The sequence below is a fragment of the Heyndrickxia sp. FW510-T9 genome (assembly GCF_058781025.1).
On sequence record NZ_JBYSWK010000007.1, the window covers coordinates 57,672 to 114,963 of the forward strand.

At 35.1% G+C, this 57,292-nt stretch carries 66 protein-coding genes and 2 riboswitches (1 of these 68 running past the window's edge); of the genes, 51 read left to right on the forward strand and 15 right to left on the reverse strand.

The features are described 5' to 3' along the window. Positions 1-114: 114 nt before the first annotated feature. The 6 genes from AC3WJF_RS05595 (at position 115) to AC3WJF_RS05620 (ending at position 5,487) form a co-directional block, all read left to right on the forward strand. Positions 115-912: an SDR family NAD(P)-dependent oxidoreductase gene (locus AC3WJF_RS05595; RefSeq protein ID WP_492450140.1), complete on the forward strand. Its 798-nt coding sequence runs from the start codon at positions 115-117 to the stop codon at positions 910-912. A gap of 122 nt (positions 913-1,034) precedes the next feature. After that, positions 1,035-1,556, forward strand: a complete 522-nt coding sequence (locus AC3WJF_RS05600; protein ID WP_492450141.1) for a sigma-70 family RNA polymerase sigma factor — start codon at positions 1,035-1,037, stop codon at positions 1,554-1,556. Continuing rightward, on the forward strand, positions 1,549-2,886 hold the full coding sequence (locus AC3WJF_RS05605) for a DUF4179 domain-containing protein (protein WP_492450142.1): 1,338 nt from the start codon (positions 1,549-1,551) through the stop codon (positions 2,884-2,886). Before AC3WJF_RS05600 ends, AC3WJF_RS05605 begins: the two co-directional genes overlap by 8 nt. A 175-nt stretch (positions 2,887-3,061) precedes the next feature. Then, positions 3,062-3,295, forward strand: coding sequence for a FeoA family protein (locus AC3WJF_RS05610; protein WP_492450143.1), 234 nt, complete (start codon positions 3,062-3,064; stop codon positions 3,293-3,295). Continuing rightward, on the forward strand, positions 3,292-5,301 hold the full coding sequence (gene feoB / locus AC3WJF_RS05615) for a ferrous iron transport protein B (protein ID WP_492450144.1): 2,010 nt from the start codon (positions 3,292-3,294) through the stop codon (positions 5,299-5,301). Before AC3WJF_RS05610 ends, feoB begins: the two co-directional genes overlap by 4 nt. Before the next feature lie 12 nt (positions 5,302-5,313). After that, positions 5,314-5,487: a FeoB-associated Cys-rich membrane protein gene (locus AC3WJF_RS05620; protein WP_492450145.1), complete on the forward strand. Its 174-nt coding sequence runs from the start codon at positions 5,314-5,316 to the stop codon at positions 5,485-5,487. Positions 5,488-5,528: 41 nt separating this feature from the next. On the opposite strand, the gene AC3WJF_RS05625 is transcribed toward AC3WJF_RS05620, so the two are convergent. Next, complete coding sequence (locus AC3WJF_RS05625) at positions 5,529-5,675, reverse strand: YqzH family protein (RefSeq protein ID WP_492450306.1); 147 nt, start codon at positions 5,673-5,675, stop codon at positions 5,529-5,531. A gap of 181 nt (positions 5,676-5,856) precedes the next feature. Here AC3WJF_RS05625 and AC3WJF_RS05630 point away from each other — a divergent pair, with 181 nt between their 5' ends. Continuing rightward, entirely contained in the window at positions 5,857-7,143 is a 1,287-nt protein-coding gene (locus tag AC3WJF_RS05630; protein ID WP_492450146.1) for a Y-family DNA polymerase, read from the forward strand. Next, entirely contained in the window at positions 7,140-7,472 is a 333-nt protein-coding gene (locus tag AC3WJF_RS05635; RefSeq protein ID WP_492450147.1) for a YolD-like family protein, read from the forward strand. The genes AC3WJF_RS05630 and AC3WJF_RS05635 overlap by 4 nt, the downstream gene beginning before the upstream one ends. A 157-nt stretch (positions 7,473-7,629) precedes the next feature. Here AC3WJF_RS05635 and AC3WJF_RS05640 read toward each other — a convergent pair whose 3' ends face one another. The 3 genes from AC3WJF_RS05640 to AC3WJF_RS05650 form a co-directional block, all read right to left on the reverse strand. Then, positions 7,630-8,331, reverse strand: coding sequence for an MgtC/SapB family protein (locus AC3WJF_RS05640; RefSeq protein ID WP_492450148.1), 702 nt, complete (start codon positions 8,329-8,331; stop codon positions 7,630-7,632). Between the two features lie 207 nt (positions 8,332-8,538). After that, on the reverse strand, positions 8,539-8,745 hold the full coding sequence (locus AC3WJF_RS05645; protein WP_492450149.1) for a CDGSH iron-sulfur domain-containing protein: 207 nt from the start codon (positions 8,743-8,745) through the stop codon (positions 8,539-8,541). Between the two features lie 74 nt (positions 8,746-8,819). Continuing rightward, entirely contained in the window at positions 8,820-9,746 is a 927-nt protein-coding gene (locus AC3WJF_RS05650; protein WP_492450150.1) for an alpha/beta hydrolase, read from the reverse strand. A 371-nt stretch (positions 9,747-10,117) separates the two neighbouring features. Here AC3WJF_RS05650 and AC3WJF_RS05655 point away from each other — a divergent pair, with 371 nt between their 5' ends. Further along, positions 10,118-10,261: a hypothetical protein gene (locus AC3WJF_RS05655; protein WP_492450151.1), complete on the forward strand. Its 144-nt coding sequence runs from the start codon at positions 10,118-10,120 to the stop codon at positions 10,259-10,261. Positions 10,262-10,291: 30 nt separating this feature from the next. On the opposite strand, the gene AC3WJF_RS05660 is transcribed toward AC3WJF_RS05655, so the two are convergent. From AC3WJF_RS05660 to AC3WJF_RS05675, 4 genes are all read right to left on the reverse strand, one after another. Beyond that, complete coding sequence (locus AC3WJF_RS05660) at positions 10,292-10,423, reverse strand: hypothetical protein (RefSeq protein ID WP_492450152.1); 132 nt, start codon at positions 10,421-10,423, stop codon at positions 10,292-10,294. Positions 10,424-10,493: 70 nt separating this feature from the next. Further along, the gene (locus AC3WJF_RS05665) at positions 10,494-11,390 is read right to left on the reverse strand and encodes a hydroxymethylglutaryl-CoA lyase (protein ID WP_492450153.1); all 897 of its coding nucleotides are present in this window, start codon (positions 11,388-11,390) and stop codon (positions 10,494-10,496) included. Positions 11,391-11,805: 415 nt separating this feature from the next. Then, positions 11,806-12,984, reverse strand: a complete 1,179-nt coding sequence (locus tag AC3WJF_RS05670; RefSeq protein ID WP_492450154.1) for a toxic anion resistance protein — start codon at positions 12,982-12,984, stop codon at positions 11,806-11,808. Then, positions 12,981-13,637, reverse strand: coding sequence for a 5-bromo-4-chloroindolyl phosphate hydrolysis family protein (locus tag AC3WJF_RS05675; protein WP_492450155.1), 657 nt, complete (start codon positions 13,635-13,637; stop codon positions 12,981-12,983). Before AC3WJF_RS05675 ends, AC3WJF_RS05670 begins: the two co-directional genes overlap by 4 nt. A gap of 257 nt (positions 13,638-13,894) precedes the next feature. On the opposite strand from AC3WJF_RS05675, the gene AC3WJF_RS05680 reads away from it, so the two are divergent. The 4 genes from AC3WJF_RS05680 (at position 13,895) to AC3WJF_RS05695 (ending at position 17,021) form a co-directional block, all read left to right on the forward strand. After that, positions 13,895-15,082: an acetyl-CoA C-acetyltransferase gene (locus AC3WJF_RS05680; RefSeq protein WP_492450156.1), complete on the forward strand. Its 1,188-nt coding sequence runs from the start codon at positions 13,895-13,897 to the stop codon at positions 15,080-15,082. Between the two features lie 24 nt (positions 15,083-15,106). Continuing rightward, positions 15,107-15,796, forward strand: a complete 690-nt coding sequence (locus tag AC3WJF_RS05685) for a CoA transferase subunit A (RefSeq protein ID WP_492450157.1) — start codon at positions 15,107-15,109, stop codon at positions 15,794-15,796. A gap of 24 nt (positions 15,797-15,820) precedes the next feature. Further along, positions 15,821-16,489, forward strand: a complete 669-nt coding sequence (locus AC3WJF_RS05690) for a CoA transferase subunit B (RefSeq protein ID WP_492450158.1) — start codon at positions 15,821-15,823, stop codon at positions 16,487-16,489. A 274-nt stretch (positions 16,490-16,763) separates the two neighbouring features. Next, positions 16,764-17,021, forward strand: coding sequence for a YqkE family protein (locus AC3WJF_RS05695; protein WP_492450159.1), 258 nt, complete (start codon positions 16,764-16,766; stop codon positions 17,019-17,021). A 43-nt stretch (positions 17,022-17,064) separates the two neighbouring features. Here AC3WJF_RS05695 and AC3WJF_RS05700 read toward each other — a convergent pair whose 3' ends face one another. The 4 genes from AC3WJF_RS05700 to mciZ all read right to left on the reverse strand — a co-directional run bounded on the left by AC3WJF_RS05700 (position 17,065) and on the right by mciZ (position 19,336). Continuing rightward, positions 17,065-17,397 (reverse strand): helix-turn-helix domain-containing protein, encoded by a 333-nt coding sequence (locus AC3WJF_RS05700; RefSeq protein WP_492450160.1) that lies wholly within the window; start codon positions 17,395-17,397, stop codon positions 17,065-17,067. A 151-nt stretch (positions 17,398-17,548) separates the two neighbouring features. Then, a complete protein-coding gene (locus tag AC3WJF_RS05705) occupies positions 17,549-17,692 on the reverse strand; it encodes an anti-repressor SinI family protein (RefSeq protein WP_492450162.1) in 144 nt (47 codons plus the stop codon). A gap of 26 nt (positions 17,693-17,718) precedes the next feature. Further along, a riboswitch (cyclic di-GMP riboswitch) is annotated at positions 17,719-17,801 on the reverse strand. Positions 17,802-18,228: 427 nt separating this feature from the next. Next, the gene (locus tag AC3WJF_RS05710) at positions 18,229-19,140 is read right to left on the reverse strand and encodes an aldo/keto reductase (protein ID WP_492450164.1); all 912 of its coding nucleotides are present in this window, start codon (positions 19,138-19,140) and stop codon (positions 18,229-18,231) included. Between the two features lie 67 nt (positions 19,141-19,207). Then, complete coding sequence (gene mciZ, locus AC3WJF_RS05715; RefSeq protein ID WP_492450166.1) at positions 19,208-19,336, reverse strand: Z-ring formation inhibitor MciZ; 129 nt, start codon at positions 19,334-19,336, stop codon at positions 19,208-19,210. A gap of 101 nt (positions 19,337-19,437) precedes the next feature. Between mciZ and AC3WJF_RS05720 the strand changes: the two genes are divergently transcribed. The 20 genes from AC3WJF_RS05720 (at position 19,438) to AC3WJF_RS05815 (ending at position 37,291) form a co-directional block, all read left to right on the forward strand. Next, on the forward strand, positions 19,438-19,998 hold the full coding sequence (locus AC3WJF_RS05720; RefSeq protein WP_492450168.1) for an NUDIX hydrolase: 561 nt from the start codon (positions 19,438-19,440) through the stop codon (positions 19,996-19,998). After that, entirely contained in the window at positions 19,991-21,154 is a 1,164-nt protein-coding gene (locus tag AC3WJF_RS05725) for an endonuclease Q family protein (RefSeq protein WP_492450170.1), read from the forward strand. The genes AC3WJF_RS05720 and AC3WJF_RS05725 overlap by 8 nt, the downstream gene beginning before the upstream one ends. 29 nt (positions 21,155-21,183) lie before the next feature. Beyond that, on the forward strand, positions 21,184-22,365 hold the full coding sequence (locus tag AC3WJF_RS05730) for a class I SAM-dependent methyltransferase (protein ID WP_492450171.1): 1,182 nt from the start codon (positions 21,184-21,186) through the stop codon (positions 22,363-22,365). 183 nt (positions 22,366-22,548) lie between these two features. Beyond that, entirely contained in the window at positions 22,549-23,199 is a 651-nt protein-coding gene (spoIIM, locus tag AC3WJF_RS05735) for a stage II sporulation protein M (protein ID WP_492450173.1), read from the forward strand. Between the two features lie 111 nt (positions 23,200-23,310). Beyond that, positions 23,311-23,784: a ferric iron uptake transcriptional regulator gene (fur, locus tag AC3WJF_RS05740; RefSeq protein ID WP_492450175.1), complete on the forward strand. Its 474-nt coding sequence runs from the start codon at positions 23,311-23,313 to the stop codon at positions 23,782-23,784. A gap of 147 nt (positions 23,785-23,931) precedes the next feature. Further along, positions 23,932-24,153: a YqzK family protein gene (locus tag AC3WJF_RS05745; RefSeq protein WP_492450177.1), complete on the forward strand. Its 222-nt coding sequence runs from the start codon at positions 23,932-23,934 to the stop codon at positions 24,151-24,153. 6 nt (positions 24,154-24,159) lie between these two features. Further along, entirely contained in the window at positions 24,160-25,053 is an 894-nt protein-coding gene (gene xerD, locus AC3WJF_RS05750) for a site-specific tyrosine recombinase XerD (protein WP_492450178.1), read from the forward strand. A gap of 392 nt (positions 25,054-25,445) precedes the next feature. Beyond that, complete coding sequence (gene deoB / locus AC3WJF_RS05755) at positions 25,446-26,633, forward strand: phosphopentomutase (RefSeq protein ID WP_492450180.1); 1,188 nt, start codon at positions 25,446-25,448, stop codon at positions 26,631-26,633. An 11-nt stretch (positions 26,634-26,644) separates the two neighbouring features. Next, positions 26,645-27,478 carry a purine-nucleoside phosphorylase gene (locus AC3WJF_RS05760; protein ID WP_492450182.1) on the forward strand — a complete coding sequence of 278 codons (834 nt, stop codon included), beginning with the start codon at positions 26,645-26,647 and terminating at the stop codon, positions 27,476-27,478. Next, on the forward strand, positions 27,475-28,782 hold the full coding sequence (locus tag AC3WJF_RS05765; protein ID WP_492450184.1) for a pyrimidine-nucleoside phosphorylase: 1,308 nt from the start codon (positions 27,475-27,477) through the stop codon (positions 28,780-28,782). Before AC3WJF_RS05760 ends, AC3WJF_RS05765 begins: the two co-directional genes overlap by 4 nt. Positions 28,783-29,038: 256 nt before the next feature. Then, positions 29,039-30,208, forward strand: coding sequence for a D-alanyl-D-alanine carboxypeptidase family protein (locus tag AC3WJF_RS05770; protein WP_492450186.1), 1,170 nt, complete (start codon positions 29,039-29,041; stop codon positions 30,206-30,208). Between the two features lie 116 nt (positions 30,209-30,324). Continuing rightward, entirely contained in the window at positions 30,325-30,675 is a 351-nt protein-coding gene (spoIIAA, locus tag AC3WJF_RS05775) for an anti-sigma F factor antagonist (protein WP_492450188.1), read from the forward strand. Between the two features lie 2 nt (positions 30,676-30,677). Further along, positions 30,678-31,118 (forward strand): anti-sigma F factor, encoded by a 441-nt coding sequence (gene spoIIAB / locus AC3WJF_RS05780; protein WP_492450190.1) that lies wholly within the window; start codon positions 30,678-30,680, stop codon positions 31,116-31,118. Between the two features lie 12 nt (positions 31,119-31,130). After that, positions 31,131-31,889 (forward strand): RNA polymerase sporulation sigma factor SigF, encoded by a 759-nt coding sequence (sigF, locus tag AC3WJF_RS05785; protein WP_492450192.1) that lies wholly within the window; start codon positions 31,131-31,133, stop codon positions 31,887-31,889. Positions 31,890-31,993: 104 nt separating this feature from the next. Next, the gene (locus AC3WJF_RS05790; RefSeq protein ID WP_492450194.1) at positions 31,994-32,614 is read left to right on the forward strand and encodes a stage V sporulation protein AA; all 621 of its coding nucleotides are present in this window, start codon (positions 31,994-31,996) and stop codon (positions 32,612-32,614) included. Next, on the forward strand, positions 32,604-33,026 hold the full coding sequence (locus tag AC3WJF_RS05795; protein ID WP_492450308.1) for a stage V sporulation protein AB: 423 nt from the start codon (positions 32,604-32,606) through the stop codon (positions 33,024-33,026). The genes AC3WJF_RS05790 and AC3WJF_RS05795 overlap by 11 nt, the downstream gene beginning before the upstream one ends. A gap of 28 nt (positions 33,027-33,054) precedes the next feature. Beyond that, on the forward strand, positions 33,055-33,654 hold the full coding sequence (gene spoVAEA / locus AC3WJF_RS05800; protein WP_492450196.1) for a stage V sporulation protein SpoVABEA: 600 nt from the start codon (positions 33,055-33,057) through the stop codon (positions 33,652-33,654). Continuing rightward, positions 33,617-35,098 (forward strand): spore germination protein, encoded by a 1,482-nt coding sequence (locus AC3WJF_RS05805; protein WP_492450198.1) that lies wholly within the window; start codon positions 33,617-33,619, stop codon positions 35,096-35,098. The genes spoVAEA and AC3WJF_RS05805 overlap by 38 nt, the downstream gene beginning before the upstream one ends. 150 nt (positions 35,099-35,248) lie before the next feature. Next, positions 35,249-36,586, forward strand: coding sequence for a diaminopimelate decarboxylase (gene lysA, locus AC3WJF_RS05810; protein WP_492450200.1), 1,338 nt, complete (start codon positions 35,249-35,251; stop codon positions 36,584-36,586). A gap of 342 nt (positions 36,587-36,928) precedes the next feature. Beyond that, positions 36,929-37,291 (forward strand): GNAT family N-acetyltransferase, encoded by a 363-nt coding sequence (locus AC3WJF_RS05815; RefSeq protein WP_492450202.1) that lies wholly within the window; start codon positions 36,929-36,931, stop codon positions 37,289-37,291. A gap of 21 nt (positions 37,292-37,312) precedes the next feature. Here AC3WJF_RS05815 and AC3WJF_RS05820 read toward each other — a convergent pair whose 3' ends face one another. Together AC3WJF_RS05820 and AC3WJF_RS05825 are read right to left on the reverse strand one after the other, a co-directional pair. Further along, entirely contained in the window at positions 37,313-37,834 is a 522-nt protein-coding gene (locus tag AC3WJF_RS05820; RefSeq protein ID WP_492450204.1) for a DUF309 domain-containing protein, read from the reverse strand. Between the two features lie 153 nt (positions 37,835-37,987). Next, positions 37,988-38,080 carry a YjcZ family sporulation protein gene (locus tag AC3WJF_RS05825; protein WP_213093653.1) on the reverse strand — a complete coding sequence of 31 codons (93 nt, stop codon included), beginning with the start codon at positions 38,078-38,080 and terminating at the stop codon, positions 37,988-37,990. 248 nt (positions 38,081-38,328) lie between these two features. On the opposite strand from AC3WJF_RS05825, the gene AC3WJF_RS05830 reads away from it, so the two are divergent. The 15 genes from AC3WJF_RS05830 (at position 38,329) to AC3WJF_RS05900 (ending at position 53,558) form a co-directional block, all read left to right on the forward strand. Then, a complete protein-coding gene (locus tag AC3WJF_RS05830; RefSeq protein ID WP_492450310.1) occupies positions 38,329-39,078 on the forward strand; it encodes a segregation/condensation protein A in 750 nt (249 codons plus the stop codon). Position 39,079: 1 nt separating this feature from the next. Then, complete coding sequence (scpB, locus tag AC3WJF_RS05835; protein ID WP_492450206.1) at positions 39,080-39,664, forward strand: SMC-Scp complex subunit ScpB; 585 nt, start codon at positions 39,080-39,082, stop codon at positions 39,662-39,664. 308 nt (positions 39,665-39,972) lie between these two features. Continuing rightward, positions 39,973-41,091 (forward strand): D-alanyl-D-alanine carboxypeptidase family protein, encoded by a 1,119-nt coding sequence (locus AC3WJF_RS05840; RefSeq protein WP_492450208.1) that lies wholly within the window; start codon positions 39,973-39,975, stop codon positions 41,089-41,091. Continuing rightward, positions 41,084-41,677, forward strand: a complete 594-nt coding sequence (locus tag AC3WJF_RS05845) for a nucleoside recognition domain-containing protein (protein ID WP_492450210.1) — start codon at positions 41,084-41,086, stop codon at positions 41,675-41,677. Before AC3WJF_RS05840 ends, AC3WJF_RS05845 begins: the two co-directional genes overlap by 8 nt. Next, positions 41,678-42,211: a spore maturation protein gene (locus tag AC3WJF_RS05850; protein WP_492450212.1), complete on the forward strand. Its 534-nt coding sequence runs from the start codon at positions 41,678-41,680 to the stop codon at positions 42,209-42,211. A 435-nt stretch (positions 42,212-42,646) separates the two neighbouring features. Continuing rightward, a complete protein-coding gene (gene rluB / locus AC3WJF_RS05855) occupies positions 42,647-43,378 on the forward strand; it encodes a 23S rRNA pseudouridine(2605) synthase RluB (protein WP_492450214.1) in 732 nt (243 codons plus the stop codon). Positions 43,379-43,481: 103 nt separating this feature from the next. Beyond that, a complete protein-coding gene (gene resA, locus AC3WJF_RS05860; protein WP_492450216.1) occupies positions 43,482-44,021 on the forward strand; it encodes a thiol-disulfide oxidoreductase ResA in 540 nt (179 codons plus the stop codon). Positions 44,022-44,038: 17 nt separating this feature from the next. Beyond that, the gene (gene resB / locus AC3WJF_RS05865; protein WP_492450218.1) at positions 44,039-45,673 is read left to right on the forward strand and encodes a cytochrome c biogenesis protein ResB; all 1,635 of its coding nucleotides are present in this window, start codon (positions 44,039-44,041) and stop codon (positions 45,671-45,673) included. 12 nt (positions 45,674-45,685) lie between these two features. Continuing rightward, positions 45,686-46,888 carry a c-type cytochrome biogenesis protein CcsB gene (gene ccsB / locus AC3WJF_RS05870; RefSeq protein ID WP_492450220.1) on the forward strand — a complete coding sequence of 401 codons (1,203 nt, stop codon included), beginning with the start codon at positions 45,686-45,688 and terminating at the stop codon, positions 46,886-46,888. Between the two features lie 104 nt (positions 46,889-46,992). Next, positions 46,993-47,709: a response regulator gene (locus tag AC3WJF_RS05875; RefSeq protein ID WP_492450222.1), complete on the forward strand. Its 717-nt coding sequence runs from the start codon at positions 46,993-46,995 to the stop codon at positions 47,707-47,709. Next, positions 47,706-49,472: an ATP-binding protein gene (locus tag AC3WJF_RS05880; RefSeq protein ID WP_492450224.1), complete on the forward strand. Its 1,767-nt coding sequence runs from the start codon at positions 47,706-47,708 to the stop codon at positions 49,470-49,472. The genes AC3WJF_RS05875 and AC3WJF_RS05880 overlap by 4 nt, the downstream gene beginning before the upstream one ends. Before the next feature lie 353 nt (positions 49,473-49,825). Continuing rightward, complete coding sequence (gene sigX / locus AC3WJF_RS05885) at positions 49,826-50,362, forward strand: RNA polymerase sigma factor SigX (RefSeq protein WP_492450226.1); 537 nt, start codon at positions 49,826-49,828, stop codon at positions 50,360-50,362. Next, entirely contained in the window at positions 50,355-51,521 is a 1,167-nt protein-coding gene (locus tag AC3WJF_RS05890) for a GerMN domain-containing protein (protein WP_492450228.1), read from the forward strand. Before sigX ends, AC3WJF_RS05890 begins: the two co-directional genes overlap by 8 nt. Before the next feature lie 219 nt (positions 51,522-51,740). After that, complete coding sequence (locus AC3WJF_RS05895; RefSeq protein ID WP_492450230.1) at positions 51,741-52,601, forward strand: peptidoglycan DD-metalloendopeptidase family protein; 861 nt, start codon at positions 51,741-51,743, stop codon at positions 52,599-52,601. Between the two features lie 104 nt (positions 52,602-52,705). Then, positions 52,706-52,840, forward strand: a riboswitch (FMN riboswitch). Between the two features lie 151 nt (positions 52,841-52,991). After that, on the forward strand, positions 52,992-53,558 hold the full coding sequence (locus tag AC3WJF_RS05900) for an ECF transporter S component (protein ID WP_492450232.1): 567 nt from the start codon (positions 52,992-52,994) through the stop codon (positions 53,556-53,558). Between the two features lie 208 nt (positions 53,559-53,766). On the opposite strand, the gene AC3WJF_RS05905 is transcribed toward AC3WJF_RS05900, so the two are convergent. Continuing rightward, positions 53,767-54,015 carry a ferredoxin gene (locus AC3WJF_RS05905; protein ID WP_492450233.1) on the reverse strand — a complete coding sequence of 83 codons (249 nt, stop codon included), beginning with the start codon at positions 54,013-54,015 and terminating at the stop codon, positions 53,767-53,769. Positions 54,016-54,231: 216 nt separating this feature from the next. Here AC3WJF_RS05905 and AC3WJF_RS05910 point away from each other — a divergent pair, with 216 nt between their 5' ends. The 3 genes in view from AC3WJF_RS05910 to AC3WJF_RS05920 are tightly spaced (at most 7 nt apart) and all read left to right on the forward strand, a layout consistent with a single transcriptional unit that may run on beyond the window. After that, complete coding sequence (locus AC3WJF_RS05910; protein WP_492450235.1) at positions 54,232-55,275, forward strand: YpbB family protein; 1,044 nt, start codon at positions 54,232-54,234, stop codon at positions 55,273-55,275. A gap of 7 nt (positions 55,276-55,282) precedes the next feature. Continuing rightward, the gene (locus tag AC3WJF_RS05915; RefSeq protein WP_492450237.1) at positions 55,283-56,737 is read left to right on the forward strand and encodes a RecQ family ATP-dependent DNA helicase; all 1,455 of its coding nucleotides are present in this window, start codon (positions 55,283-55,285) and stop codon (positions 56,735-56,737) included. Further along, on the forward strand, positions 56,734-57,292 hold the 5' portion of the coding sequence (locus tag AC3WJF_RS05920; RefSeq protein ID WP_492450239.1) for a CPBP family intramembrane glutamic endopeptidase. Its footprint extends 23 nt past the window's final position; 559 of the gene's 582 nt are visible here — the first part of the coding sequence; it begins with the start codon at positions 56,734-56,736; its stop codon lies off the right edge, out of view. The genes AC3WJF_RS05915 and AC3WJF_RS05920 overlap by 4 nt, the downstream gene beginning before the upstream one ends.

Sequence of the window (57,292 nt, forward strand, 5' to 3'; positions counted from 1 at the left end):
TGAGCGAAACCCCGAGGGGAAATGTCTTTTAGAACGTAATAAAAGGACAACTTGAGCGAAACTTCGAGAGGAAATGTCTTTTAGGAGTCCGTCTAAAAATAAATGGAGGTAAATATGGTTAATGAAAGATTAAAAGGGAAGACGGTTGTAATCACGGGGGCATCCGGTGGTCTTGGCGAGCAAATAGCGTTTGCGACTGCAAAAAGCGGGGCAAACATCGTGTTGCTTGCACGGAGCTTAGAAAAACTTGAGACCATAAAGAATACGATTGAAACAAGCTATTCTGTAAAATGTATTGTGGAAAAGCTTGATGTTTCCATTGTGGAGGATATATCTTGCGTTTTCGAAAAAATTAATGATGAAATCGGTCCAATTGATGTGCTAATTAATAATGCAGGGTACGGAATTTTCGATGAAGCACATGAGGCAACCCTTGAAGATATTCAAGGAATGTTTAACGTAAACGTTATCGGACTAATTGCTTGTACGAAGGAAGTATTGCCTTTCATGAGAAACAGAAAATCCGGCCATATTATCAATATTGCCTCTCAAGCTGGAAAATTAGCAACGCCAAAATCAAGCGCATATGCAGCAACAAAGCATGCCGTTATCGGGTTTTCCAACAGTTTGCGCATGGAATTGGCACCATACAATGTGTTTGTAACTACGGTTAATCCTGGTCCAATTGCAACCGGGTTTTTTGATACAGCAGATAAGTCTGGAACATACATACAAAGTATCGAGCGGTATATGCTAGACCCGGAAAAATTAGCGAATATCATTGTACAAAGCATGTTTACAAAAAGAAGGGAAATCAATTTGCCTCGTTGGATGAATGCGGGCAGTATCCTGTACACCTTGTTTCCTAGAATTGTTGAAAAGGTTGGGGGCAAAGCATTTTATAAAAAATAAATGTGAATGGTATATACTCTTGAGCCGTTTTTCGGCTCTTTTTTTGAAAAAAAAATAAAAAGTAAAACTTTTTTTGATAGCAGTCTGTCTAATTGAAAAGAGAGAAAAAAGGAGGGGAGCAGATGGAGCTTATATCCCTAGTGGTGAAAGCGAAAAAAGGGGATGATGCTTCCTTTTATCAACTTATGTTGGAGCAGAGGGAACAACTTTATCGAATTGCCATGTCCTATTTAAAAAACGAAGAAGCAGCATTGGAAGCAATTCAAGAAACCACTTTTCGAAGCTATAAAGCGATAAAAAGGTTAAAAAATCCCGAATATTTTTCAACCTGGTTGATTCGAATATTAATCAATTATTGTAAGGATGAGTTGAAAAAACAAAAAAGAGTTATCCAGCACGAAAATATTGCAGCCATTGCAGGAGCGAAGGAAGACGCCCTTCATTTTGAAATGGAAGAAGCCGTCCATAAGCTGGACGATAAATTACGCGATGTGATTATTTTAAAATACTTTCATGATATGAAAATTACGGACATTGCTAATCTATTAAAATGTCCTGAAAGTACAGTGAAAACATGGCTTTATAAAGGCTTGAAATCCCTCAAGAATCAGTTAGAGGAGGAAGGAGGACAAAAATATGTTTGACCGTGAAGAGGAAAAGTTAAACAATGTGAAACATAAATACGAAGGAAGCCCACTACCAAATGAAAAAATTGATCAAGCTATCTTTGCGGGGATCCGTAAAGCTCGAAACAAGAAAAAAAGATTTCAATTTTGGACTAATTCATTCCTATCGGCCGCTGTAATCGCAGTTGTATTTGTCATTACGTTTCACACGATTACTCCGCCTAAGAAAAACACCTCAAGTTTGCCTAAAGATGATAAGCTTGCAGAACTCATCCGAAATGATAAAGGGTTAAAAGCGGCTGTAGCAAATGACTACGTACAAAATATCAACCGTTCTGATGAACATGAGGGGATTAAGGTTGTATTAGATTCGGTTATTGTGGATGAGGAACAGTTGATTATGTTTTATCATTTTGAGTCTAAACAGGTTAATGATGCTCATATAATTGTCGATAATTATTATTTTGAAAAGGAAAATGGAAAACACCTTAAGCTTGGCTCCTTTAGTACACAACAAGGAGTAGATTTTGATAATGGAAAATCCCCAATATACAGATGTGATATTGGCCTTGGAGAAAATTTATCTGACAGTCAATTGACTCTTACGGTGGAATTAAAGAAGAGGATAGGGGAAGACGATGAAAAAACCGTTAAGTATGATTCGAAATGGAAAATTCCATTTACATTAGATCAGCATAAAATTGCAAGGAAAGAAGTTATTACATTAAATAAAACGGTTACGGTAGAAAATCAAAAAATTCTTATTAAGAAGATTAGCTTTTTGCCAACAAGAGTAGGGATTTCAGTTGAACTTCCGTCTGATAATACAAAACAGATTTTTGATCTGCAAGATTTGCGCTTAGTTGATGAACATGGGGAAACATGGCCAATAATAGCGAGTGGTACGATAGGTTCTGGAGCGGGAGATAAAAAAACCTATTATTTGCAAAGCGACTACTTTGCAAAATCAAAAAAGCTGTATATAGCAATTAATACGGTAAGAGCGCTTGATAAGGATCAGTTGTTGGTTAAAGTGGATCCGAAAAATCAAAAAGTTTTGCAAGCACCTAAGGATGGCCAGTTATATAAAGTGACTTCTGGTTCTAGACTGTCCTTTTATTTTAAGAATTTAGATAAAGATTATGATTCTGTGCTCACTATGTTCGATTCTTACATTGATGCTCAAGGCAAGAAGCATTTGCCTAGCTATTCTAACCATTATAGTAATGAGGAAGGAGAAGTACTTGAAATTCCTTATGATAAACCAATACCAACAAAGCCAATTACCTTAAAGCTTCTTGACTACCCAGCCTATATCCACGGGGATATAAAAATCCGCATCAAATAGCCTGCTACTATAAGCAGGTTTTTTTAGTTGATTTTCAAAGGATTTGTGAACAATTGATAAAAATTCTCATTTCCAATGAATTTCATGTTCCTTATTTTTAGGCTTCATGATAAAATAATATCAGCAAATGAGAAGATTTATCATTCTCAATTAATTGTGGAACGGAGAAATGATCATGGCAACTTTATTAGAATTACTTGAAGGCAAAGCAGGAAGTATTTCTGATCTTTCTCAAGTTGATGATACATTAAAGCACCGCTTGCTTCATGTAGGCGTTTTTGAAGGTTGTCCAATAAAATTAAAATGTTTAATGCCATTTGGCGGTCCATGTATGGTAGAATGCCAAGGTCAATTGATTGGGATTCGTCGTGGCGATGCAAAAAAAATTAAGGTTGAGTGTGAATCATGATTACTGCTCTAGTTGGAAATCCGAACACCGGAAAAACATCTCTATTTAATCATCTAACTGGCTCCTATGAGTACGTTGGAAACTGGAGCGGTGTAACGGTTGAGAAAAAAGTAGGAAAATTGAAGGAAATAAAAGGCAATCTCATTGATTTGCCCGGAGTCTATTCTCTTTATCCATTTTCAAAGGACGAATCTGTTGTTATTCAATTTTTCCTAAACGAACAATTTGAAAACATTATCAATATTGTGGACGCATCACAACTTGAAAGAAATTTACAACTTACTATTCAGCTTCTTGAATTTGGGAGTCCTGTTATCATCGGTTTAAATATGAATGATGTTGCGGAAAGAAGAGGCATTCATATTGATTCAGCCGTCCTATCTAAAAAACTGGATATTCCTGTTGTACCAATTACCGCAAGAAGCGGGAAAGGGTGCGGGGAGCTTACACAGCAACTAACATCCTTGCGCCATAAAAAAGATAATGTTCCAAATATACAATATAGTGAAGTAATTGAAAAAGGAATTGCCCAGATAATCGATTTGGTAGAAGGTCAAGATTTGCAACTTCCGATTCGCTGGCTCGCACTTCAAGTGTTAGATGGGAATCCAGACGCTCGGGCTTATTTGGAACAATGGGTAGCCAAAGATAGACTAAAACAATTACTTGACTTGATAGAGCATGATGTAAAAGATAGTACTACTTTTCCATCCGCTTCAAGATTGATCTTTGAAAAGCGCAGAATTTGGATTGAACAAATCATCCAAGATAGTATCGTTACTCAAGCTGAACAGAAGAAGAACTGGACAGAACGAATTGATAAAATTGTAACGAACCGCTGGCTTGGAATTCCAATCTTTTTAGCTTTTATGTATCTTATGTTTACGGTTACCTTTGATTGGATTGGTACACCTTTATCGGACCTGCTAGATTCTTTTATTTCAGGTCCATTAAGCACATGGATAGATGAAGGTTTAAATGCAGTTGGAGCTAGTTCGTTTATTCAAGCTCTTGTTACGGACGGAATAGTGGCAGGAGTTGGCGGTGTTCTCGTTTTTGTCCCGCAAATATTTGTTTTGTTCCTATTTATTTCGTTCTTGGAGGATTCCGGTTATATGGCTAGAGCCGCACTTGTCATGGACCGAGTCTTGGAAAGAGTGGGCCTAAATGGGAAAGCATTTATCCCAATGGTAATCGGCTTCGGATGTAATGTTCCTGGCATTATGGCTGCTAGAACAATTGAACAACCGAAAGAAAGGTTATTAACGGTTCTTCTAACACCATTAATGTCTTGTTCAGCGCGATTATCCATTTATGCTTTGTTTGTAGGAGCATTTTTCCATAAGCATCAGGCCATTATCGTCTTTTCATTATATGTAATGGGGATTGTTGTGGCACTTGTCTTATCGAAAATTTTTTCGAAAGTATTAATGAAAAATGAGCCATCTATGTTTGTCATTGAGCTACCTCCTTACCGTGTTCCCCACGCTTTAACATTATGGAGAAGCACATGGGACAAAGGAAAAGGCTTTGTTCGAAAAGCAGGTACCTTTATTTTTGGTGGCTCTGTTGTCATTTGGCTTTTATCCTACTTCGGACCAGGTGGCATTGGCGTTGACATGGACCATAGTTTTTTAGCGATTATTGGCGGTTGGATTGCTCCTCTTTTGGCACCGCTTGGATTTGGTATGTGGCAAGCTGGTGTAGCTTTAATCACCGGATTTTTAGCAAAAGAAGTGGTTGTTTCGACGATGGGGATTATTTACCATACGCCGGATTCGACAGCACTTCAAGGGTTATTGTCACATTATTTCACACCCTTATCAGCTTATAGCTTCTTAGTATTTGTTTTGCTTTATGTACCATGTTTAGCGACGGTTGCTGCGATTCGAAATGAATCGGGTTCATGGAAATGGACAATTTTCAGTATCGTGTATGCACTTGCTATTGCATATTTACTATCGTTAATTGTCTATTATGGTGGAAAGCTCATTCTTGGAATGTAAGGAGTGGTCAATATGTTGGCAAGTATTATTATAGGCGCCATTATTTTTGGATATGCTGCCTTTACATTGTATAAATTTGTTCGAAAAAGCAAACAAGGTGCCTGTGCACATTGTTCGTTAAAAAATAACTGTCAATCAGCCTGTAATACCGTTTTAAAAAATGAAAAAGTAAACCCCTTTTCGTAAGGGGTTTTTCTATTGCGTCAAATATGTATAAACAACATCGTTTACAATATCGTGCAGGCTAGAAGTGCGTCCACCTCTATTTCCTTTAGAACCTCCCGATACATATGTTCTAAATCTTCCTCGTTTATTTCTAAAGAATTTCTTTCATATTCATATTGAGAAAAGCAGTTTTGAATTAATTTTAGAATAAATTTCTTTCCATATTAACCTCACAAGATAAATAAATCTATCCTATTATACATGGTTTTCAACAATTACAATAAAGCTATTTTCCAAAAAATATAAATTGAAATCGAACGTATATTCGAATACAATATAGAATATAATAAGAACATAAGTTCGTTAATTGGTGTAAAATAAATAAACCTAATGAAGGTGAAGAAAGTGACCGTTGATTACAGCAAACTCCCACATCATAAGATTTTATGCATCGATATGAAGAGTTTTTACGCAAGTTGCAGTGCTGTTATGCGTGGGCTAGATCCGATGGACTGCTATTTAGCGGTGGTTGGGAACAAAGAGCAACCAGGAAGTATTGTTCTCGCCGCTTCTCCGAAATTAAAAAAGGAATTTGGCATTAAATCAGCATCTTCCCGGCTGTTTAATATTCCTAATGACAGCAGGATTCTCGTTGTGGAAGCGCAGATGTCAACTTATTTACAAATTTCCACAGAATTAATAAAAATTTTTAATAAGTATGCACCTATGGAAGATATTCATGTCTACAGCGTGGATGAATCGTTTATTAAAGTGGATGGCCTGAAAAATATATTTGGTGACGTGAAAACAATTGCACATATGATTAAGAATGAGATTCTTGAAAACTTTGGACTGCCCTGTACTATTGGCATTGGTCCCAATATGCTTATGTCAAAATTAGCACTAGATTTGGAATCAAAAAAAGCAAAGAATGGAATAGCGGAATGGACATATGAGGATGTCCCAAGCAAACTATGGTCAGTATCCCCATTACGGGAAATGTGGGGGATAGGAAGAAGGTTGGAAAGAAGACTAAACGGAATGGGGATTTTCTCTGTAGGTGCTTTGGCAAAATATGACCTGAAATTCTTGGAGAAAGAATTTGGGGTTATGGGAAACCAACTTTACCATCATGCTTGGGGTGTTGATTTATCCGAGTTGGGAGCTCCAATCATAGAAGGGCAAATTAGTTTTGGGAAAGGCCAAATATTACTACGTGATTATAAGGAAGAGCATGAAATCAAAGTAGTAATATTGGAAATGTGTGAGGAAGTAGCACGCAGAGCTCGTGCTTCCAAGAAATCGGGAAGAACGATTAGTTTAGGAATTGGATACAGTGACTCTGATTTTGGAGGAGGCTTTTATCGATCCTATACAATGGAAGAGGCGACCAATGTAACCATGAAAATTTATCAAATATGCTTAAACTTATTTGATAAATTTTATACAGGCAAAAGTGTTCGTCAAATAACAATCACCCTTTCCAATATTGTTAATGATATAAATATGCAGTTAAATTTGTTTGAGCCTAATAAAGAGAAATTACATGATTTAGGATATGTAGTAGATAAAATTAGAGATAAGTTTGGTTCTGCATCGATATTGAGAGCCATTTCTTTTACTGAGGCTGGGACAGCTTTAAAACGCTCAGCACTTGTAGGGGGACATAAAGCATGATCCGTGATAGAGGGAATAAAAAATGGAATTCCTTAATGCTTCCAGAGCATGTGAAAATGCTTCGGGACTGGAAAAAAGAAAATATGTATGAACAGAAGAAGCAGCTGGATGAGCAGCAATTCGAACTTATGAACGAATGTCTGACAGAGGCAATGGAAACAAGTAATAATATCACGATTACCCATTATCATAATCATCGCTATGAACTAATCATCGGGAAAGTTCATCATTATAGCCCAATAAACAAAGAACTTCGGGTTATAGATCATTTTGATGAAGTTCATCGCATTTTATTGGAGAATGTAGCAGATATCCGCTTAACAGATTAAAATAAAATGCGTTATAAGTTTAAATTAATGAACATCCACCTTTTAGGTTGGATGTTTCTGCTTTATAAAACCTTTTGATTAAATGTTCGGATGACATATTGTATAAATCTTTGTTTAATACAAACACTCCTTTAAAAAATGAAAACAATTTGAATAATCAATCTGTCTCTTGTTCTTCTATAGATTTCCATCCAATAGCAGTTACTCCAGCTTCCAAACTTAACCGACTCACTATTTTTTCAAGCAACGCAGCTTTTTTAACATCGCAATGCAGCAAAGCCCGTACTATTACTTTTTTACCACCCTCAATGTCTTCACTATATAATTCTTTTAGATCAATGCTTTCTGATTGAACCAATTGCATTAATATGGCCCTAATATGAGATTCATCTTTATCTAAACAAGTGGCAGATACCATATAATCCATGTCTTCCGGCATTTGTTCTCTTGCTATTTTATTCATAAAAAGCGCCAGAGGTCGAAATAATAAATTTACTAATACTACTCCGAATGCACCGATAATACCCGCTTTTAAAAATCCGGCCCCAACAAGAGTACCGGCAGCAGCGGAACACCATAATGTAGCAGCAGTATTTAATCCACGAATACTTAGACCCTCTCGAATAATGACTCCGCCGCCTAAAAAACCAATTCCACTAACCACTTGAGCAGCAATACGTGTAGGACTTTGTTCTCCTGGAATCATGACAGATAATAGTACAAATAAACAAGCCCCTAATGAGACGAGAGAATTAGTCCGCAAGCCAGCCATCCGGTGCCGCCATTGACGTTCTGTTCCTATACACGCCCCTACAAGTATTGCAATAGCCAAACGGACTATAATGTCTTGCCATACCAAATCTTTCACCTCCAAATTTCTAAAGAAGAGAGGTATATAAAACTTATGCCTTTGTCCTCCAAAATAAATATATACAGTTAATATAGCTCACATAATATAAAAATAATCTTTATTTATTTTTCCTTAATAAAAGAAGGAAAGTGTTTTTTATAATTTACAAAAGCAAAATCCCGCATCAGACATGATACGGGATTTGCATTCTTTTTGTTATTCGTTTTTTTCTGCACGGACGATTGACTCAAAGTTTCCCTTATGAGTGCCGTCACAGAAAGGTTTATTATGAGATAAACCACAGCGGCATAGTGAAAATGCTGGTTTTGTTTCAAATACATTTCCTTCTGCATCAATAAGTTCAACGTCTCCTGAAATGCGGTAGGAGCCATTATCATTCACCTTAATTTGAACTTTTTCCATATATAACCACCCTTTCTAAATTTATCATGCCTTCTTAGATGGTATAGAGAAAAGGAGAAAAATGCAACATTAATCTAAAGTTGCGTGGATTCTCCATTCAAATAAATGCTTAAAAATTCATCAATTGCTTGCTCATACTCTTTCTTATTTTCATTAAAGGATTGCGCATGTCCTCCATTTGTTGCCATGAATAACATCTTATGGTCCTTTTTTCTGTCGTATAACGCTTTTGTCATTTCCGGAAGGATATAATCATCCTTTGTGCTATGTATAAATAATATAGGTTTTTTTATGTTGTCGATAACCTTAATAGGGGAAATAGCTTTTAGGCTAAAACCGCCACGAATTCGAACAAAAATGTTTGCAAGAGGTAAAAACCATTTTCCTGGTAATCTCATCTCTTTTGTAAATCGGTAGGCTAACTGTTCACGAAAATCGGAAAAAGGGCAGTCCACAATATAAAAATCAGCCCGGTCTTCAAGGCTACCAGCATATAAAAGGGCTGTAGCGGCACCCATAGATTCTCCGTGAATCCCAATAAAGACATTATCGCCTTCCATAGAAATTAAATAATCGACAACCGCTTTCAAATCGTATTTTTCGTAAAATCCGTAGCTTGTTGTTTTGCCTTCTGATTCTCCATGGCGGCGATGGTCATAGATAATCGCGTTAAAGCCTCTTTTAAGAAAAATGTTCATATATTTGATTGAATTTGTTTTGTTTTCGGTAACTCCATGTGAAAAGATCATAAATTTTTTTCTATCGGGATAAGGTCGAACCACAATCGCTTTTATTAAATAACCAAAAGGAGAGTTGATCCATACCTCTTGTTTTGGTAAATCTTCAAAGTTGGTGGGATCAATTCTATTCGCTGTCACTTCGCGATCATAAATTAATTTTTCATCCTTTTTCGTCATATAGATAATTCGTTGCGACATATACAATCCTAAGCCTGCCGCAAGTATTGTAGTACCCCCAAGAATAGAAAGAACCTTCTTCATATAGCCACCTCCAAAATACAATTTTCTTTAGTTTACCATATGAAAAGGATGACATAAAAAATGACAGCATCACAAGAAATAAGGACAAGTCAGAGGCAAACAACCAACAAAGTGTCCTTCATAAAGGATATGAAGGACAAGTCAGAGGCAAACAACCAGCAAAGTGTCCTTCATCAAAGGTATGAAGGACAAATCAGAGGCAACCAACCAGCAAAGTGTCCTTCATCAAGGATATGAAGGACAAATCAGAGGCAACCAAACAACAAAGTGTCCTTCATCAAAGGTATGAAGGACAAATCAGAGGCAACCAACCAGCAAAGTGTCCTTCATCAAGGGGATGAAGGACAAATCAGAGGCAACCAACCAGCAAAATGTCCTTCATCAAAGATATGAAGGACAAGTCAGAGGAAACCAAACAGCAAAGTGTCCTTCATAAAGATATGAAGGACACTTCAGAGCAAGACAAAAAACAAAATGTTCTTCATCAAGAGAATGAAGAATTAACTCAGACTTGAGTAAGCAATAAACTGCAAAGCATTTAAAAATTATTGCTCAGAATTTTGTCTCTTGGTAGGATGAATCGCATTATTTAGTTCTTCTGCAGCTAGCATATTTTTAGTTGTGTCAGCAGTTGGTTTGCCTTTTTGGCTATAGCCTTTCTCACGTTGCTTTGACATTTTACATGATACCTCCTTAGAATAGACGATATCCTTAAAATGAGCATTACAGATAAAAACTATGCAGCCACTATTTCGTTTTCGCTAATTGGTAATATCCGGTTTCTATTTTTCGAGAAATGGAAGGGGCAATGATGTCAATGGCATTGACAAGACCGTCCAAATGAATACCTGTTTCAATCCCCATCCTCTCCAGCATAAAAACAACATCCTCGGTCGCAACATTTCCGGTTGCACCTGGAGCAAATGGGCAGCCTCCAAGACCGCCTGCTGAAGTATCGAAACGATCAACGCCTGCTTCAAGTGCAGCATAAATATTAGCAAGCGCCATTTTTCTTGTATCATGAAAATGAGCGGTAAGTAAAATCTCGGGAAGCTGAGCTTTTAATTTAAAGAACAAGGAAAACGATTCCGTAGGGGCTGCCATTCCAATTGTATCGGCAACACTTAATTCATCGACCCCAGTTTCAACAAACTCTTCACAAAGTGCAATGGTATCTTCTTCTGCTATTTTCCCTTCAAATGGGCAATAAAACGAAGTGGAAATGCATGCTCGTACAAAAATATTATTAGCTTTTAGTTCAGCAATAATTGGTTTTAGTTCCTCCATGCTTTCTCTAGTTGTTTTATTAATATTTTTCTTATTAAAGCTATTGCTAACTCCGACAAAAACGGCAATTGCCTTGCAGCCTGATTCTAAAGCACGGTCGATCCCTTTACGATTAGGAGCTAAAACAATATTTCGATATGTATCTGAGGAATTAGCCGAAACAATCTCTGCAGCATCCTGCATTTGTGGTACCCATTTGGGCGAAACAAATGAGGTTAATTCCATCTCCGTTACTCCAGAAGCCTTTAACTGTCCAATAAATTTATTTTTAATATCCGTTGGAACGAAGCTTTTTTCATTTTGCAACCCGTCACGAGGTCCAACCTCAATAATGGTAGCCTTTGTTGGTAATATCATGATTTCTCCCCCTTTGCCTATATGTCTATTGTAAAAAGAGGGGAGAAGGAATTGCAATAATAATGTGATATTTCATAAAAAAAAGCAATGCTATAGTATTAGACATTGCCTGTGTTCTCGTTTAGGAAATAATAAAAATTAATCCTCTATGGATAATCTTTTATAAAAATGGTCTACGTCTAGCTTCAGGTGAAATTTGTACTTCAATTTCAATAGCGCCTATCGGCTAGCGGATTTCTCCGTCTCCTCCCTACGATAAGTCAACATCAGGTGAAATTGGTAATACTAATTTCACTCGGTGAAATTTGAAGTGCCAATTTCAATTGCTCGCGAACTACCTCAGCACGGTTTCCTTTGTCTCAGTCGAAGACTACGAAATCCGTACGCTAGAGCTGCGGCGCTTCCGCATTTGTTTTTATGATTTTAAATTCAACAGCTTCTGCTTTAATTCATTCTCCATTGTGATAAGCTCTTGCTCCGCTTGATAACGTTTTGCACGGCCCTCTTGTTGGATGCGCAGTGTTTCCTCTAAAGTAGAAACAAGATTTTCCTGCGTTTTCTTTAATGTTTCGATATCAACAAGTCCACGTTCATTTTCTCGAGCAGATTCGATGGTATTCGTTTTTAACATTTCCGCATTTTTAAGTAATAAATCATTTGTCGTTTTAGACACTTGTTTTTGTGCTTCGACCGCACTGCGTTGGCGAATAAGCGTCAAGGCAATTGCGATTTGGTTTTTCCAGAGCGGGATTGCTGTCATAATAGAAGATTGAATTTTTTCCGCTAACGCTTGATTCGTATTTTGAATTAATCTAATTTGTGGTGCACTTTGAATCGTAATCTGACGGCTTAACTTTAGATCATGCAAACGTTTCTCCAAGCGGTCTGCAAATTGAATCATATCATTGACATCTTGAAAAGCCATTTGATCTCCTGATTCTGCCGCTTTTTTCTTTAATTCTGGAATCGTTTTCGTATGCAATTCTTCCACTTTTAATTCGCCTGCTGCAATGTAAATATTTAAGGCATGGAAATAGTCTTTATTTTTTTCGTATAATTGCTCCAGCATGTTAACATCGGACAATAGTGTTTTTTTCGAAAGCTCTAATTTAACACTGATTCGATCGATTTGAGCACCCGTCTTTTGATATTTTGACAATACTTCCTGCAAAGAACTGGAAATTTTCCCAAACATCCTAGAAAAAATTCCTTTCTTTTCAGGGGATAATTCCTCGGGATTAACCTGATCTAATTTCTTCATTAAATCCCCTAATATCTCACCGATTTCACCGATATCCTTTTTTTGGACATGATCAAGCATGGTATGAGAGAAATTTAATAGCTTTGCTTGGGCTTGTGTTCCGTACATCATTATGGCTTGATGATTTTTTGGATCTATTTGTTCCGCCAACTGTATTGCTTTTTGGCGGTTATCTTCAGGTAGAACATCAATTAATCTTTGCGGTTTTTCCTCATGATTTGCAACAGGTGTATCATGAATAATAAGTTCCTTTTCTCCAAATGGACTGGACAGTAAATCCTCCAATCCATCGCTTATATCTTCCTGCCATAAGCTCTCCTTTGACTCACTCATTTTGCAGATCTCCTTTCATCGTCTATAAGAGGGTCTTTAGGTGTTTGTAAAGTATGCTTCGCAACATTTAATTCAAACTCAAGATGATCAATGTCCTTTGATAGCACTTCATATAAATCATTCTCTATTGTCCTTTTTAATTCCTTTAAAGTATCGCGGGTATCTTTTAATGAAAAGTACAGATCATTATTTTTAACTGGCTGCGCAGCCAAAAATGCGTATTTTTCGGACAATTCTACAATAGAATCTAAATGATAGAAAAAGAATCGCTCCGCTTGATAAAACCTTCTTGGCTCTCTTCTGATAATCGCATAAATTCTTTTGACAAGTCGAATAAGATCTAACATTTGTTTAAATGCACCAATGTTTCGAACGTTAAAAAATACTCTTTGCATCCGTCCAATTTTCTTTTTTGCTTCCTTTAAGTTTTTGACAATATAGGCAAATTCTTTTTTGGATAATTGATGTTTTTTCAAAAACTTTCTTGTGCTTATTGACTTAATGGTAAAGTATATAATTGCGCCCCCCACAATGGCTGAAGCGGAGGAAATAAGGAATGTTTGCCCGAAACCAAAAAAACTAATCAGCCAAACGAGTACCGTAAAAGGCACGGCAACAAAAATACGAACAATAAATGAAAAAATGGACTTCATGTTTAATCGACTCCAATCTAGAGCAGCTATAACTCTCCATACGGATTTTAAAAGAAAAAGTTTCACTCCTCTTATTATAAAAAAGATCATTCACGAAAGAAATACTTCTCTAGTAGTATTGTACAATACATCTTAAGTACTTATATAAAATGAATCAATTAATTTTACAGCAGGAAATTTAAAGTTTTTATCGAAAAAGGTAGAAGAGGAAATGTTAGCGATTACAAAATCATTCTAATCAACTTGGGGGTAAAAAAATGGAAAAACGAGAAGTCGTAATAGTAAGTGCAGTAAGAACAGCTATTGGTAGCTTCAATGGCGCATTGAAAAATATATCAGCACCAGAACTAGGCGGTATCGTCATTAAACACGCAATAGAAAGAGCAGAGTTAAAAGGCGATCAAATAGATGAGGTCATTATGGGAAATGTCCTGCAAGCCGGATTAGGGCAAAATCCTGCACGTCAGGCGGCAATAAAAGCAGGGATTCCGGAAAGTGTTTCCGCGATGACCATTAATAAAGTATGCGGGTCGGGATTAAAGGCTGTTCATCTTGCTGCGCAAGCAATCGTAGCGGGAGATGCTGACATAATTGTTGCCGGCGGAATGGAAAATATGAGTCAGGCACCTTATTTACTGAAAAATGCGCGAGACGGGTTTAAAATGGGAGACCAGAAACTAATCGATAGCATGATTCAAGACGGGCTGTGGTGTGCTTTCAATGATTATCATATGGGAATAACAGCAGAAAATCTTTGTGATCGCTATCAACTTTCCCGAGAGGAACAGGATCAATTTTCTGCAGATAGTCAAGCAAAAGCAGTGAAGGCTATTGAAGAAGGAAAGTTCGAAGCGGAGATTGTCGCAGTAGAAATTCCGCAAAGGAAAAGTGAACCAATCATTTTTGATACGGACGAATACCCTAAAAAAGGTACAACAGTAGAAAAATTAAGTTCCTTAAGACCTGCTTTTAAAAAGGATGGTTCAGTGACAGCTGGAAATGCTTCTGGAATAAACGATGGGGCGGCAGCGGTAGTAGTTATGTCAAAGCAAAAAGCAAATGAACTAGGTATTAAACCACTTGTTACGATAAAAGCAAATGCCAATGCAGGAGTAGATCCAAGTGTTATGGGCATTGGTCCGGTAACGGCGGTGAAAAAGGCTTTAGAAAAGGCACAGATATCCTTAGAGGATATGGATTTAATTGAAGCAAATGAAGCATTTGCTGCACAATCGCTGGCAGTTGACAGAGAGCTAAGATTTAATAAAGAGATTTTAAATGTAAATGGCGGGGCGATTGCGCTTGGTCATCCAATTGGAGCAAGTGGGGCAAGAATTCTAGTAACACTTATTCATGAAATGCAAAGAAGACAAGCAAAAAATGGGCTTGCTACACTTTGCATTGGCGGAGGACAAGGGGTAGCAACAATTGTTGAATTAGCTTAGTAGAATAGAAGGGAGAGAGAAAATTTGAAACAAGTATATACATCCTTCCAAGAAGCGGTTGCAGATATTCATGATGGCGCGACATTAATGGTTGGTGGATTTGGACTTTGCGGTATTCCAGAAAATTTAATTCTTGCACTCGTCGAAAAAGGTGTAAAGGATTTAACGGTTATTTCCAATAACTGTGGAGTAGACGATTGGGGGCTAGGGCCACTTTTACAAAATAAACAAATAAAGAAAATGATAGGTTCATATGTTGGTGAAAATAAAGAATTTGAACGCCAAGTATTAGCTGGGGAATTGGAAGTAGAATTAACACCACAAGGCACCTTAGCCGAAAAAATTCGTGCAGGTGGAGCAGGAATCCCTGCATTTTATACTCCTGCTGGTGTGGGAACACCGATTGCAGAAGGAAAAGAGACTCGCATCCTTAATGGTAAAGAGTATGTTCTTGAGGAAGCCTTGACGGCAGATTTTAGTCTCGTTCGTGCTTGGAAAGGCGACAAAATGGGGAATTTAGTATACAACAAAACAGCACGAAATTTTAATCCAATGATTGCTGCTGCGGGAAAGATTACAATAGCAGAGGTAGAGGATCTCTATGAAATTGGTGAATTGGATGCAAATTTCATTCATACTCCGAGTATATATGTACAGCGAATCATACAAGGAAATCAAGAAAAACGGATTGAAAGAAGAACAATCAGCAAATAAACACCGGGGAAGGGAGAGAGAAGTATGTCTGCAGATAAAGGTTCAGTACGTGAAAAGATTGCTAGAAGAGCGGAGAAGGAAATTGAAGATGGGCATTATGTAAATCTAGGGATTGGTATGCCTACTTTAGTCGCCAATTATATATCAGAAAATAAACAAGTTGTTTTACAATCGGAAAATGGCTTACTCGGTATTGGTCCGTATCCAACAGAGGATGAAATCGACGCTGATTTAATCAATGCAGGAAAAGAAACCGTTACAGCTATACCGGGATCCGCCTATTTTGATAGTGCGGAATCTTTTGCCATGATTCGCGGTGGGCACATAAATGTAGCGATATTGGGTGGCATGGAAGTATCGGAGTCAGGTGATTTGGCGAATTGGATGATTCCAGGGAAGATGATCAAGGGAATGGGCGGAGCCATGGATTTAGTTCATGGTGCCAAAAAAATTATAGTAATAATGGACCATGTGAATAAAAATGGTGAATCGAAAATTTTAAAGAATTGCAGTCTTCCTTTAACAGGTAAGGGGGTTGTGAATCGAATTATTACGGACCGAGCAGTAATCGATGTATCATCGGAAGGACTTGTTTTAAGAGAAGTGGCAACAGGGTACACGGTAGAAGAGATACTTTCTTCAACAGAACCATCTTTAATCGTTCCAGAGGATGTAAAAGTAGATGCTTATTAACGGACTGTAGTAAAATGAATGGAGAGTAGGTGAAAAAACCTGACTCTCCTTCTTCATTTTTTATTTTAATAGGCCAGTTTTCGTATAAATTGTTAAAATCCAAAACCCGATTTTAACGTTCGTAATTTATTTTAAATCCTAACTTAGAATTAGTTTCGGGGCATCTTTTCTTAAAAAGGATACCTATTCTTATAGAGAATGAAGAGCATATAAGATTTACTTTACAAAAGCAGCCAAGTTTAAAAAAAGAGCCTTTTATAAAGGAGAAAATACAATGGCAAAATCAAATAAACCGCAAAAACATCATCGAAAAAAAGAAAAACCGAATGAGTTGCTAACCTTACAAGATACATTAAATAATGAAATTTTATTAAAGCTAAAACAAGCTCAAGCTGAACTAGAACTGGAAGAAGACAATCAAAAACTTCAAGAGGAAGAACGTAAGAAAGAAGAAAGAAGAAAAAGAGAGAAGAATAAATCATTTGCAGAATTATTAAACGAAAATCCAATGGATTGGAAGAAGTTTAAATAAGAAAAACAAAAAAGCGTTCAAGTGGGATTAATCATTGAACGCTTTATTTATTATTTATTTTCCATTTGTTAAATTCTAGAAACTCACGAAATTCAGTTTTTGAAACCCCTGATTTCATCGCATCTAGTACTAGTTTTTCCCATTCAGAATCTAATTCAATATTGTCTGTTCCTTCTTCACCTTCATCATGAAGTAAAGAATTAACAGAAACACCTAGAACTGCCGATACCTTTTCGAGAAATTGAACTGATGGATTGGATTGAATGTTTCTTTCGATGGAGCTAAGATATGATTTTGCGATACCCGCCCTTTCAGCAAGCTCTGATAATGATAATTGCTTTTGTAATCTAAAATTCTTTATGCGTTGTCCAATCATAATTATGTCAACATCCTTCGCTTTATTATAGCATATAACGAAATCGTGGTTCCATATTTAGAACGGTTTTGTAAAAAAATTATAAGAATTGAAATATCGATATCAAGAAGTAAAATAAAATATGTATGATAGAATGGTAGAGCAAAGATTTTTACATTACTTCTAATTCAGTTGACTTTTTATCAAAGAAGTCTTTTATTTCTTGCACAGTAATTCCCATATCTAGTGCCGCTAAAATTAAATCAACCCATTCTTGATCCAGTTTTTTTGAATTAACATCTAATTTCTTTTCCATTTTAACCTCCTAAAATACGATGTATTTCAGGTAGCCCAGCCGTCATCGTATTAACTTTAGACCTGTGACTTTGCGTCCTTATTTTTCAATAAGTTTGCCCTTTTCTGATAATTCCCCATTCTATTTATCCACTACTTTTTGTCTACATTTTTGAGTATACAGAAAATAAAAACGCGATTCTCGAAAAAAATGTCGATGTCGAAATAATGAAAAAACTTTTAAAGTGGAATGTGAAAAAGGTGAATATTTAGATAATTTAAACTATTTTGTCGAAATATATCAAAAAGCATTCTGAAAGGAATTTTATCGCTTCTTTTATCTTACACTTAATATGAAAAAAGACGAACATTTTGTAAAAAAGATTAAGAAATTGTTGAAAACTTTTTAAATTAAATGATAATGAGTTACACATCATAGGCAGAATATATAGCTGTTGGACGAAATGCTCTCACTTCGCTGTTATTCGTAATCTAAGGCTTGTTCAAGCATATCGACCATCTATCTATTTTGTTCACAAAAAAGGTTAATTCCAAAACTTAACGGTGTTCTTGATAAGTAGTATCCTTCGTCAAAGTAAGGAGTATCTTTCTTTCCTCTGTGGTTAAAGGATTGGAATTTACCGCTTGTGCGTTTTTCTTTATTTGTTCAATTGAACTTGCTCCTGCAATAACCGATGTGACTACTTCATTTGCTAAGTTAAATTGTACAGCTAAGTCAGTTATGGACCTTTTGTTAGAGACTAATTTTTCTTGTATGCTAGTTAGCGATTCTCGAAGTTCTTGATTAGAGTAATCTAAATACCCTTTGTCGGAAAGTTTATTCAGCCACTTCTCACTTAATAAGCCTTTAGCGAGCGGGCCTCTTGTTACTACGCTTATTTCGTGGTCCGCAAGAAATGGAAACAATTCCTCCGGTCGTCTGTCCAGAAGACTGTATTGCATCATAATACTGACAATGGAAGAATTTTTCGCATACTCACGAATAACATTGGGACGGATAGAGGAAATGCCATAAAATCGAATAATTCCTTCCGATTTTAACTCTTCAAATGCTTCAATTGTTTCATCAATATTATCTTCAATCATACCACCGTGCAATTGATATAAATCAATATAATCGGTTTGTAACCTTCTTAGGCTTTCTTTTACAGCTTCCTTTATATACTTTTTCGAAGGATCCCAGCTCCATCCTGAATGATCTTTATTCGGGCGATTTCCTACTTTTGTAGCTAAAATCACCTTATCGCGAACATGCTTTAATGATTTCCCAACAATCTCCTCATTTACCCCAAAATCATACAAATCAGCAGTATCAAAATAATTGATGCCTTCCTCTAGCGCGGCGTCTATCATTTCTTTTGCATATTTTTCGTTAGTCCCTAGTGACATACATCCTAATCCAAGCGCAGAAATATATAAATCAGAAGTTCCTAGTCTATTTTTTTTCATTTTATTTTTCCTTTCGCTTTATTTTCTCTATTTTAGCGAAAAATACTATTAGTTCGCAAAACATTTGCTATTTGTTGACTTTCTTAATCCAATCATGAACATAGTAATACTGTTTTCTATATAATTTTAATTGCTCTCTAATTTCCCATGCTTTTCCACTCATCGTAATCCCCTTTGCATATACATAGATTTTCACAGGTATGTCTCCTTTTTTCGGAGGGCTTGACATTCGCCTCCGCTTTTCTTATTTGTTAAAATGTATGAATAATAGACTATGGAATAGAACAAGGAGAGTTAATGATGCATAAATTTGCGGAAAAAACAATTAAGTCGGAGAAAATTTTCGAGGGGAAAGTTGTTCGATTACAAGTAGATGAAGTCCAGCTACCGAATGGTAATTTTTCTAAAAGGGAAATTATAAAGCATCCTGGTGCAGTTGCTATTTTGGCAATTACACCGGATGAAAGAATTGTCTTAGTTGATCAATATCGAAAACCGCTGGATCGTGCACTTATTGAAATTCCTGCAGGAAAATTAGAGCCAGGAGAGAAACCAGAAGTAACAGCAATTAGAGAATTAGAAGAGGAAACAGGGTATTCATGTGACGACCTTGAATTAATTACTTCCTTTTATACATCTCCTGGATTTGCCGATGAGCTAATACATTTATATTTAGCAAAGGGACTTAAAAAGCTGGAGCAACCTAAGAGTATGGATGAGGATGAATTTGTGGAACTATTAGAGGTGACTTTGGAAGAGGCTGTTCAACTAGTCCAAGAACAGAAAATATATGATGCCAAAACAGCCTATGCGATTCAATATTTACAACTAAAAGAGGCGTTAAATAAAAATGAATAATTACTTTGTCGACCTTCATATTCATATCGGCAGGACAAAAACGGGAAAGCCTGTCAAAATTACTGCTTCAAAATCATTAACATTGACGAATATTTTACGCACAGCGAAGGCACCTAAAGGATTGGATATTGTAGGTATTATTGATTGTCATTCGCCAGAAGTAATTGCTGAAATAGAGGACTTGCTAGATTGTTCCGACTTAATAGAAATGGAGGAGGGGGGATTCCGATACCAAGAAACGGTGACACTTATACCAGGTGTAGAAATAGAAGTGAATGATGAGAATTGTAAAGGGCCCATTCATGTCCTTGGATACTTTCCGTCTTTACAATCCTTAAAGAAGTTTTCCATGTGGTACCAAACAAAGGTGAAGAATGCACAGTTAAGTACACAAAGAATTCATGAAAATGCTGTTTCGTTGCAAAAGAAAATTAAATCCATGGGAGGAATATTTATCCCTGCCCATGTATTTACACCATTCAAAAGTTTGTATGGTAAAGGTGTAGAAAGGTCATTAACGGAAATTTTAGATCCTAATCTTATTGATGGAATTGAGTTAGGGTTAAGCTCTAATACAGAAATGGCTGATCAAATACATGAATTACACCAATATACTTTTGTTAGTAATTCCGATGCTCATTCTCTAGGGAAAATTGCTCGGGAATATCAAGTAATGAAACTAGAAACACCAACGTTTTCAGCACTGTTAAAAGCCTTACACCATATAGATGGCAATGAAATAGTTGCAAACTATGGCTTGAATCCATATCTTGGGAAATATTATAAAACCACTTGTGCAAAATGTGATGAGCCAAAAGTAGCGGATGTTTGCCCTCATTGTCGTTCCTCTCAGTTTACAAAAGGAGTGTCAGAGCGGATAAATGAGCTAGCGACGGAACAAGAAGGTATCAATAGACCACCTTATATACACCAAGTTCCGCTAGATTTTTTACCAGGATTAGGACCAAAAACAATGCATAAATTATTGGATTTCTTTAGTACAGAAATGAATATACTTCATCTTGTTCCAGAGGAAGAGCTGAAAAAAGTAGTGAAACCAGATCTCGCAGATATGATAATCCATGCAAGGCAAGGAACGATACAGCTTACTGCCGGCGGTGGAGGGCACTATGGAAAAGTGGATAATACTAAATAAAATGAACTGTGGAGGAATTCACAACAAATATGAACTATTTTCAATTAATAAGTGAAATAAGTAAAGAATTAGAAGAAGAAGGAATTTCTTATCATTATGCAAAAACGACTTCTCTTTGGATTCAAGGAGTCGATGTAGCCCATTCTAATGAGATTTTTCTTGAGGTTCAATGGGATTTATTCGAGAAAGTGAAGAAAACTTTTCGTTTGAATTCCTTAAAAGAGATAACACATAATCCTACAACTGCTACCTTCTGTACACAATATAAGCAGTATACTATTTATGTTAAATGTAATTATAATACAACGATCCGAACCCACCCTTATCGTGTGAAAGTAATAAAAGATGGAAGTTCATTTTGGTGTATATCGCTTTATCACTATCTTTTTGACTTAAATCAAGATATAGATGTAGATTTAATTCATGAATTTCTACATAAAGAACAGCAAGTCATTACAAACCAAAATGAGGAAGCATGGAATCAACATAATTATGAAGCATTATTAACCCGACATGGAAATCCAGCGGAATTAGCAGAAAAAATAAAGCAAAATCCGCAATGGCGTCTACATCCTTTTTATAAATACTTTGGGGAAGTGATTGACAAAAAAGTAATTCATTTAATGGGATCAAATGGTATTAAAGGAGTAGCTTTATCCATGCTTGGGGCTAACGTTACAATAGTTGATTTTTCAAAAGAAAATCAACTATTTGCAAAAGAGTTGTCTAAGGCTGCCGAGGCTCCGTTAAATTATATTGTATCTGATGTTTTATCGTTGCCTATTGAAAAATATAGTAACCAATATGATTTTGCTCTGATGGAGCTAGGTGTTCTTCATTATTATATTGATTTATTCCCATTAATGGAGCATATATCGAATTTACTTCGACCAGGAGGGAAATTCATTTTACATGAGTTTCATCCTATTTCAACGAAACTAATTACATCCTCAGGAAAAAAACATAAAGTCACAGGCAACTATTTTGATCCATCCATAATAAATAGAGATGTTGCTTTTACAAAACACATGCCGATTGAGGTTAAAGAAAGTCTAGAACAGGTATTACAAAGAAAATGGAGTTTAGGTGAATTAATTACAACAATTGGACAGTGTGGGATGTATATTGAAGTTCTTGAAGAGGAACCGAATCATAAAATTCATGATATCGGTTTACCAAAAACCTTTACGTTAGTTGCTAGAAAAATATAAAATTTTTTGGTCACCATATTAAATGGTGGCCAATTATTTTTTCTCCTCCTTTTTTATTATTTTGATAACTCGTTTAAGAGAAAGGAATAACCTAGCATTGACGAGCATAAAGTTTAATAGAGAACTTTAAAGGTATAGCCATGACAGTTACTCTATTAAAATTGAACCAGGAGGAAGTAGAAAATGCGGAAAAAAAAGTTGCAGTCTAATCCCATCATTAATCATGTTCAAGAATACTCCTCAATATATTCATTTGTGATTATATTATTCCTTATGGGGATTGTCTTCGGAGCGGTTATTGTAAATAGCCTTTCTCTGTCTCAAAAGGAAGACTTATATTATTATTTAAATCAATTTTTTGGAGTAGTTTCCAAAGATAAAGTAGCGGATTCGTCTGATTTATTTAGATTAAGCTTTCTTCATAATATAAAATTTTTAGGATTTATGTGGCTGTTAGGAATATCCATCATTGGACTTCCGCTAATATTAATTTTGTTGTTTTTAAAGGGAGTAGTTGTTGGTTTTTCGGTAGGGTTTTTAGTGAATCAAATGGGATGGAATGGTTTTTTGCTTTCCTTTGTAACGGTTTTACCGCAAAATCTCTTTATTATACCTATGTTTATTTTTATCGCAGTAGTATCCGTTTGTTTTTCCTTTCAGATCATTCGGAAAATATTTGTAAAGCAATCATTAGCCTTTCCATTTATACCGCTTTTTTCAAGTTATGTTGTATTCATGCTAATAGCAGTGGGTGCAATTGCAATTGCTGCGGGAATTGAGGCCTATATATCTCCTTCTTTAATGAAGTCCGTTGTAACATATATTCAAAAATAATAATTATTATATAATAAGAAATACACTTTCTAAACGAGAATAATTTTATTTTGAAAAATGAATTCCTTCTGCTATAATTATTGTGATAGTTGGCGAGGGAGGATACTTTTTATGGAAAGCCGTATCGAGAGAATTAAAAAGCAATTACACTCAGCAAGCTATAAGCTAACTCCTCAGCGCGAGGCAACCGTTCGTGTGTTGCTTGAAAATGAAGAAGACCATTTAAGTGCTGAAGATGTTTACCTCCTTGTAAAAGAAAAATCGCCAGAAATTGGGTTGGCTACCGTTTATCGAACGCTAGAATTGTTAACAGAATTAAAGGTTGTCGATAAAATTAACTTTGGTGATGGAGTATCTCGTTATGATTTACGCCAGGAAGGTGCAGCCCATTTTCATCATCATTTAGTTTGCATTGAATGCGGTGCCGTTGATGAAATACAAGAAGATTTACTTGAAGATGTTGAGGCAATTGTTGAAAAACGCTGGAATTTCAAAATTAAAGATCATCGTTTAACATTTCACGGAATTTGTTGGCGATGCCATGATAAAGTAGAAAATAAAGATGACGAGGCTGACTCAGAATAATAGGAGTCAGTCTTTTCTTTTATAATTTAGTATTTGTCTAGATCCGGAGCCTGCGCTTTTATTTTTAGATACAGGTATAAAATCCCTCAAGTCTGTCATAGCTTGTATTAAACAAATTGAAAATGTTGAGGGAAGGACGAGTTATTAATGTCTGGAATTAGGCTGTTTTTTAAAACATTAAAGGTGTTTATCCTATTTACCGGGTGCACATTGCTCTTTTATTATGGTATTATGTGGGTAAATCAAGAATACGAAAACTATCATCGATATGATGAACCAAAAGGGACAGCGATTAAAGTTAATTCTACTAATAAAAGGGATTCTAATTGGGTCGATCGCTTGTTACTTTTTTATTTAGATGGGGAGTAATGATAAATGGAAGATCGCTTGAAAGATTTTATCCACTTTATGGTAGTCGAAAAAGGATTATCGCAAAATACGGTAATTTCGTATGAAAGAGACTTAAAAAATTATCTATTATACATTCAAAAAGTGGAGCAGGTTAAGTCGTTAAATGACATGACAAGAGTACAAATTGTTCATTTTCTGCATCATTTAAAGCAGCAAGGAAAATCATCTAAAACACTTGCTAGACATGTTGCATCAATAAGATCTTTTCATCAGTTTTTACTACGTGAAAAAGCTACGGATCATGATCCTTCTGTGCATATTGAATCCCCGCAAATTGAAAAGACACTTCCAAAGGTTTTAAACTTAGCGGAAGTAGAAGCATTGCTAGAATCCCCTGATGAGGAATCTCCATTAGGTATTCGTGACCGGGCAATGTTAGAGTTGCTTTATGCGACAGGCATCCGCGTCAGTGAATTAATTCAGCTTAATTTGGATGATCTCCATTTGACAATGGGCTTCATTCGTTGTATTGGAAAAGGGAATAAAGAAAGAATCATTCCAATAGGAAAAACGGCTAGTAATGTAATAGAGAACTATATTAAGGATGGACGTCCAAAACTTCAGTCCAAACAATTATCAACTGAAGCCTTATTTTTAAATCATCATGGTAAGCGGTTAACAAGGCAAGGATTTTGGAAAATACTAAAAGGGCTTGCCATGAAAGCAAATATAGAAAAAGAACTTACTCCACATACTTTAAGACATTCCTTTGCAACACATCTACTAGAAAATGGTGCTGATTTACGTGCTGTCCAAGAAATGTTAGGACATGCGGATATTTCAACTACTCAAATATATACACATGTAACGAAAATACGATTAAAAGATGTTTATTCCAAACATCATCCGCGCGCATAATATTCTTATTGACTATAATAATAACTAACAGATTTACATAGTAATATTTTCACACCGCTAATCAATAGCGGTTTTTTCTTGTCTAATCCGATTCAAATTTAGTAAAATAAAAAAGAAGTCAGACCTCTTACAAGTATTTCGATTCGATTATCGATGAAAGTAGTGGGAATGATAGTTATGATTAAATGGGCTGTTTTCGTACAAATTGTTACTTTTCGTAATTTGTTTTAAATTCTAAAATAAATTTAGTTTTGGGGCATCTTTTCTTTAAAAATTCATTAGTTCCAAGCTGATCAAGGAAATGTATGAGGTTTTTGATTAGAAAACAAACACAGTTTACGAAAAGAGCCTTTAATTAAAGTACTTAATTTTGAAAAATGGAGGTTTTGCAAGTGGGTGATTTTACATATAAAAGAATTCATTTAATTGTGATGGATTCAGTTGGAATTGGGGAAGCACCTGATGCCGAGAAATTTAATGACAAGGGTTCAGATACTTTTGGGCATATTGCTGAAAAAATGAATGGACTTCATATGCCGAATATGGAGAAATTGGGGCTTTCTAATATTAGGAAAATAAAAGGTATCAAGAAAGTAGAAAAGCCTTTAGCGTATTTTACTAAGATGCAAGAAGCTTCAAATGGAAAAGACACGATGACTGGACACTGGGAAATTATGGGGTTGAATATTAACACTCCATTTCAAGTTTTTCCTGATGGGTTTCCTAAAGAATTAATCCAAGATTTAGAGGAGAAGTCTGGAAGAAAGGTAATCGGTAATAAACCAGCAAGTGGAACAGAAATATTAGATGAACTTGGCAAAGAACATATGGATACAGGAGCTATTATTGTTTATACTTCTGCAGATTCTGTATTACAAATAGCGGCTCATGAAAAAATTGTTCCCCTTGAAGAGCTTTATAAAATTTGCGAAATAGCAAGGGAATTAACTCTTGATGAGAAATATATGGTGGGACGTGTCATCGCTCGTCCATTTATTGGTGAACCGGGGAATTTCACACGCACACCGAATCGCCATGATTATGCATTAAAGCCGTTTGATCGTACGGTTATGAATGAATTAAAGGATAATAATTTAGATGTAATCGCTATCGGGAAAATATCCGATATTTATGATGGTGAAGGAGTAACAGAAGCAATTCGAACTACTTCTAATATGGATGGTATGGACAAATTCATTCAAACATTTGATAAGGAGTTTACAGGTCTTAGCTTTATTAATCTTGTTGATTTTGATGCTTTATATGGTCATCGCCGTGATCCAATCGGATATGGTAAAGCATTAGAAGAATACGATGCTAGACTCCCTGAAGTATTTGGAAAAATGACAAGTGATGATTTATTGATTATTACTGCTGATCACGGAAATGACCCAATTCATCATGGTACAGACCATACGCGTGAATATGTACCATTACTGATGTATTCAAAGCGTTTTAACGGTGGTCAAGAATTGCCTATAAGAAATACATTTGCAGATATCGGCGCAACTGTAGCAGATAATTTCCATGTTGCAATGCCAAAGTTCGGAACAAGCTTTTTGAATGAATTAAAGAAGTAGGGGGAAGAGTAGTGGATTTTAGTCAAATTGAAAATGCTGCACAATTTTTACAGAATAAATACACAGGAAAGCCTCGAGTAGGACTAATTTTAGGATCAGGATTAGGTGTTTTGGCGGATGAAATAAAAAATCCGATTAAAATACCTTATAATGAAATACCAGATTTTCCAGTATCGACTGTAGCTGGACATGCTGGTCAACTTGTGTTCGGTACTTTAGAAGATAAAGAAGTAGTCGCAATGCAAGGACGCTTTCATTACTATGAAGGTTATACTTTAGACCATGTTACCTTTCCGGTAAGGGTGATGAAACAATTAGGAGTTGAAGTCCTTATTGTAACCAATGCTGCGGGAGGGATAAACGAAAACTTCCATCCAGGTGATTTGATGATAATATCCGATCACATAAACAATATGGGGTATAATCCGTTAATTGGTCCGAATGATGGAAGATTAGGACAACGCTTTCCAGATGTGTCGGAAGCATATAATAAAGACCTTCGCAAGCTGGCTAAAGAAATTGCTAATGATCTCGAGATTTCCATTCAGGAAGGTGTGTATGTCGGCAATACAGGTCCATCATATGAAACACCTGCTGAAGTAAGAATGCTTCGTATATTAGGTGGAGATGCAGTTGGAATGTCAACAGTGCCGGAAGTGATTGTAGCACGACATTCAGGGCTCGAGGTACTTGGTATTTCTTGTATTTCTAATATGGCTGCAGGAATATTAGATCAGCCATTAACACATGATGAAGTAATCGAAACAACAGATAACGTCAGATCCAACTTCTTAACATATGTGAAAGAAATAATAAAAAATATAAAATTAGGTGAAGAATCATGAGAATGGTCGATTTAATTGAGAAGAAACGTGATGGAAAAGAACTATCAACGGAAGAAATTCAATTTATTATTAACGGATACACAAATAATACAATTCCAGATTATCAAATAAGTGCCTTAACAATGGCAATATTTTTCCAAGGAATGAATGAACGGGAACGTGCAGATTTAACAATGGCAATGGTTCATTCAGGAGATACCATTGATCTCTCTGGTATTCGAGGTATTAAAGTTGATAAGCACTCAACTGGTGGTGTTGGAGATACTACAACACTTGTACTAGGACCGCTTGTAGCAGCACTTGATGTTCCTGTGGCAAAAATGAGTGGACGTGGTTTAGGGCATACTGGAGGAACAATCGACAAGTTAGAATCGGTAGCAGGATTTCATGTTGAAATTGAAAATGAAGAGTTCATCAAACTAGTGAATGAAAACAAGATTGCTGTTATTGGACAAAGTGGAAATCTAACTCCGGCGGATAAAAAGCTTTATGCCCTTCGAGATGTAACAGCTACAGTCGACAGTATTCCGTTAATTGCCAGTTCAATTATGAGTAAAAAAATAGCAGCGGGCGCAGATGCCATTTGCTTAGATGTTAAAACCGGTGCTGGTGCTTTTATGAAGACATTGGATGACGCAAGGGAACTTGCTACGGCGATGGTGAACATAGGTAATAATGTCGGCCGGAAAACGATGGCTATTATATCTGATATGAGTCAGCCGCTTGGATTTGCTATTGGTAATGCTTTAGAGGTAAAAGAAGCAATTGATACACTTCAAGGAAATGGACCAGAGGACCTAACAGAATTATGTCTTACGCTAGGAAGTCACATGGTATATCTAGCTGGTCAAGCATCCTCCACCGAAGAAGCAAGGGAAAAACTAAAAGAAGTTATGGAAAATGGAAAAGCCCTTGAAACGTTTAAATTGTTTTTACAATCTCAGGGTGGTGACTCATCTGTTGTAGATGATCCTGCGAAACTTCCGCAAGCTAAATTTCAAATGGATCTTCCATCTCTTGAAGATGGCTATGTTTCAGAAATTGAGGCAGATGAAATTGGAACTGCGGCGATGATGCTCGGAGCAGGAAGAGCAACGAAGGAATCAGAAATAGATCTTGCAGTAGGTCTTGTCTTGGAGAAAAAAATCGGGGATCAAGTGAAAAAAGGTGAATCACTTGTAACCATTTATTCCAATCAAGAAGACATAGAAGAAGTTAAAGAAAAGCTGTATCAAAATATAAAAATTTCAACACAAAAAGTATCACCTCCTAAATTAATTCAAGAAGAAATAACCATTAAATAAGGCTCGTTAATATATAATGATGAAAAGCAACGATTATTGCGAAAATAACGTCAAATAAAAACACGAAAACTGTTGAGAGGATTCTCAACAGTTTTTCTTTTTCAATAAAGGAATTAACGGAATAATAAATACTTGAAATGGGAAAAATGGTGCTATGTATTATGAAAATTCCATCAGAGCTAAGCTGAAGGATAGTAAACAATGTGGACTTAGCAATTTTTAAAACAACTAATAGGAATTTATTGGAGGGGTCTTTATGAAAAAGTTATGTAGTTTCATCATTTGTTTTCTTTTCTTCATTTCTGTTATCGGGATGGGGAATAGTCATTCATTTGCAGCAGAAAGCAAAACAGAGTTAGCAAATGAAGCAAAATCTGCGATATTAATTGAACGAGATACGGGAAGCATTTTATACGAAAAAAACAGTCATGAGAAACTTGCACCGGCATCGATGACAAAGATAATGACGATGCTTCTTATTATGAAAGCAATCGATAATGGAACGCTTACTTGGGATGAAAAAGTTCGTACGAGTGAATATGCTGCATCAATGGGTGGCTCTCAAATTTTTCTTGAACCCGGGGAAGAGATGACAGTAAAGCAAATGTTAAAAGGTATTGCCATTGGATCTGCCAATGATGCAGCAGTGGCAATGGCAGAAAAAATTTCAGGTAGTGAAGAGTCATTTGTCGATATGATGAACAAAGAAGCTAATTTATTAGGACTTAAAGATACACATTTTCAAAATACTACTGGATTACCTGTCAAAGATCATTATAGTTCTGCATATGACATGGCCATAATGGCAAAAGAGTTGCTGAAATATGAGAGTATTACAAAATTTACCGGTACATACGAGGACTACTTACGCGAAAATACAGATAAGAAATTTTGGCTAGTGAATACTAATAAGCTTGTTCGTTTTTACCCAGGAGTAGATGGATTGAAAACAGGTTTTACTAACGAAGCTAAATTTTGTTTAACGGCAACAGCTAAGAAAAACAATATGAGAGTTATTGCTGTTGTATTTGGTGCCCCTTCTACGAAAGTAAGAAATGCTCAAGTGACAAAAATGCTTGATTTTGCTTTTTCTCAATATGCTACACATCCTTTATATAAAAAAGGACAGTCCTTAGGAAAAGTAAAAGTAAGTAAAGGCGATAAAAAATTTATTAATGCAGTAACAAGTGAACCAATTTCGGTATTAACCAAAAAAGGGGAGAAAGTGGATAATCTTCTTCAAGTAAAGACACTTAAAAAAGATTTAAAGGCACCAATTCATAAAGGAGATATTGTTGGAACTTTAACTGTAAAAAAATCTGAAAAAGTACTTGTAAAGTCTGATTTAATAGCAAAAGAGGATGTCAAAAATGCCGGATGGTGGAAATTATTTAAGCGGTCATTTGGATTATTTACGTCAAAATAAAGAGTCGAATATACGCAAATTTTAGCGACTTGCTTCTAGTTTTGTCACCAAGAAGGAAATCCGGACAAACATATCGAATTGACTCACTATAACAGATTAAGGAGGCTGTGTGAAAAGTGAGTCTTACGATTGATTTAGAAGTGAAACAAGATGTCTTGTGCATTAGGTTAAATGGCGAATTAGATCACCATACAGCAGAATCTCTTCGTAATGAGGTGACAAAAGCAATAGACAAATATGATATTTTGCATATTGTCTTAAATTTAGAGCATTTATCCTTTATGGATAGCTCTGGCTTAGGTGTTATCCTCGGAAGATATAAGCAAGTAAAACAAAAAAACGGCGAAATGGTTGTATGCGCAATCTCACCGGCAGTTAAGCGGTTATTTGAGATGTCGGGTTTGTTTAAAATTATTCGTTTAGATGAATCTGAACAATATGCACTGCAAAGATTGGGGGTTGCGTAGCAATGAAAAATGAAATGCAATTGCAGTTTCACGCATTAAGTCAAAATGAATCTTTTGCAAGGGTTACAGTTGCCGCTTTTATAGCACAATTGGATCCGACCTTAGATGAATTAACTGAAATCAAAACAGTTGTTTCTGAAGCAGTAACAAATGCTATTATTCATGGTTATGATGGAGATCCAGCTGGAATTGTCTACATTAATCTGGCTATTGAAGATGGATTGGTTGACTTAACAATTCGAGATGAAGGCATTGGAATTTTAGATATTGAGGAAGCACGCCAGCCCCTTTTTACAACCAAGCCTGAGTTAGAAAGATCTGGAATGGGCTTTACAATCATGGAAAATTTCATGGACAATATAGAAATTGAATCACAACCAGGACTAGGCACCATTGTTCGTTTAAAAAAGCATTTGGCTTTAAATAATGCCTTATGTAATTAAGGAGTCGTGCCAATGGATGTGGAGGTAAAGAAGGAGAATAAACAGACTTTTTTGAAGGATCAAGAAGTGAAAGAGTTGATCCAAAAAAGCCAGGAAGGAGACCAGGAAGCACGCAATCTGATTGTCGAAAAAAACATGCGGCTTGTATGGTCAGTTGTCCAACGCTTTTTAAACCGCGGCTACGAACCGGATGATTTATTTCAAATAGGATGTATTGGTCTATTAAAATCTGTAGATAAATTTGATTTATCCTATGATGTAAAGTTTTCAACATATGCAGTTCCTATGATTATCGGAGAAATTCAACGTTTTATTCGTGATGATGGTACAGTAAAGGTAAGTAGATCTTTAAAGGAAATCGGTAATCGGATTCGTAAAGCGAAGGATGAGTTGTCCAAATCAAATGGACGAATTCCTACCGTAAATGAAATTGCTCTATATTTAGATATCCCCGTTGAAGATATTATTATGGCCCAAGAAGCTGGACGTACACCTTCCTCTATTCATGAGACAGTGTATGAAAATGACGGGGATCCGATTACATTATTAGATCAAATCGCCGATCAAAATGATCAAAAATGGTTTGACAAAATAGCTTTAAAAGAAGCAATTAGAGGTTTGGATGATCGGGAGCGCCTGATTGTGTATTTACGTTACTATAAAGATCAAACGCAATCAGAGGTTGCCGAAAGACTAGGTATATCACAGGTCCAAGTATCAAGACTCGAAAAGAAAATATTAGAACAAATGAAAGACCGTATGGAACTTTAATTCCTGCGGTTTTTTTATGTTTCTTAATATCCATGAATGATAATTTTGCCATTTTCACATACTACAATATACAGAAATAAAAATGGCAGGGGATGAAAATAAAAATGGAAGATTCCATTTATATACGAATGCGAAATAGGGTGGAGGTAAACAAAAATAGTGAAATTACATTAAAAGACATAGCCCAAATTATTGCCCCAGATAAATATTTGGTGCAGCTTAAAGAGCTTTTTGTTCACCAAATAACAGAGGAAGATAAGAATACAGTAGTCATCGACGTCATGAAAATTGTTCAAGCAATAAAGAATAACTGGAGCGGGTTAGATATTCAATTGATTGGTCCTACTCAAACGATAGTGGAAGTGATTTACAAAAAAAGAACCGTATCTATCCCTTTTTTTATCTTCATTTGGTTATTGCTTTTCATTGGGTCAATGCTTGCTATTATGAATTTTCATGAGGATGTCAGTATGCAAGCAGTCCATCAAAAAATTTATAAAATGATTACGGGAAAAACTGTTCACAAACCATTGCTTTTACAAATTCCTTATTCTATTGGACTTGGCCTCGGAATGATTATTTTTTTTAATCACATTTTTAAAAAACGCTTTAATGAAGAGCCTAGTCCACTAGAGGTTGAGATTTTCAACTACCAGCAAGATCTAGATCAATATGTGATTGTAAATGAAAATAAAGAAGCAATAAAACATCTTGATGATCATTAATTCAATCATCCTCACATTGATTGGTTTTGCAGGAGGTTTATTAGTAGGTTGTGGTTTTGTGGCATTTTTAACGGTTTTAGGAATTGTTCCTCGGTTAACCCAATTAACAAAAACATATAACAAAGTATATTTATATGAATGGTCTATCGTTTTAGGGACTATTTTCGGAGATTGGGCAGGATTAAGGGGTTATATTTTTTTTCTCCCCCATTTTTTGTTAATTCCAATCGGTATATTTTGCGGAGCATTTGTTGGAATGCTGGCGGCCGCATTAACAGAAGTAATTAATGTTATTCCAATTTTGACGAAACGAATTGGGGTGGAAGGCCATCTAATTATAGCTTTGATGGCCATTGTTTTCGGAAAGGTTTTTGGGTCACTGTTTCACTGGATTTATTTCGTCGACCGTTAAAATTTCACCGCGAAAGGAATTTTTTTGAATGAATAGCAAACGTCAGGTGATATTAATTACAGATGGTGATGAATATGCGAAACAAGCAATTGAATTAGCTGCACAAAAAACTGGGGGAAGATGTATTTCGCAATCAGGTGGAAATCCCTCATTTCTTTCAGGTGAACAAATTGTCAAATTTATTAAAAGTGCAAAAAGCGACCCTGTGTTTGTTATGTTTGATGACAGTGGATACTTAGGAGAAGGCAGAGGGGAGCAAGCGCTATTATACGTTGCAGCACATAATGATATCGAGGTATTGGGCATTATTGCTGTTGCATCAAAAACGCATCAAAGGGAATGGGCAAAGGTAGATGTTTGTATTGACCGTTACGGGAATTTAACCCCGTATGGAGTAGACAAATTTGGAGAACCAGAACTTGAGCTACAAAGAGTTAATGGTGATACTGTTTACTGCCTTGACCAACTGGATGTCCCCATCATTGTGGGAATTGGAGATATCGGAAAAATGGGGAAAATAGACCATTATACAAATGGGGCACCAATCACAATGAAAGCTGTAGAATTAATTCTCGAAAGGAGTAGGTTTTATGACAGAAACAGATTTGACAAAGGAACCAATTCCTAAAAGCCTGGATGATTTGGAGGATTTTTACAAGAAGAGAGTTGGGTTAGGGACAAGTTTTGATCTAGGAGTAAGAAAGATTACTGTACTAAAAAAAGGTGTTCATTTTTATTATATAAATGGATTGGCTGACACTAGTTTTATTATTGAAATATTAGAGTACTTAGTGACTTTGAATGATACAGAACGTCTTTCTAGTAAAGTATATGATATAGTAAAAAATCGTATCGTACACCAGCAAGTACAAATCGTAAAGACTATTGATGAAATGGTTATTCAAGTTTTATCAGGTTTAATTGGCATCGTAGTGGAGGGCACAGGGGAAGCAATTATCGTAGATGTGAGAAGCTACCCTGGACGCCAACCACAAGAGCCAGATACAGAAAAAGTAGTTCGTGGCTCACGCGATGGCTATGTTGAAAATATTATTGTCAATACTGCATTAACAAGGCGACGGATACGTGATGAAAGGCTTCGTTTTGAAATTATGAGGATAGGAGAAAGATCTAAAACGGACGTCGCTATCGGATATATCGAAGGTGTGGCAAACCCTGACTTAGTGGAAACGATAAAAAAAGAATTAAAATCTATCGATGTAGATGGAATAACGATGGCAGACAAAACAGTAGAAGAATTTTTGTTAAAACAAAAATTTAATCCATACCCACTCGTACGATATACAGAAAGAGCTGATGTAGGGTCTATCCATCTCTTGGAGGGACATGTACTTATTTTTGTAGATACGTCACCTAGTGTCATCATTACGCCTGCAACATATTTCCATCATTCCCAACACGCAGAGGAATATAGAAATGCTCCAGCAATAGGTACTTTTATACGTTGGATTCGATATTTAGGTATTCTCTCTTCGATTTTTTTATTGCCACTATGGTTGCTATTTGTTGCAGAACCTTCATTACTCCCTCATAAACTAGAGTTTATTGGGCCGAATAAACATACGCATATTCCTATTATCATTCAAATTATTCTAGCAGATATGGGGATAGAATTTTTAAGACTTGCAGCCATTCATACACCAACTCCATTAGCGACAGCTATGGGACTTATTGCTGCAGTTTTAATTGGACAAATAGCTGTAGAAGTGGGATTATTTACTGCTGAAGTAATTTTATATGTGTCTGTTGCGGCAATCGGCACATTCGCAACTCCAAGTTATGAACTTAGTGTGGCAAATAAAATGGCAAGGATCTTTCTTTTAATAGCAGTAACATTTTTTAAAGTTCCGGGCTTTATGATTGGAAGCACTATATTTATTTTATTTTTAGCACAAATTCGGACATTTAATGCCCCATATTTATGGCCAGTAATTCCTTTTAATCCACAAGCATTTTCACAAATATTATTTAGAAAAGCTGTTCCGGGTTCTGCAGTAAGGCCAAGCATAGTGCAGCCTAGAGACCGCTTTAGGCAACCGCCAAATTCTTAAAAAGCCTTTGCAAAAAACGCTTTAATGTGATAAATTATTCTTATTTACAAAGGATATTATTGGACAGTTTGTCTCTGGACGGGCTGTCTATTTTCTTATAAATGTTAGGTTAGAAAGTAATGGAGTATTGCTAAGGGAAGAGGGAATTTTATGTATTTTCATGGAACATCAAATGTAAATCAAAAGGGTCATCTTGAAATTGGAGGTGTCGATACGGTTGAATTAGTGGAAAAATACGGTACCCCTTTATATGTATATGATGTAGAATTGATTAGAAATAGGGCAAGAGGATTTAAAAATACGTTTGAAAATTTGGGTATAAATGCACAGGTGGCATATGCCAGTAAAGCATTTTCATCAATAGCATTGTTAAATTTAGTAAACGAAGAAGGTTTATCGCTTGATGTTGTTTCTGGCGGAGAATTGTATACGGCAATTGCAGCTAACTTCCCAACGGAAAGAATTCATTTTCATGGTAATAACAAAAGTAAAGAAGAATTAGAAATGGCATTACACTACAAATTAGGTTGTATTGTAGTCGATAATTTTTATGAATTAGAATTACTGGAGCAACTGTGTAATGAGAGAAATCAGAACATTTCAGTACTACTAAGAGTTACTCCTGGTATCGAGGCACATACTCATGACTATATCCTAACTGGACAAGAGGATTCTAAATTTGGCTTTGATTTACAAAATGGTCAAGCGGATATTGCATTAGAAAAAGCGTTAGCCTCTAAATATATAGAAGTATTAGGAATTCATTGCCATATCGGCTCGCAAATTTTTGAAACAACCGGATTTGTGTTAGCAGCAAAAAAAATAATCCAAAAATTAGCAAGCTGGAATAAACGCTTTTCCTTTTTTCCTAAAGTATTAAATTTAGGTGGAGGATTTGGTATTCGATATACTAACGATGATGCGCCTTTATCACCATCTGTTTATGTCAGTGAAATAATTAATGAGGTTCGTGAACAAACTCGTAATCTCGGCTTAAAGATGCCGGAAATATGGATAGAACCTGGAAGATCATTAGTGGGAGAAGCAGGAACAACTTTGTATCGAGTCGGTTCCAGCAAAGAAGTCCCTAATGTTAGAAAATATATTGCTGTTGACGGTGGAATGAGTGATAATATCCGCCCAGCACTTTATGAAGCAAAATATGAAGCGGTCCTTGCGAATCGTCCAAATGACAAAGTGGAGGAAACAGTTTCTATTGCAGGAAAATGCTGTGAATCGGGAGATATGCTTATATGGGATCTACCACTCCCAAAAGTGGATTGCTCTGATATACTAGCTGTTTTTTGTACAGGTGCATACGGTTATTCGATGGCAAATAACTATAATCGTATTCCTAGACCACCGGTTGTATTTGTGGAGTCAGGGGAAGATCAGCTTGTAATAAAAAAGGAAACATATGAAGATATCATTCGTTTAGATATACCTTTAAAAGAACGATCTATATTAGAAACTCTTAAAAAAGTATAATTTTTCATTGCACCCCGAACTGGTAAACTGTATATTTGACAAGTGGATGATAATAAACTATTTTGAATAATAGTTGTTATAATGTTGTTAGGAGTGTAATATTTTGAAGAAAAATAACATATTGTTATTCATTATCATAGGTGCAATTGCAATAGGTTGGGGATTTTATTATTGGTTTTTTATTGCTGGTAAATAATTTGCAGGCTTGACATTTAATAAATTTCTAGTATGATAGGTATCGTTTATTCTACATCAGAATATAGACAGGTTTACATTAGCGTATACATGTTCATAATGGTAAAAAGTAAAAGAATGGAATAATGGATAATCGAGGGATATTTTATGTTAATTAGGTATAAGAAGGCCTTTGAGAAAATTGCAATGGGACTCTTATCATTTATGCCAAATGAAAAAGACTTAAAAAAACTGCAACAAACCATGAAGCAATATGAAACAGATGATAGCTGGCAGCTTTTTTTGTGGAAAGAGGATGATGTAATAGGACTAGTAGGTGTAGTCTTAATGGAGGATGTTGCCCAAATTCAACATATTTCAGTAAATCCATCCCATCGCCATGAAGGGGTAGGAAAAAATATGCTGAAAGCTCTCAAACATATATATGAAAATAAAAATTTAATACCTAACGAACAAACGGAAAGCTTTTTTGAAAAATGCGATGTTAATGAAGAGGGCTCTGATGAATAATCAGAGCCTTTCCTAATCGCATTACTTTTGAATATTTATCCTCTTATTTAACGACCTATCAAATTCATTATTCAGTTGGTCTCTATGTTGATGGCGATGGACGATAAAATCATTATGCAGAACAGCATCACTACACCATTGAAATCCCGCAGAAAAACATTCCTTTCTACAGATGTTTAATAACTGCTGATTAGTAATAGGCAAATTTATATTTTGATATGATTTACCATTTAAATATGTTGTTTGTAAATCATTCAGTATGATAAAAAGTTTTTTACCATCTATTCCAAGCTTTTTTAGTTCCGCTTTTCTTAGTTTAAGAATATCAACGGACTTTACTAATAATTTTTTGGCCCCTATCTCATTTCCACGTCTATAATGATATTGTGCAACAGCCAATTGAATAAAACCAACCCAAATAGATTGCCGATTACCTGGATCCTCTTGCTTCCAATAATCCTCTAATATTTCATGGCATTCAAAATAATCACGATCACCATGAAAATGAATTAAATATTGTATATATGCGTTTGGAAATCTCAAAAAAAGATTCTCCTCTCCTTCACATGCTATTTACATTTTAACACATAATAGAAGGATTGATGGAAAGAGACGAGGCTTTTGCTAATATTTCCAAAGTAAAAAGAAGAAATCGGTAAAAAAATCGATTTCTTCTTTTTACTTGAATATCCAAGATTAATAAATATATGCGCTACCCACAATAACTAACAAAATAAATAATACAACGATTAACGCAAAGCCGCCGCCGTATCCGAATCCATCGGCCATAATGATAACCTCCCGAAATAGTTTTGTTCGATTTATACTATGAATGGATGCGATAAGCTGTATAGGCAAATGCCTAATTTGAAGGAGTTTTATAATATATGTACCCAATTATTCTGGAGATGAGTTCTCTCAAATTTAAATTTTTGTTTGCCTATTTACTAATATCTACTATACTTAATAAAGCAGAAGTAATGTAAAACTTAATGTAGTAAAGAGAAAAGATAAAGTTTTTTGGAATTGGTGATTTGATGGAATATAATGTTAAGATACATGCGTTTGAAGGGCCATTGGACCTCCTGCTTCATTTAATCAATCGTTTGGAAATAGATATTTATGATATCCCTATGGCTGAAATCACAGAGCAATATTTATTATATGTGCATGCCATGAAAGTATTGGAGCTTGATGTAGCAAGCGAGTATCTGGTAATGGCTGCTACATTATTGGCAATTAAAAGCAAGATGCTTCTCCCACAACATGATGAAGAGCTTTTGGAGGATGATTTCGAATTTGAAGAGCAGGATCCTCGGGATGATCTTGTTGAAAAACTAATTGAATATAAAAAATACAAAGAGGCGGCCATAGAGTTAAAGCATTTAGAAGAGGACCGCAGCCAGATGTTTACAAAACCACCTAGTGACTTAACAGAGTTTATGAAAGACATGCAAACAGATAAATTGAATTTGGACATATCTGTATACGATATGATTGGTGCATTAAATAAGCTTTTGCGAAGAAAAAAATTGCAAAAACCATTATCAACGAAAATTACTCGCCAAGAAATTTCAATCGAGAAACGAATGGAAGAAATAATTAAAGAAATGACAATTCATTCAGGAAAAAGAAGCTTCAACTCCTTATTTCCGTTTCCGAATAAAGATCATATTGTTGTTACATTTCTAGCTATTCTTGAACTTATGAAACGTAATGAAATTTTAGTTGAACAAGAAGGTAATTTTGAAGAAATATTTGTTTCACGGCAAAAAGGAGTGAACTAAGATGGAGATTATAAATTGGCTTGGTATTCTCGAAAGCTTACTATTTGCTGCTGGTGATGAAGGACTATCGCTTAAACAAATTAAATCCGTCCTTGAAATTGAAGAATTTCAAGCGATTGAGGTTGTGGAAAAGTTAAGACAAGAGTATGAACTAAACCTGGATAGAGGTATTACATTAATAGAATTAGCTGGAACCTATCAGCTTGCAACGAAAAAAGAACACTCCATTTATTTGAAAAGACTTGTAGAATCACCAGGGATGAATACATTATCACAAGCGGCACTAGAGACTTTAGCAATCATCTCTTATAAACAGCCAATTACTAGGATAGAAATTGAGGAAATTCGTGGAGTAAAAACAGAACGTCCTTTGCAAACACTACTATCTAAAGGATTAATTAAAGATGTGGGTCGTGCAAATGGAACGGGTAGAGCCATCCTATATGGGACAACGAAGGAATTTTTAGATTATTTCGGTTTAAAAGACATAAAGGAATTACCACCTTTACCGGAAAAAGTGGAGGAGGATTTTCCGCAAGAGGATGCCGACTTATTTTTTGAAAAATTTCAGGAAACGATGGAATAATAGTGTTATATAATTCAGAAGGTGCATTATTAGCTACAGACAAGCTAATAACGCACCTTCTTTTGTATGTTTGCTTTTGCATTGAGCACAAATCGGCTAACGGATTTCTCCTTCTCCAACTTACTGGTAAGGGTATTAGGTGAAATTCGAAGTGACAATTTCACTCATCCATACGCTAGAGCTGGGAACCCTTCGCTTTTCTTATTTTCTATACATATCTGTTCTTGTACAGCATAGACTTGTACAAAGAAAATTTTTAGTTGTTAATCGGACAGGTATTAAAGATTAAAAGGAAGAGGAGCAAATTCATGAAACGAATCATTTTCCTGCTTGTTATTTTTGTTCTTATTCTAACCGTATTTCCTCCTCGAACAGCGGATGCCAAAGGATCCGTCAGCGCTAGGAGTGCCATATTAATGGACCAGGATAGCGGAAGAGTTTTGTTTGAAAAAAATGCAAATGAGGTAAGCAGAATTGCCTCCATTACAAAAATTATGACAGCTATTCTTGCAATTGAATCAGGAAAATTAGAAAAAAAAGTCACCATTAGTGACAGAGCGGTCCGTACAGAAGGGTCTTCAATTTATTTAAAACCTGGAGATAAAGTTAAGCTTGAGGATTTGGTTTATGGGTTAATGTTACGTTCTGGCAATGATGCTGCAAATGCAATTGCTGAGTATGTTGGCGGTAGTATTGAAGGCTTTGTTTTTTTAATGAATCAAAAGGCAAAGGAAATCGGAATGAATAATACCCATTTTGCCAACCCCAATGGACTGGACAGCAGGAAAATGGATCACTTTTCTACTGCCTATGACATGGCTTTGCTAACAAGATATGCTATGCAAAATAAAACCTATCAAAAAATATCAGGAACCAAATTTTATAAAGGGTGGAGAAATAAGAATCGTTTATTGACAGAAAAATACAAATACTGTACCGGTGGAAAAACGGGTTATACGAAGCTTGCAAAACGCACTCTTGTCACGACCGCTTCTAAAAATGGCGAAAATCTCATTGCTGTAACATTAAATGGACCAGATGATTGGAATGATCATATTACCATGTTTGAAACTGGTTTTAGTAAATATGATTCTACAGTTATTTTGAAACAAGGCAAAATAACAGCGATTAAAAACAAATACTTAAAAGATAATGTTTATATAAAGAATGAGGTGGATTATCCGTTAACGAAGCAAGAAAAGAAAGAAGTGAACATTGAATATAAATTGATGAAACCGAACAATAGGTGGAAGGATAAAGATAAAATTCCTGAAATAGTTGGAAGAGCAATCATTTATTTAAATAATGAACAGATTAATTCGATCCCGATTTATTATAATTGGTCTAATCAAAATGCTAAAAAAGGTTGGATGAATCAATTCTTACAAATATTTCTAATCCAAATGGGTGTGAAAACGGATGGTTAATTATATTTGGATAGGAATGACCATTATAGGATTAATTTTTGCAGCTGTAAATGGAAAAATGAAAGAAGTTAACGAGGCAATTTTTCATTCTGCAAATGAAGCAGTAACTTTATGTATTGGTCTTATTAGTATTCTAGTATTTTGGTTAGGGATAATGCGAATTGCACAAGAGTCTGGACTATTAGATAAGTTATCTAGGCTTTTTCGCCCTATAATAAAAAAACTATTTCCCGAGGTGCCGGAGGATCACCCTGCATTAGGTTACATCTTGTCTAATATTATGGCTAACATGTTTGGACTTGGAAACGCAGCCACACCGTTAGGGATTAAAGCAATGGAACAACTAAAAGAATTGAATGGCGGAAAGTCTGTTGCATCAAGATCGATGATTACGTTCTTAGCATTAAACACGTCTGGATTAACACTAATTCCTACTACAGTTATTGCTATAAGAATGAACTATAAATCTGTATCTCCAACAGAAATTGTCGGTCCAACCTTAATCGCCACTTTCATTGCAACCATCGCAGCAATTTTAATTGATCGTTATTATCATTATAAAAGAACGCGTAGAAGGGTGAAATAAATGCAATGGATTTCGCTAGTGTCAATATGGATCATCCCGTTGTTAATTGGATTTATTTTAATTTATAGTGTTTGGAAAAAAGTCCCTGCATATGAAGCGTTTGTGGAAGGTGGAAAAGAAGGAATCAAAATTGCAATATCCATCATACCATTTTTAGTTGGAATGCTTGTAGCAATAACCGTATTTCGGGAGTCCGGCGCTATGGAATTTTTTGTCCAATTTCTAAGACCAATTTTAGACAAGCTCGGTGTACCAACAGAAGTTGTGCCACTCGCACTTATTAGGCCAATTTCGGGGAATGCTGCATTAGGACTAATGAGTGATATATTATCCGTACACCACCCTGATTCTTATATTGGCAGATTAGCTTCTACGATTCAAGGAAGTACGGATACAACCCTGTACGTTTTGACCGTGTATTTCGGAGCTGTAGGGATTAAAAAAATGGGAGATGCATTAAAGGTTGGCTTACTAGCAGATTTAGTCGGTATTGCAGCCTCCATAATCATTGTGACAATAATGTTTGGTAAATAGGAATTAGAAAAACTAGCAGTTATGCTAGTTTTTTTGTATGAAAATATAGTGTTGTTATAACGGCATGAACAAGTCTTTATGGGGAACGATTATGAGTGCGGAAAAAGGAGAAAGTTCAACAATTCCATTACTTATCGTTAGCTTTCACTAATAATAGTTTTTATTGCTTTAAAAGAGGGAAAACTTGTTTAAAGAATAGTTTCTTTGCTTTTTTCTCTTCATATGTAATAATTCATAAAGTAAAAGGTTGTTTTTTGAATAAATTGTTCTATTTCGAACTTTGTTTAAAATCCTAGTAAGTCTAGTTTGGGGCATCTTTTCTTAAATATAGTTATCCATTCTAGAGTTGAATATGGAAATACAAAGATTTTCGTTTGAAATTGCAACAAAGATTAAGAAAAGAGCCACTAAAGAATTTAATTTGAGGTGAAAAGAATGGAACGTCTACAAAAGGTTATTGCACAAGCTGGAATTGCATCCCGTCGGAAAGCGGAAGGCTTAATTATAGAGGGAAAAGTAAAAGTAAATGGAAAAGTTGTAAGAGAGCTTGGTACAAAAGTAACTGCATCCGATAATATTGAAGTGGAAGGAATCCCACTTGAAAAAGAAGAAAAGGTATATTTTTTATTTTATAAACCAAGAGGAGTAATATCAGCGGTTTCGGATGATAAAGGCAGGAAAGTAGTAACTGATTTTTTCCCGGTTATAAAAGAAAGAGTATATCCAATAGGTAGATTAGATTATGATACTTCTGGATTATTACTACTAACGAACGACGGAGAATTTGCTAATTTACTCATGCATCCACGTTATGAAATAAATAAGACGTATGTTGCAAAGATTCAAGGAATTCCCTCGAAAATGGCTATAAAGAATTTAGAAAAAGGAATCCAACTGGAAGATGGAAAAACAGCCCCGGCAAAAGTAAAACTACTATCATTTGATAAAAGAAAACAAAAATCAATTATTGAAATTACGATCCATGAAGGAAGAAATCGTCAAGTACGTAGAATGCTTGAAGCAGTTGGACATCCCGTTCAAAAATTAAGGCGCGAACGATTTGCCTTTCTAACATTAAGTGGAATAAATGCTGGAGAAATAAGAGAATTGACCCCGCACGAGGTAAAACAATTAAGAGCTATGGCAGAAAGCGGTAGCGGTATTTAAAAGTTTCACATAACCTTCAAATAATGTTTTTAAGCTATTGTTTCGAAAATGATATAATGAAGGGCAGAATGTGTGGCCGTTTTAGGAATTGGAGGTTACGGGAATGTCTCAGAAAAAGAAACAAAGATTATACATACGTGCAGCAATCCTTATTATTTTATTAGCAGCAGTTGGATATACATTGTATGCCAATTTTAATAAGGACAACCAAGGGAAGATTAATATTGGGGATAAAGCTCCGGACTTTAAGCTTAAGGATCTGAAGGGAAATACACATTGGCTTTCTGAATATAAAGGAAAAGGTGTATTTTTAAACTTCTGGGGAACGTATTGTGATCCATGCAAATCTGAAATGCCATACATGGATGAAGTTTATAAAACATACAAGAATAAAGGTGTAGAAATATTGGCAGTGAACATAGGAGAGTCCAACTTTGTTGTCAAAAATTTCGCTAAAAATTATAAATTATCGTTTCCGATTCTTATTGATAAAGATAAGGATGTTCAAAGTTTGTATGGAGTAGATGTATTGCCACAATCCGTATTGATTGGACCTGATGGAAAGGTTAAAAAAATAATTATCGGAAATGGAGATTTAACGAAAAAAGATTTTATGGGGTTTATGGAAAGCATTAAACCTTAACTTAAGGAGTTTTACTTATGAGTGAAATGAAATGTGAGTGTGGGCACGTTAACCCAGTTGGTACCATTCTTTGCGAATCGTGTGGAAAGGCATTAACAGATGATGCCCAAAATGAGAAATTACATGATATGCGCTATGAGGGTAGTGCCAGGCGTTCTCAAACTTATAATAGAACAATTATTGATAAAATATGGAATTTCTTTTCCTCCGTTAAGGTTGGGGTTTGGTTAATTGTTATTACTTTAGTAGCTTCTTCTCTAGGGACCATTTTTCCACAAAAAGATACGCTGCCCAACAATATTCCGCCTGAACAATACTATCATAACGAATACGGTTGGGTTGGTGAGTTGTGGTATAAATTGGGATTTCAAGATTTGTACGGTTCCTGGTGGTATTTATTATTAATTGCTGCTATAGGAGTTTCACTAGTAATTTGCAGTCTTGATCGATTTATTCCACTTCATCGTGCCTTAAAAAATCAACGAGTTACAAGGCATGAAGGATTTCTTAAACGTCAACGATTATTTACTGAGGCTATTGCAACAGAAGATCCAACATTCATGAAAGTAAAAGAAAAATTAAAGGAAAAACGATATAAGGTTAAAGAAGAAAATGGGAATATATTCGCAGAAAAAAATCGCTTTTCCAGATGGGGTCCTTATGTCAACCATATTGGTCTTATCATCTTTTTAATTGGTGCAATGCTTCGTTTTATACCAGGTATGTATGTCGATGAATTACTATGGATACGTGAAGGGGAAAGTAAAGTTATTCCTGGAACAAATGAAAAATATGTGCTTAAAAATAATAAATTTATTCTTGATACGTATAAAAAAGGAAAAGATAATGCGGCTTTTGATCAAGCTCTAGACCGAGTTGGAACTGTTGCTAAGAACTTTCAAACGAATGTAACTTTATATAAGCGAAAAGACGGTGCTCTTCCAGGCGAATCTGATAAATTGAATAAAGTTAAAGATGATGCAATAAAGGTTAATCATCCATTAGAATTTGATCATTATTCTGTTTATCAAATGGATTATAAACCAAACGAATTAAAATCGATGACATTACAATTAATGAATAAAAAAACAGGAAAAACATTTGGACAAGTAAAAATAGATCTATTAAATCCTAAAAAAGATTATAATCTGCAAAAAGGATATAAAGTTAAATTAGTCGGCTATTATCCTGATTTCACCGGATTTGCGAAGGATGGAGAACCACAATCAGATTCATATGTTCCTGATAATCCAGCGTTTTTATTTAGAATGTATTCGCCTGAACATCCAAAAGGTGAAATAAGTTTCGTAGCGATTAGACAAAATGTTGAGCCATTAGGAGCAAATGATTATAAAATGTCCTTTGTTGGTATAGAGACAAGAAATGTTTCCGCATTAACAGTTCATAAGGATTTAACTTTATGGATATTAGCATTTGGCGGTGCAATTTTTATGATTGGAGTTATCCAGGGTGCTTACTGGAATCATCGAAGAATATGGTTGCAAAAAATTAACGGAAGAGTCATCATTGCAGCCCATACTAATAAAAATTATTATGGTTTGAAGAGAGAGGTTTCGGGAATCCTTGCAGGAACGGGTATACCTGAACCTATTGATCAACAAGAAGGTAAAAAAGAGAAAGATATTGAATAAGGAGGGATGGTAATGAATCATCTATTAAATATAAGTAGTAATTTATTGTTCGTGGCGTTTGTTTTATATTTAATTGGAACATTCTTTTTTGGGGGAGCAATCCGGACGAATTCAAAAAAAGATGAAGGTACATCTATGAATCGTTGGGGATTAATAGGTATTACTGTTTCTATTATTGGTTTTGTTTGTCAACTAGGCTATTTTATTCTGCGTTGGATCGTATCTGGCCATGCACCAGTAAGTAATATGTTTGAATTCACGACATTCTTTGGAATGATGCTTGTAGCAGCATTTATTATTATATTTTTCATTTATCGAACAGCTGTGTTAGGTGTTTTTACACTACCAGTAGCACTCTTAATAATAGCCTATGCAAGTATGTTCCCAAGAGAAGTCAATCCGTTAGTACCATCTTTAAGAAGCTATTGGTTACATATTCATGTAACAACAGCTGCTGCTGGAGAAGCAATCCTTGCCATAAGTTTTGCTGCGGGGTTAATTTATTTAGTGAAATCTATTAATCAAACGAAAAGTAGTAAAAGTACATTTTGGTTAGAATTTGTTATGTTCACACTTATATCGGTTCTTGGCTTTGTTATTATTACTTCTATTTTTCATACTATGAACTATTCAGCTACATTTGATTGGGTCGATAAAAATGGTGCAAAACAAGTTGGAGAGCAAGGATTAAATTTTGATTTACCTGCAATCGTCGGACCACATGAAGGAAAACTTCAAAATCCAGACAAATTCAAACCTTTATTTTATGTACCCGCACTAATTAATGCTGCAAAGCTTAATACTTTGCTATGGTCTATTGCAACAGGTATTATTTTATACCTTCTCATAAGGCTACTCACTCGCAAACGTATTGGAGCATTATTACAGCCTTTAGTGAAAAATATTAAACTTGATCTAGTAGATGAAATAAGCTATCGTTCTGTTTTAATTGGATTTCCAGTCTTTACATTAGGCGCCTTAATCTTTGCGATGATATGGGCACAAGTGGCGTGGAGTAAAGCTTGGAGCTGGGATCCAAAAGAAGTGTGGGCACTTATCACATGGTTATTTTATGCAGCATTTTTGCATTTTCGTCTTTCAAAAGGATGGCATGGGAGTAAGTCGGCATGGCTTGCAGTAATCGGATTTGCCATTATTATGTTTAATCTTATAGCAGTCAATTTAATAATTGCAGGCTTGCACTCTTATGCGTAATTAATCAATATAATTATTTTTTGACTTAGTTTTCTTTGAAAATTTATTTGCCTTCACTATTGTGGAGGCTTTTTTCAAAAAATGTAAATAGGGGGTTGTTTTGAATGGAACATGAAGCAAGAATATTAGTAGTTGATGACGAAGATCGTATAAGAAGATTGCTAAAAATGTATTTGGAAAGAGAAAACTATTTTATTGAAGAAGCCGAAGATGGGGAATCAGCTTTAATGATGGCTACCCAGACTGATTACGATTGCATTTTATTGGATCTAATGATGCCTGGGAAAAATGGGATTGAGGTTTGTAAAGAGCTCCGAGCTGTGAAATCTACCCCTGTGATTATGCTAACCGCAAAAGGCGAAGAGGCAAATCGTGTAGAAGGTTTTGAAGTGGGAACAGATGACTACATCGTAAAACCATTTAGTCCGCGGGAAGTAGTTTTAAGAGTAAAAGCGTTGTTAAGAAGATCTTCAACGACTAGTTTTTTGAATACGGATACAAAGGCAAAGGATCTTATTGTATATCCTCATCTTTCAATTGATAATGATGCACATCGTGTTACTGCAGATGGAGTAGAAGTGAACCTCACTCCTAAGGAATATGAATTACTATATTTTCTCGCCAAAGCACCAGATAAAGTATTTGATCGAGAACATTTACTGAAAGAAGTCTGGCATTATGAGTTTTTTGGTGATTTAAGAACAGTGGATACACACGTGAAAAGACTTCGAGAAAAATTAAATCGTGTTTCGGAAAGTGCTGCGAAAATGATCATAACAGTATGGGGTGTCGGCTATAAATTTGAGGTTACATCTGAATGAAAATATGGAAAAGTGTTGTAGGCAAACTATGGTTAACAATCTTACTTTTGGTATCGTTTGTACTCTTTATACTTACTATTTTGCTCCTTGAATTCTTTGAAAGCTACCATGTTTCACAAATTGAAAAGGATTTAAAAACAACAGCGAATAAAATTGCACATATAGTAGAGGAGCATCCAAATAATAATGTAGGGATCCAAATGGCACTAGAGATTGTGGATAAACCATCACAAGTTATTATTGCTTACAATAAGGAGAATGTTTTTTACTCAGCTCCAAGTAATAATAAATTTATTACACCAGAAAAAATTATGAATGACCCACAATTATCAAATGTTTTTGATAACCAAAGGGATGTAACGAAGGAAATAGAGCCTAGGAATAATAATTCACGAAATCGTTACGATAATACTCTCGTGATAGGCGTGCCTTTACAAGCCACAAAAGGTGAAAATGGTGCAATATTCATTTATCAATCATTAAATATATTAAAAGATACAACACAACAGACAACGAAAATTATCTTGCTTTCTGCAGGAATAGCCATTATTTTAACGACGTTTTTTGCTTTTTTCTTATCGACAAGAATGTCAGCACCTTTAAGAAAGATGAGGATTGCTGCATTAGAGGTGGCAAAAGGAAAATTTGATACGAAGGTACCTTTTTTATCTCATGATGAGATTGGTGAATTGGCAACTGCTTTTAATCAAATGGGAAGGCAATTAAAATATAATATGAATGCACTAACGCAAGAAAAAGAGCAATTAACATCCATATTAAGCAGTATGGCTGATGGAGTTATTACATTTGATCGAGATGGAACTGTCTTAATTACCAATCCTCCTGCTGATCGCTTTTTGCAGCAATGGATTAATGATCCAAGTCTTGATCGCCGTCTACCTGCACCAGAAGAAATTCTGGCATTGCTACAAAAGGTAATTGTTACAGAAATGGAACAAACAGATGAATTAAAAATTCAAGGGCATTCATATGTGGTCATTGTCAGTCCATTATATAATCAAAAAGATATTCGCGGAGCAGTAGCTATACTACGTGATATGACTGAGGAACGGAAATTGGATAAGCTTAGAGATGATTTTATTGCAAATGTTTCCCATGAACTCCGAACACCTATTGCTATGCTACAAGGGTATAGCGAAGCAATTATTGATGACATCGCTGCTACGGAAGAAGATAAGAAAGAATTTGCGAAAATTATTTATGATGAGACTTTAAGAATTGGCAGACTCGTAAATGAATTACTCGATTTAGCAAGAATGGAAGCTGGTCATATATCATTATATAAAGAAGATACTACAATAAAGCCATTTATTGAAAGGATAACGAATAAATTTCAAGGATTGGCTCGAGAGAAAAGCGTAAAGCTTATCTTCGAGATGGTAACAGATGACCTGGCTACTATTGATCTTGATCCAGATCGAATTGAACAGGTTTTAACTAACTTAATAGATAACGCAATACGCCATACCCAATCAGATGGCATCGTGAAAGTAATAGTAGATAGTAATACAAATGGAATTACGATTTATGTCCAAGATAATGGCACGGGAATCCCGGAAGAGGACTTACCGTTTGTGTTTGAGCGCTTTTATAAAGCGGATAAAGCAAGAACACGCGGGAAATCAGGAACAGGCTTAGGACTTGCAATCGCAAAAAATATTGTAGATGCTCATAACGGGCACATTACTGTTCAAAGCAAAAATGGACAAGGTACGACATTTTCATTTTTTTTACCTTACTAAATGATTGAAAAACAGTGAAGTGTGGCGAGAAATCTTGTTTCATGGGAAACAAAGAAAAGCGAAAGCACCTGTTCATCGACGAACAAACAAGTAAAATTTGAAGTGCAAATTTCACCCATAGGGTTTTGACGCAAGATTTAGGAAAAATGTTGAAGTTGTTCGAGTACCAGTGCTCGCTGAGGAGACCTGAAGTTTGTTAGTCAATTAGATCTGTAGCTAGGAATATAAAATGCGCTAATAATAGCGCATTTTTATTTTCTTTTTGGTAGAATAAGACAAGATAAAAAATATTTAGTTTATTGTAACTTTTTCTTGTTTTATACGACTAAATTAATAACGGAGGAGGGGGAAGAATGGACTCCGTCTTTAAAGAGATTTATAGTAAATACCATCAAGACTTGTTTCAGTTTTTGATTTACCTGGTAAAAAATCGTGATGTAGCAGAAGATCTTACTCAAGATGTTTATATTCGAGTATTAAAATCTTATCACAATTTCGAAGGGAAAAGCTCAGAAAAAACATGGCTTTTTTCCATTGCGAGAAACGTAGCAGTAGACTATTTTCGAAAACAAAATAGTTTTAAAAAAAGAATTAAGGATACTTTTGATTGGAATGCAAATCAAATACGTGATATCGGTCCTTTGCCAGAAGAAATTGCATTAAAAAATGAGAATGTTCAGCTTTTGTATCATTGTATTGATTATTGCACAAAGGATCAAAAAATGGTGATTATTTTGCGTTTCCTAAATAACCTTTCAATCACGGAAACAGCTGAAATTTTAGGGTGGACAGAAAGTAAAGTGAAAACAACTCAGCACCGAGCTCTTATTACCTTAAGAAAACTGATGAACCATAAGGATAAGAAGGGAGGGGTACAGCAATATGGCTAATCATTCTGTTGATGAATATCAAGTAGAGAAGCTTCTTCGAAATATGCCAAAAATAATGGACAATAGAAACTCAGAAGAAATTTACATGAGAGTTAAAATGAAGATGAATAGGAAACAAAAAAATAAAAAGCATATTTTGATACCTACATTATCAATTATTGCAGCAGCGATTTTATGTGTGCTGATTTCCCCTGTATTTTTCCAAAATAATCACTTGGAAAGCAAATCAATGGACATAGCAAATCATAAAAATATTGTAAGTAAATCTGGAAGTGCACCACAATTTAAAGCGAATGATAAAAAAGAGGCGGCAGATATAAATTTGTATTCACAAAATACAATTGACCAAATTAATAGAACAGCAGTTTATAAAGAGGATTTGGCAGGGAATAATTTATTTACATACGGTGTTCTAACGGAGGATGCTATTGTTGTGCCTGTGAGTGTAATCGCTCCTAAAAATGACAGCGACTGGATAACACAGTTTAAGGCAGTAGCAGAAGCATTTTCAAAAAAATTACCGTCCTTAAACAATTATCTTCCTTTACACGGTGATATTCAGTACGATAATGATTCGAAAAAGGTGCATGTTATTATTGAGAAAAGTACAATTTCTTCTATAGCTGAACAGTTTACATTAAATTTGAACAGTATTGTTCAATATACGTTTGCATCTCAGGATGTAAAAGAGGTTGATTTTACAGATGAAAATGGTAAACCAATAGATTTAGGTGAAATAGGAGAAATAATACCTCAAGTAATAAATAAAACTCCACAAACTGCATATTTTTTGTACCAATCTAGTGATGGTGGAAAGTATTTATTGCCTACAGATGAAAGTTATCCAAATCTACAGTCAGCTTTGGAAGAAATGAAGACGAAGCCTGATGACTTCCATTTTCCAGTTATTGATCAGAATACAGATGTGACAGTACATAAAGATAATGTAGACATAGCGACGGTTCAATTTGCTAAGAAAATTAATTTAGAAAAGCAAGAAAATTCTATGCAAATGGTGGAAGCCATATTACTTACAGCAAAAAACTTTGGGTATACTGCTATTCAATTTAAAAATCTTGAGCCTTATAGGTGGAATGGATTTGATTTTTCCAAACCGGTGAATGTTCCAATTGCTGCAAATCTAGAAAGTGTGAAATAATGGCATTTTTAAAAGAAGTCGACAAAACGGCTTCTTTTTATTTTTTCTAATTTTACCGAATATCAGTCTTAGATGGTTAGATTTAACTTAATCATGAATATATTTTCCTGATCCGTAAACACTAAATTTTACTCTAGCAAACTCATTATTGACATTATGTTCTAATGAGAAACAGACGCTCATATGGTTAAGCAAGAGTAGTCCAAGGAGGGGAAGATGATGAAAAAGGTCATAATCCATTTGTTAATGGCTATTTGTGTATCTCTATGTATAAAGGGCGGAAATGTTAATGCTGCTAATATAGATATTAAAACAAGTACTGAAAGCTGGTTCTTTCCTGCAAAGGGTGAAATATCTGATGTATTTAATTCAAGAGGTGGGGAGCATAAGGGAATAGATATAGCAGGCACATATAGATCCCCGGTTTATGCAGCTGATAAAGGCAAAGTTGTAAAATCATATTTATCACAATCTTATGGTAATGTAGTGTTCATTCATCATGCGAATGGTTTTGAAACAGTTTATGCCCATTTAGCAAAACGAATTGTCATGGAAGGTGAACAAGTACAAAAGGGAGAAAAAATTGGATTAATGGGTAACACAGGTGAAGCATCCGGAACACATCTTCATTTTGAAATTCACGAAGGAGAATGGACGATTGATAAAAAGTATGCAATTGATCCGTTTATTGTATTTGGAAATGGAGAAATTGGTCAGCTAGTATTTGCATTACAGCATGATCCATACGGCATTGCAGAGGTTTCGAAGCCAGTAATCCATGAACAACAAAAAGACGTACTTATGCCTTTTTATAAGGCTGAAGAATTATCATATGACTTAAATAAACAAAGCATCTCCTTAATATATAATACAATTAATATGAAAAATATGGATAATAATACATACATTGTTAAAAAAGGGGATACTCTCTTTAGTATCTCAAAAAAATTTAGTATATCAGTCGATACGTTAGTAAATTTAAACCATATAAAAAATAAAGATTTAATTTATCCAAATCAAGAATTAAGCTTAGATGAGAAACCGGTAAATATATTGGAGAATGTCTTTAAAACAAAATAATTTACATTTGGATAATTTTCACAGGAGAAAATTCTTTGCTAGTAAAGCATAAATTTCTTCCCAATTGATTTTATTTAAGTTATAATGATGAAGAAAATAATATGGTTCATCTTCGGGGCTGGGTGTAATTCCCGACCGGCGGTGATGAAGCAATTGCTTCTAAGCCCGCGAGCCTGTATTAGGCAGGATTTGGTGTGATTCCAAAGCCGACAGTAAAGTCTGGATGGGAGAAGATGAAGGTTAGCCAGTATTCAAAATGATGTCATTTTGAATACCTATTTGTGATGCCTTTAAAACTCCCTCAAAGAAATTATCTTTGGGGGTTATTTTATTTCGGCATGCGGCTACCTTTCTTCAAGCTGAGGTGAATCTCAAAAGGAGAGAGGAATTTTGCAAAAAATGAATTTGAAGTCTTTTGTAAGTATTGCAATGCTGGGGAGTTTAGCATATTTATTGATGATGCTAAAGTTTCCATTACCTGCACTACCCACTTTTTTAACTTTTGACTTTAGTGATATACCCGCTTTAGTCGCAGCAGTAGTATTTGGTCCACTTGCAGCTATTATTGTAGAAGTAATAAAAAATATATTGGACTACTTAACCTTTGGAGATGCTGCTAGTATACCAATAGGACATTTAGCAAATTTAATGTCTGGACTTTTATTTGTTCTTCCTACTTATTATATTTATAGAAAATTTAAATCGAAAAAAGGGATGACCATAGGGTTAATTTTCGGTACTTTTTCTTTAGCATTATTAATGAGCATATTAAATTATTTTGTAATATTACCAGCATATGCATCATTAGTTAATTATCACATTCAAGATGTTAAAGCATATATAATTAGTGGGGTATTGCCATTTAATATTGTGAAAGGTTTGCTAATTACGATTATTTTCATGTTAATCTTTGTAAGAATGCAAAAGTGGCTAGAAAAACATTCACTAGTAAAATAATTAATTTATATTAAACAAGCATGCAGCAAATTTTGCTGCATGCTTGTTTTTATTCAGGCTTTTTCGTATAGATTGTTGCTTTTTATACGGTGTCTAAATTCTTTATTTAATTTAGTTTCGGGGCATCTTTTCTGACAAGGATTACTTATTCTAAATTTGAAAGAAATAATTATGAGATCCAAAACAACAAAGTATAAGATAAGAGCCTTTATTCATGTTTTAAAGGGTCACCATCAAAAGGTTCGTCGGCGACTTTAATGGATTCAGTTGGACAACCTTCAAATGCATCAATCATATCATCCTCTAGAATCTCTGGTATTTCAGTAACTCCTTGATTATCATCAAGAATAACATATGCGAGACCTTCATCATCATAATCATAAATATCAGGTGCAGCTGCCCCACATGCTCCACAAGCAATACAAGTATCTTTATCTACAATCGTATATTTAGGCATACGTATTTTACCTCCTAGTAAATCAACTCTATTCACTTCACTACAAGTGATAAGTAAAAATAAATTTTTCCCCACACCTCATTTTAAGACTCCATTATCTACATTTCAATAAAAAGCCTTTCTAAGAGAAAATTCTTCTAATTTTGTTCATAATTTATGAAATAACATTGAGATATATGCTAAAATTAGACATAAAAAGACAATAGGTGTTAAACTATGACTTTTTTAGAAGTATTAATACTATGGGCCTTAAAAAAGATTAAAAATGAGCGCACAGTTTACTCTGTGTTCCATTTATTAAACGGTAAAAAATCAAGCCAAACCATTCAAGACGCATACCTTTATCAGATTGAGTCTTTATTTTATACTTTTCCCCATTTAACGAGAACTTCCTTTGATACCAGCTTAAAATCGCTTGTTAATCAATCATTATTAAGGTTAAATTCAGATCATCACTATTATCTAACCGATCAGGGGGAATATCAACTACATTCGTATTTAACTAAACAACCGTTTCCTGCTTTTCTGAATGGAATGAAATATCAGGATCACACATTTGTATTTTGGAACCGGTTAGCGATTTTCGTACAAATATTATCAAACTTAATTAATGAAAACCGTCATTACTTTCCCATAAGTCGTGATGCGGAGTTGTTAAGATGGGTTAAACAATTTATGATCTCACAAAAAAAGTCGAAGCGCCAATTGGCAACCGCCCTTTATGAAGAACTTCACTGTATTTTTTCGGATAATTCACCAGACTTACCAGAAATTTTGGTTTTGAGATTAACAGGATACAAACAAATTGGAAAGACTGTTGAACAGACTGCTAGTAAGCTAAAAATGGAAACGACAGAATATTGGTATCGTTATTTAAACTTACTTCACTATTTAATGGACAATGTTTTAGAAAAAGAGAAAGATTATCCCCTGTTATTTTCCATTTTTCGAGATATGTACAAACCATTTCCAATGACAAAGTCCACCTTTGAAACGTATAAGCTCTTATTGAAAAACTATTCTATTGCTGATATTTCGAAAATTAGGAAGTTAAAGGAGAGTACGATACAAGACCATATTATTGAAGTTGTATTTAATAACCCGGATTTTAGTATAAAGCCATTTGTTGATTTATATACAGAAGAGAAAATTATAACGATTGCTAAACAAATCGGAAAGCAAAAGCTAAAGCCAATAAAAGACCAGTTGCAAAACGTATCCTACTTTCAAATTAGACTAACATTGGCCAAGAATAGGTGATGGAAAGATGAATATTTACGAGGCATTACAAACATATTTCAAGTTTGATACATTTCGACAAGGTCAAGAAGAAGTCATTACTTCTGTATTGAATGGGCAACACACGATCGCCATGCTCCCCACTGGGACAGGAAAATCATTATGCTATCAACTTCCAGGCTATTTGTTACCAGGATCAGTCATGATTGTCTCCCCACTTCTTTCGCTTATGCAAGATCAAGTTGAACAAATGAAAATGCTTGGGGAAAAGAAAGTTGTAGCGATCAATTCTTTTCTTTCTAGAAGAGAACGACAACATATTTTAAAATCATTAACTCAGTATAAGTTTATTTTTATTTCACCGGAAATGCTCTCTAGTCAAAATATTTTAAACTCCTTCTTGAAGATTGATATTTCACTATTTGTAATAGATGAAGCACATTGTATTTCGCAATGGGGGTATGATTTTCGTCCTGATTATTTACGATTAGGGGAGGTAAGGAGGAAGTTAGGAAATCCAACCACCCTTGCTTTAACTGCTACAGCAATAGAAGAAGTTCGCGGGGACATTATTCAATTATTGGAATTACCTAAGGCAAAAGAGTGTATTTTTTCTGTTGATCGTGCCAATATATCTATGTTTGTACAGAAAAAACAAGGTTATAAAGATAAACTAAACGAATTATTAAATTTACTGAAAAAACTTCAAAAGCCGGGAATCATTTATTTTTCAAGTAAAAAAATCTCTGAAGAGGTAGCGGAAATGCTAAGGCGGGAGGGATTATCGAGAACGGCAGCCTATCACGGAGGAATGGATCAGGAACAAAGGATGCTAATACAACAGCAATTTCTCTACGATGAGCTAGATATAATTTGCGCTACTAGTGCATTCGGTATGGGGATCAATAAAGCTAATATTCGTTTCGTAATTCATTTTCATATGCCTCAAAGCTTGGAATCATATTTGCAGGAAATCGGCAGGGCTGGCAGAGATAGTGAAAAAAGCGTCGCTATTTTATTATATAGTCCTGGTGATATCCAACTGCCTCTCCAATTAATCGAACATGAATTACCAGCAGATAATCAAATAGATTTATATATAGAACATTTACGGTTTCCTCAAAATGAAAATGTACAGGAACTAACGGAAACGCAACTGCGATTTTTGCAATATTATTGTTCTAATGAAACACCATACGCATCACAACTAACGAAACTAAAGAAAATTCGAGATGAACGAATTCAATATAAACAACAAAAAATAGTACAAATGGATAATTGGATAAAATCAAATATATGTAGGAGAAAGGAAATATTATCTTATTTTAATGAGGTAGCAGTACATGAGGTTGAAATGTGCTGTGATAACTGTGGGTTATCATTGGACAAGTATGAGGTGTCTGAAATGAACGAGAATAAAGTAAAAAATGAGTCATGGCAAGATATGCTTAAAAATTTATTATTAGAAAGTGATGTTACATGAAAAAATGGAATCAAGCAAACATAATTCAACAACTGACAAAAAAAGAATTAACTTTTCACCTCGTAGCTACTCAAATAGTCCTATTAACGATTTCCATTATTTTAGGTATATTTTTATTTAAAGATTTATCTTCTTTTTTCAACCTTTTTCGATTTGATTCGTCTATATTTATAATGGGAATCACAAATGGTGTTTTCATCGTTATTATCGATTTTATTTTGATGAAGGTATTACCAAATCGATATTATGATGATGGTGGAATAAATGAAAAGATATTTCGAGATCGATCAATCATTGAAATTGTAGGATTAACTCTATTAATTGCATTTAGTGAAGAATTATTATTTCGCGGTATAATTCAAACCCATTTCGGAGTAATTACAGCTAGCATCATATTTGCCTTAGTTCATATTAGATATTGGGGACACTGGTTTCTTATAGTCAATATTGTAGTTCTTAGTTTTTGGTTGGGCATAGTTTATGAATTATCTAATCATCACTTACTAACAACTATAGCGATGCATTTTATTATTGATTTATTGTTAGGAATAGCAA

Coding starts and splice junctions, on each gene's coding strand:
- AC3WJF_RS05650 (WP_492450150.1), bottom strand. CDS start 9,746: ATGAAGAAGGTTCTTTCTATTCTTGGGGGTACTACAATACTTGCGGCA.
- AC3WJF_RS05655 (WP_492450151.1), top strand. CDS start 10,118: ATGTCCTTCATCAAAGATATGAAGGACAAGTCAGAGGAAACCAAACAG.
- AC3WJF_RS05815 (WP_492450202.1), top strand. CDS start 36,929: ATGTTAATTAGGTATAAGAAGGCCTTTGAGAAAATTGCAATGGGACTC.
- AC3WJF_RS05630 (WP_492450146.1), top strand. CDS start 5,857: ATGAAGGTGAAGAAAGTGACCGTTGATTACAGCAAACTCCCACATCAT.
- AC3WJF_RS05670 (WP_492450154.1), bottom strand. CDS start 12,984: ATGAGTGAGTCAAAGGAGAGCTTATGGCAGGAAGATATAAGCGATGGA.
- AC3WJF_RS05795 (WP_492450308.1), top strand. CDS start 32,604: ATGATCATTAATTCAATCATCCTCACATTGATTGGTTTTGCAGGAGGT.
- AC3WJF_RS05915 (WP_492450237.1), top strand. CDS start 55,283: ATGAATATTTACGAGGCATTACAAACATATTTCAAGTTTGATACATTT.
- AC3WJF_RS05745 (WP_492450177.1), top strand. CDS start 23,932: ATGTCTGGAATTAGGCTGTTTTTTAAAACATTAAAGGTGTTTATCCTA.
- lysA (WP_492450200.1), top strand. CDS start 35,249: ATGTATTTTCATGGAACATCAAATGTAAATCAAAAGGGTCATCTTGAA.
- sigF (WP_492450192.1), top strand. CDS start 31,131: ATGGATGTGGAGGTAAAGAAGGAGAATAAACAGACTTTTTTGAAGGAT.
- AC3WJF_RS05635 (WP_492450147.1), top strand. CDS start 7,140: ATGATCCGTGATAGAGGGAATAAAAAATGGAATTCCTTAATGCTTCCA.
- AC3WJF_RS05730 (WP_492450171.1), top strand. CDS start 21,184: ATGAACTATTTTCAATTAATAAGTGAAATAAGTAAAGAATTAGAAGAA.
- AC3WJF_RS05770 (WP_492450186.1), top strand. CDS start 29,039: ATGAAAAAGTTATGTAGTTTCATCATTTGTTTTCTTTTCTTCATTTCT.
- scpB (WP_492450206.1), top strand. CDS start 39,080: ATGGAGATTATAAATTGGCTTGGTATTCTCGAAAGCTTACTATTTGCT.
- AC3WJF_RS05825 (WP_213093653.1), bottom strand. CDS start 38,080: ATGGCCGATGGATTCGGATACGGCGGCGGCTTTGCGTTAATCGTTGTA.
- sigX (WP_492450226.1), top strand. CDS start 49,826: ATGGACTCCGTCTTTAAAGAGATTTATAGTAAATACCATCAAGACTTG.
- AC3WJF_RS05790 (WP_492450194.1), top strand. CDS start 31,994: ATGGAAGATTCCATTTATATACGAATGCGAAATAGGGTGGAGGTAAAC.
- resB (WP_492450218.1), top strand. CDS start 44,039: ATGAGTGAAATGAAATGTGAGTGTGGGCACGTTAACCCAGTTGGTACC.
- AC3WJF_RS05910 (WP_492450235.1), top strand. CDS start 54,232: ATGACTTTTTTAGAAGTATTAATACTATGGGCCTTAAAAAAGATTAAA.
- resA (WP_492450216.1), top strand. CDS start 43,482: ATGTCTCAGAAAAAGAAACAAAGATTATACATACGTGCAGCAATCCTT.
- spoVAEA (WP_492450196.1), top strand. CDS start 33,055: ATGAATAGCAAACGTCAGGTGATATTAATTACAGATGGTGATGAATAT.
- AC3WJF_RS05890 (WP_492450228.1), top strand. CDS start 50,355: ATGGCTAATCATTCTGTTGATGAATATCAAGTAGAGAAGCTTCTTCGA.
- AC3WJF_RS05690 (WP_492450158.1), top strand. CDS start 15,821: ATGTCTGCAGATAAAGGTTCAGTACGTGAAAAGATTGCTAGAAGAGCG.
- spoIIAB (WP_492450190.1), top strand. CDS start 30,678: ATGAAAAATGAAATGCAATTGCAGTTTCACGCATTAAGTCAAAATGAA.
- AC3WJF_RS05805 (WP_492450198.1), top strand. CDS start 33,617: ATGACAGAAACAGATTTGACAAAGGAACCAATTCCTAAAAGCCTGGAT.
- AC3WJF_RS05720 (WP_492450168.1), top strand. CDS start 19,438: ATGATGCATAAATTTGCGGAAAAAACAATTAAGTCGGAGAAAATTTTC.
- fur (WP_492450175.1), top strand. CDS start 23,311: ATGGAAAGCCGTATCGAGAGAATTAAAAAGCAATTACACTCAGCAAGC.
- spoIIM (WP_492450173.1), top strand. CDS start 22,549: ATGCGGAAAAAAAAGTTGCAGTCTAATCCCATCATTAATCATGTTCAA.
- AC3WJF_RS05600 (WP_492450141.1), top strand. CDS start 1,035: ATGGAGCTTATATCCCTAGTGGTGAAAGCGAAAAAAGGGGATGATGCT.
- AC3WJF_RS05705 (WP_492450162.1), bottom strand. CDS start 17,692: ATGGAAAAGAAATTAGATGTTAATTCAAAAAAACTGGATCAAGAATGG.
- AC3WJF_RS05840 (WP_492450208.1), top strand. CDS start 39,973: ATGAAACGAATCATTTTCCTGCTTGTTATTTTTGTTCTTATTCTAACC.
- AC3WJF_RS05895 (WP_492450230.1), top strand. CDS start 51,741: ATGAAAAAGGTCATAATCCATTTGTTAATGGCTATTTGTGTATCTCTA.
- AC3WJF_RS05675 (WP_492450155.1), bottom strand. CDS start 13,637: ATGAAGTCCATTTTTTCATTTATTGTTCGTATTTTTGTTGCCGTGCCT.
- AC3WJF_RS05880 (WP_492450224.1), top strand. CDS start 47,706: ATGAAAATATGGAAAAGTGTTGTAGGCAAACTATGGTTAACAATCTTA.
- xerD (WP_492450178.1), top strand. CDS start 24,160: ATGGAAGATCGCTTGAAAGATTTTATCCACTTTATGGTAGTCGAAAAA.
- AC3WJF_RS05875 (WP_492450222.1), top strand. CDS start 46,993: ATGGAACATGAAGCAAGAATATTAGTAGTTGATGACGAAGATCGTATA.
- AC3WJF_RS05695 (WP_492450159.1), top strand. CDS start 16,764: ATGGCAAAATCAAATAAACCGCAAAAACATCATCGAAAAAAAGAAAAA.
- AC3WJF_RS05595 (WP_492450140.1), top strand. CDS start 115: ATGGTTAATGAAAGATTAAAAGGGAAGACGGTTGTAATCACGGGGGCA.
- AC3WJF_RS05845 (WP_492450210.1), top strand. CDS start 41,084: ATGGTTAATTATATTTGGATAGGAATGACCATTATAGGATTAATTTTT.
- AC3WJF_RS05710 (WP_492450164.1), bottom strand. CDS start 19,140: ATGAAAAAAAATAGACTAGGAACTTCTGATTTATATATTTCTGCGCTT.
- feoB (WP_492450144.1), top strand. CDS start 3,292: ATGATTACTGCTCTAGTTGGAAATCCGAACACCGGAAAAACATCTCTA.
- AC3WJF_RS05850 (WP_492450212.1), top strand. CDS start 41,678: ATGCAATGGATTTCGCTAGTGTCAATATGGATCATCCCGTTGTTAATT.
- AC3WJF_RS05665 (WP_492450153.1), bottom strand. CDS start 11,390: ATGATATTACCAACAAAGGCTACCATTATTGAGGTTGGACCTCGTGAC.
- AC3WJF_RS05765 (WP_492450184.1), top strand. CDS start 27,475: ATGAGAATGGTCGATTTAATTGAGAAGAAACGTGATGGAAAAGAACTA.
- AC3WJF_RS05605 (WP_492450142.1), top strand. CDS start 1,549: ATGTTTGACCGTGAAGAGGAAAAGTTAAACAATGTGAAACATAAATAC.
- AC3WJF_RS05905 (WP_492450233.1), bottom strand. CDS start 54,015: ATGCCTAAATATACGATTGTAGATAAAGATACTTGTATTGCTTGTGGA.
- AC3WJF_RS05680 (WP_492450156.1), top strand. CDS start 13,895: ATGGAAAAACGAGAAGTCGTAATAGTAAGTGCAGTAAGAACAGCTATT.
- AC3WJF_RS05700 (WP_492450160.1), bottom strand. CDS start 17,397: ATGATTGGACAACGCATAAAGAATTTTAGATTACAAAAGCAATTATCA.
- ccsB (WP_492450220.1), top strand. CDS start 45,686: ATGAATCATCTATTAAATATAAGTAGTAATTTATTGTTCGTGGCGTTT.
- rluB (WP_492450214.1), top strand. CDS start 42,647: ATGGAACGTCTACAAAAGGTTATTGCACAAGCTGGAATTGCATCCCGT.
- AC3WJF_RS05610 (WP_492450143.1), top strand. CDS start 3,062: ATGGCAACTTTATTAGAATTACTTGAAGGCAAAGCAGGAAGTATTTCT.
- AC3WJF_RS05620 (WP_492450145.1), top strand. CDS start 5,314: ATGTTGGCAAGTATTATTATAGGCGCCATTATTTTTGGATATGCTGCC.
- AC3WJF_RS05725 (WP_492450170.1), top strand. CDS start 19,991: ATGAATAATTACTTTGTCGACCTTCATATTCATATCGGCAGGACAAAA.
- AC3WJF_RS05660 (WP_492450152.1), bottom strand. CDS start 10,423: ATGTCAAAGCAACGTGAGAAAGGCTATAGCCAAAAAGGCAAACCAACT.
- AC3WJF_RS05830 (WP_492450310.1), top strand. CDS start 38,329: ATGGAATATAATGTTAAGATACATGCGTTTGAAGGGCCATTGGACCTC.
- AC3WJF_RS05645 (WP_492450149.1), bottom strand. CDS start 8,745: ATGGAAAAAGTTCAAATTAAGGTGAATGATAATGGCTCCTACCGCATT.